This is a genomic window from Streptomyces sp. NPDC059037, assembly GCF_042740015.1.
Taxonomy (GTDB): domain Bacteria; phylum Actinomycetota; class Actinomycetes; order Streptomycetales; family Streptomycetaceae; genus Streptomyces.
Map to the genome: position 1 here is coordinate 7892 of NZ_JBHYIG010000016.1, position 50274 is coordinate 58165.

55 protein-coding genes and 3 pseudogenes are annotated in these 50274 nt (G+C 70.2%); 34 read left to right on the top strand and 24 right to left on the bottom strand.

Going from position 1 to position 50274, the window contains the following annotated elements; translation table 11 throughout:
- The coding region (locus ACFWY6_RS05775; RefSeq protein WP_384686746.1) for a cystathionine gamma-synthase at positions 1-1020 on the bottom strand (1020 nt) is incomplete at its 3' end.
- A gap of 102 nt (positions 1021-1122) precedes the next feature.
- Here ACFWY6_RS05775 and ACFWY6_RS05780 point away from each other — a divergent pair.
- The 4 genes and pseudogenes from ACFWY6_RS05780 to ACFWY6_RS05795 form a co-directional block, all read left to right on the top strand.
- On the top strand, positions 1123-2292 hold the full coding sequence (locus tag ACFWY6_RS05780; protein ID WP_384686748.1) for a hypothetical protein: 1170 nt from the start codon (positions 1123-1125) through the stop codon (positions 2290-2292).
- Positions 2293-2389: 97 nt separating this feature from the next.
- Positions 2390-3061 carry a peptide-methionine (S)-S-oxide reductase MsrA gene (gene msrA / locus ACFWY6_RS05785; RefSeq protein WP_384686750.1) on the top strand — a complete coding sequence of 224 codons (672 nt, stop codon included), beginning with the start codon at positions 2390-2392 and terminating at the stop codon, positions 3059-3061.
- The gene (locus ACFWY6_RS05790; RefSeq protein ID WP_384686752.1) at positions 3058-3654 is read left to right on the top strand and encodes a hypothetical protein; all 597 of its coding nucleotides are present in this window, start codon (positions 3058-3060) and stop codon (positions 3652-3654) included. The genes msrA and ACFWY6_RS05790 overlap by 4 nt, the downstream gene beginning before the upstream one ends.
- Positions 3655-4140: 486 nt before the next feature.
- A pseudogene (locus ACFWY6_RS05795) lies at positions 4141-4275 on the top strand (peptide-methionine (S)-S-oxide reductase); the annotation flags it as partial.
- Between the two features lie 31 nt (positions 4276-4306).
- Here ACFWY6_RS05795 and ACFWY6_RS05800 read toward each other — a convergent pair.
- Entirely contained in the window at positions 4307-4546 is a 240-nt protein-coding gene (locus ACFWY6_RS05800; RefSeq protein WP_384686754.1) for a hypothetical protein, read from the bottom strand.
- Between the two features lie 230 nt (positions 4547-4776).
- Here ACFWY6_RS05800 and ACFWY6_RS05805 point away from each other — a divergent pair, with 230 nt between their 5' ends.
- Together ACFWY6_RS05805 and ACFWY6_RS05810 are read left to right on the top strand one after the other, a co-directional pair.
- On the top strand, positions 4777-5436 hold the full coding sequence (locus ACFWY6_RS05805; protein ID WP_361825843.1) for an ATP-dependent Clp protease proteolytic subunit: 660 nt from the start codon (positions 4777-4779) through the stop codon (positions 5434-5436).
- Positions 5437-5441: 5 nt separating this feature from the next.
- On the top strand, positions 5442-6050 hold the full coding sequence (locus ACFWY6_RS05810; protein ID WP_384686757.1) for a ClpP family protease: 609 nt from the start codon (positions 5442-5444) through the stop codon (positions 6048-6050).
- Positions 6051-6055: 5 nt separating this feature from the next.
- Here ACFWY6_RS05810 and ACFWY6_RS05815 read toward each other — a convergent pair whose 3' ends face one another.
- Together ACFWY6_RS05815 and ACFWY6_RS05820 are read right to left on the bottom strand one after the other, a co-directional pair.
- Complete coding sequence (locus tag ACFWY6_RS05815; protein WP_384686759.1) at positions 6056-6493, bottom strand: helix-turn-helix domain-containing protein; 438 nt, start codon at positions 6491-6493, stop codon at positions 6056-6058.
- A gap of 103 nt (positions 6494-6596) precedes the next feature.
- Positions 6597-7499, bottom strand: coding sequence for an aminoglycoside phosphotransferase family protein (locus ACFWY6_RS05820; protein ID WP_384686761.1), 903 nt, complete (start codon positions 7497-7499; stop codon positions 6597-6599).
- A gap of 53 nt (positions 7500-7552) precedes the next feature.
- On the opposite strand from ACFWY6_RS05820, the gene ACFWY6_RS05825 reads away from it, so the two are divergent.
- Positions 7553-8389, top strand: coding sequence for an alpha/beta fold hydrolase (locus tag ACFWY6_RS05825; RefSeq protein ID WP_384686763.1), 837 nt, complete (start codon positions 7553-7555; stop codon positions 8387-8389).
- A gap of 55 nt (positions 8390-8444) precedes the next feature.
- Here the strand turns inward: ACFWY6_RS05825 and ACFWY6_RS05830 are convergent, their stop codons facing one another.
- Entirely contained in the window at positions 8445-8831 is a 387-nt protein-coding gene (locus tag ACFWY6_RS05830; protein ID WP_384686765.1) for a VOC family protein, read from the bottom strand.
- Positions 8832-8996: 165 nt separating this feature from the next.
- Positions 8997-9467 carry a VOC family protein gene (locus tag ACFWY6_RS05835; protein WP_384686766.1) on the bottom strand — a complete coding sequence of 157 codons (471 nt, stop codon included), beginning with the start codon at positions 9465-9467 and terminating at the stop codon, positions 8997-8999.
- Between the two features lie 98 nt (positions 9468-9565).
- On the opposite strand from ACFWY6_RS05835, the gene ACFWY6_RS05840 reads away from it, so the two are divergent.
- Positions 9566-10441, top strand: a complete 876-nt coding sequence (locus ACFWY6_RS05840; RefSeq protein WP_384686768.1) for a helix-turn-helix transcriptional regulator — start codon at positions 9566-9568, stop codon at positions 10439-10441.
- On the opposite strand, the gene ACFWY6_RS05845 is transcribed toward ACFWY6_RS05840, so the two are convergent.
- Entirely contained in the window at positions 10404-10778 is a 375-nt protein-coding gene (locus tag ACFWY6_RS05845; protein ID WP_384686770.1) for a DUF1330 domain-containing protein, read from the bottom strand. The genes ACFWY6_RS05840 and ACFWY6_RS05845 overlap by 38 nt on opposite strands.
- Before the next feature lie 149 nt (positions 10779-10927).
- Positions 10928-11986 carry an NAD(P)-dependent alcohol dehydrogenase gene (locus ACFWY6_RS05850; protein WP_384686772.1) on the bottom strand — a complete coding sequence of 353 codons (1059 nt, stop codon included), beginning with the start codon at positions 11984-11986 and terminating at the stop codon, positions 10928-10930.
- Positions 11987-12104: 118 nt separating this feature from the next.
- On the opposite strand from ACFWY6_RS05850, the gene ACFWY6_RS05855 reads away from it, so the two are divergent.
- A complete protein-coding gene (locus ACFWY6_RS05855) occupies positions 12105-13010 on the top strand; it encodes a helix-turn-helix domain-containing protein (RefSeq protein ID WP_384686774.1) in 906 nt (301 codons plus the stop codon).
- 6 nt (positions 13011-13016) lie between these two features.
- Here the strand turns inward: ACFWY6_RS05855 and ACFWY6_RS05860 are convergent, their stop codons facing one another.
- Together ACFWY6_RS05860 and ACFWY6_RS05865 are read right to left on the bottom strand one after the other, a co-directional pair.
- Positions 13017-13787 (bottom strand): group II truncated hemoglobin, encoded by a 771-nt coding sequence (locus ACFWY6_RS05860; RefSeq protein WP_384686776.1) that lies wholly within the window; start codon positions 13785-13787, stop codon positions 13017-13019.
- A complete protein-coding gene (locus ACFWY6_RS05865) occupies positions 13784-14191 on the bottom strand; it encodes a winged helix-turn-helix transcriptional regulator (RefSeq protein ID WP_384686778.1) in 408 nt (135 codons plus the stop codon). The genes ACFWY6_RS05860 and ACFWY6_RS05865 overlap by 4 nt, the downstream gene beginning before the upstream one ends.
- A gap of 80 nt (positions 14192-14271) precedes the next feature.
- Between ACFWY6_RS05865 and ACFWY6_RS05870 the strand changes: the two genes are divergently transcribed.
- Complete coding sequence (locus ACFWY6_RS05870) at positions 14272-14775, top strand: YybH family protein (protein WP_384686844.1); 504 nt, start codon at positions 14272-14274, stop codon at positions 14773-14775.
- A pseudogene (locus ACFWY6_RS05875) lies at positions 14735-14959 on the top strand (ABC transporter ATP-binding protein); the annotation flags it as partial. The gene ACFWY6_RS05870 and the pseudogene ACFWY6_RS05875, both read left to right, overlap by 41 nt.
- Positions 14960-15070: 111 nt before the next feature.
- Here the strand turns inward: ACFWY6_RS05875 and ACFWY6_RS05880 are convergent.
- Positions 15071-15886, bottom strand: a complete 816-nt coding sequence (locus ACFWY6_RS05880; RefSeq protein WP_384686780.1) for an IclR family transcriptional regulator — start codon at positions 15884-15886, stop codon at positions 15071-15073.
- 392 nt (positions 15887-16278) lie between these two features.
- Between ACFWY6_RS05880 and allB the strand changes: the two genes are divergently transcribed.
- A complete protein-coding gene (gene allB, locus ACFWY6_RS05885; RefSeq protein WP_384686782.1) occupies positions 16279-17622 on the top strand; it encodes an allantoinase AllB in 1344 nt (447 codons plus the stop codon).
- 4 nt (positions 17623-17626) lie between these two features.
- Positions 17627-18745 carry an allantoicase gene (gene alc, locus ACFWY6_RS05890; RefSeq protein WP_384686784.1) on the top strand — a complete coding sequence of 373 codons (1119 nt, stop codon included), beginning with the start codon at positions 17627-17629 and terminating at the stop codon, positions 18743-18745.
- A gap of 122 nt (positions 18746-18867) precedes the next feature.
- Here the strand turns inward: alc and ACFWY6_RS05895 are convergent, their stop codons facing one another.
- Positions 18868-19608 carry an SDR family oxidoreductase gene (locus tag ACFWY6_RS05895; RefSeq protein ID WP_384686786.1) on the bottom strand — a complete coding sequence of 247 codons (741 nt, stop codon included), beginning with the start codon at positions 19606-19608 and terminating at the stop codon, positions 18868-18870.
- A gap of 198 nt (positions 19609-19806) precedes the next feature.
- Here ACFWY6_RS05895 and ACFWY6_RS05900 point away from each other — a divergent pair, with 198 nt between their 5' ends.
- The 4 genes from ACFWY6_RS05900 to ACFWY6_RS05915 all read left to right on the top strand — a co-directional run bounded on the left by ACFWY6_RS05900 (position 19807) and on the right by ACFWY6_RS05915 (position 22468).
- On the top strand, positions 19807-20415 hold the full coding sequence (locus ACFWY6_RS05900; protein WP_384686788.1) for a dihydrofolate reductase family protein: 609 nt from the start codon (positions 19807-19809) through the stop codon (positions 20413-20415).
- A gap of 184 nt (positions 20416-20599) precedes the next feature.
- Positions 20600-21505: a DMT family transporter gene (locus tag ACFWY6_RS05905; RefSeq protein WP_384686790.1), complete on the top strand. Its 906-nt coding sequence runs from the start codon at positions 20600-20602 to the stop codon at positions 21503-21505.
- Positions 21506-21539: 34 nt separating this feature from the next.
- The gene (locus ACFWY6_RS05910; protein ID WP_384686792.1) at positions 21540-21962 is read left to right on the top strand and encodes a hypothetical protein; all 423 of its coding nucleotides are present in this window, start codon (positions 21540-21542) and stop codon (positions 21960-21962) included.
- Positions 21963-22051: 89 nt separating this feature from the next.
- Positions 22052-22468 carry a ribonuclease gene (locus ACFWY6_RS05915; RefSeq protein WP_384686794.1) on the top strand — a complete coding sequence of 139 codons (417 nt, stop codon included), beginning with the start codon at positions 22052-22054 and terminating at the stop codon, positions 22466-22468.
- Positions 22469-22490: 22 nt separating this feature from the next.
- Here the strand turns inward: ACFWY6_RS05915 and ACFWY6_RS05920 are convergent, their stop codons facing one another.
- Complete coding sequence (locus ACFWY6_RS05920; RefSeq protein ID WP_384686796.1) at positions 22491-22697, bottom strand: hypothetical protein; 207 nt, start codon at positions 22695-22697, stop codon at positions 22491-22493.
- 158 nt (positions 22698-22855) lie between these two features.
- Between ACFWY6_RS05920 and ACFWY6_RS05925 the strand changes: the two genes are divergently transcribed.
- Together ACFWY6_RS05925 and ACFWY6_RS05930 are read left to right on the top strand one after the other, a co-directional pair.
- Positions 22856-24100, top strand: a complete 1245-nt coding sequence (locus tag ACFWY6_RS05925) for a sensor histidine kinase (RefSeq protein WP_384686798.1) — start codon at positions 22856-22858, stop codon at positions 24098-24100.
- Positions 24101-24170: 70 nt separating this feature from the next.
- A complete protein-coding gene (locus tag ACFWY6_RS05930; RefSeq protein ID WP_384686800.1) occupies positions 24171-25337 on the top strand; it encodes a hypothetical protein in 1167 nt (388 codons plus the stop codon).
- Here the strand turns inward: ACFWY6_RS05930 and ACFWY6_RS05935 are convergent.
- Positions 25258-25476, bottom strand: a pseudogene (locus ACFWY6_RS05935) (hypothetical protein); the annotation flags it as partial. The gene ACFWY6_RS05930 and the pseudogene ACFWY6_RS05935 sit on opposite strands and share 80 nt — an antisense overlap.
- Between ACFWY6_RS05935 and ACFWY6_RS05940 the strand changes: the two are divergent.
- The 3 genes from ACFWY6_RS05940 to ACFWY6_RS05950 are packed head-to-tail and all read left to right on the top strand — an operon-like array spanning position 25385 to position 27670.
- Positions 25385-26494: a hypothetical protein gene (locus tag ACFWY6_RS05940; RefSeq protein WP_384686846.1), complete on the top strand. Its 1110-nt coding sequence runs from the start codon at positions 25385-25387 to the stop codon at positions 26492-26494. The pseudogene ACFWY6_RS05935 and the gene ACFWY6_RS05940 overlap by 92 nt on opposite strands.
- A 38-nt stretch (positions 26495-26532) precedes the next feature.
- The gene (locus ACFWY6_RS05945; protein WP_384686802.1) at positions 26533-27204 is read left to right on the top strand and encodes a response regulator; all 672 of its coding nucleotides are present in this window, start codon (positions 26533-26535) and stop codon (positions 27202-27204) included.
- A 46-nt stretch (positions 27205-27250) separates the two neighbouring features.
- Entirely contained in the window at positions 27251-27670 is a 420-nt protein-coding gene (locus tag ACFWY6_RS05950; RefSeq protein WP_384686804.1) for a PaaI family thioesterase, read from the top strand.
- 69 nt (positions 27671-27739) lie between these two features.
- Here ACFWY6_RS05950 and ACFWY6_RS05955 read toward each other — a convergent pair whose 3' ends face one another.
- Positions 27740-28753, bottom strand: coding sequence for a Gfo/Idh/MocA family oxidoreductase (locus ACFWY6_RS05955; RefSeq protein ID WP_384686806.1), 1014 nt, complete (start codon positions 28751-28753; stop codon positions 27740-27742).
- 246 nt (positions 28754-28999) lie between these two features.
- Here ACFWY6_RS05955 and ACFWY6_RS05960 point away from each other — a divergent pair, with 246 nt between their 5' ends.
- The 10 genes from ACFWY6_RS05960 to ACFWY6_RS06005 all read left to right on the top strand — a co-directional run bounded on the left by ACFWY6_RS05960 (position 29000) and on the right by ACFWY6_RS06005 (position 39131).
- Positions 29000-29797, top strand: a complete 798-nt coding sequence (locus tag ACFWY6_RS05960; protein ID WP_384686807.1) for an SAM-dependent methyltransferase — start codon at positions 29000-29002, stop codon at positions 29795-29797.
- 142 nt (positions 29798-29939) lie between these two features.
- Positions 29940-30689, top strand: coding sequence for a GntR family transcriptional regulator (locus ACFWY6_RS05965; protein WP_384686848.1), 750 nt, complete (start codon positions 29940-29942; stop codon positions 30687-30689).
- A 146-nt stretch (positions 30690-30835) separates the two neighbouring features.
- Positions 30836-31837 (top strand): sugar ABC transporter substrate-binding protein, encoded by a 1002-nt coding sequence (locus tag ACFWY6_RS05970; RefSeq protein WP_384686809.1) that lies wholly within the window; start codon positions 30836-30838, stop codon positions 31835-31837.
- A 95-nt stretch (positions 31838-31932) separates the two neighbouring features.
- A complete protein-coding gene (locus ACFWY6_RS05975) occupies positions 31933-32946 on the top strand; it encodes a sugar ABC transporter substrate-binding protein (RefSeq protein WP_384686811.1) in 1014 nt (337 codons plus the stop codon).
- Positions 32943-34004, top strand: a complete 1062-nt coding sequence (locus tag ACFWY6_RS05980) for an ABC transporter permease (protein WP_384686812.1) — start codon at positions 32943-32945, stop codon at positions 34002-34004. Before ACFWY6_RS05975 ends, ACFWY6_RS05980 begins: the two co-directional genes overlap by 4 nt.
- Positions 34001-34816 (top strand): ATP-binding cassette domain-containing protein, encoded by an 816-nt coding sequence (locus ACFWY6_RS05985; RefSeq protein WP_384686814.1) that lies wholly within the window; start codon positions 34001-34003, stop codon positions 34814-34816. The genes ACFWY6_RS05980 and ACFWY6_RS05985 overlap by 4 nt, the downstream gene beginning before the upstream one ends.
- A gap of 155 nt (positions 34817-34971) precedes the next feature.
- Positions 34972-36129 (top strand): ROK family glucokinase, encoded by a 1158-nt coding sequence (locus tag ACFWY6_RS05990; protein WP_384686816.1) that lies wholly within the window; start codon positions 34972-34974, stop codon positions 36127-36129.
- A 4-nt stretch (positions 36130-36133) separates the two neighbouring features.
- Positions 36134-36745, top strand: coding sequence for a sugar kinase (locus tag ACFWY6_RS05995; protein ID WP_384686819.1), 612 nt, complete (start codon positions 36134-36136; stop codon positions 36743-36745).
- A gap of 53 nt (positions 36746-36798) precedes the next feature.
- Positions 36799-38070, top strand: a complete 1272-nt coding sequence (locus tag ACFWY6_RS06000) for a sulfite oxidase (protein WP_384686820.1) — start codon at positions 36799-36801, stop codon at positions 38068-38070.
- Positions 38071-38180: 110 nt separating this feature from the next.
- The gene (locus tag ACFWY6_RS06005) at positions 38181-39131 is read left to right on the top strand and encodes a hypothetical protein (RefSeq protein ID WP_384686822.1); all 951 of its coding nucleotides are present in this window, start codon (positions 38181-38183) and stop codon (positions 39129-39131) included.
- Positions 39132-39170: 39 nt separating this feature from the next.
- Here ACFWY6_RS06005 and ACFWY6_RS06010 read toward each other — a convergent pair whose 3' ends face one another.
- The 4 genes from ACFWY6_RS06010 to ACFWY6_RS06025 all read right to left on the bottom strand — a co-directional run bounded on the left by ACFWY6_RS06010 (position 39171) and on the right by ACFWY6_RS06025 (position 44400).
- Positions 39171-41201 (bottom strand): TerD family protein, encoded by a 2031-nt coding sequence (locus ACFWY6_RS06010; protein ID WP_384686850.1) that lies wholly within the window; start codon positions 41199-41201, stop codon positions 39171-39173.
- Between the two features lie 173 nt (positions 41202-41374).
- Positions 41375-42421: a hypothetical protein gene (locus ACFWY6_RS06015; RefSeq protein ID WP_384686824.1), complete on the bottom strand. Its 1047-nt coding sequence runs from the start codon at positions 42419-42421 to the stop codon at positions 41375-41377.
- A 155-nt stretch (positions 42422-42576) separates the two neighbouring features.
- Complete coding sequence (locus tag ACFWY6_RS06020) at positions 42577-43521, bottom strand: ornithine cyclodeaminase family protein (protein ID WP_384686826.1); 945 nt, start codon at positions 43519-43521, stop codon at positions 42577-42579.
- A gap of 54 nt (positions 43522-43575) precedes the next feature.
- A complete protein-coding gene (locus ACFWY6_RS06025; protein WP_384686828.1) occupies positions 43576-44400 on the bottom strand; it encodes an HAD-IIA family hydrolase in 825 nt (274 codons plus the stop codon).
- A 66-nt stretch (positions 44401-44466) separates the two neighbouring features.
- Here ACFWY6_RS06025 and ACFWY6_RS06030 point away from each other — a divergent pair, with 66 nt between their 5' ends.
- A complete protein-coding gene (locus tag ACFWY6_RS06030; RefSeq protein WP_384686830.1) occupies positions 44467-45114 on the top strand; it encodes a hypothetical protein in 648 nt (215 codons plus the stop codon).
- Here the strand turns inward: ACFWY6_RS06030 and ACFWY6_RS06035 are convergent.
- The 5 genes from ACFWY6_RS06035 to ACFWY6_RS06055 all read right to left on the bottom strand — a co-directional run bounded on the left by ACFWY6_RS06035 (position 45108) and on the right by ACFWY6_RS06055 (position 49599).
- Positions 45108-45917 (bottom strand): alpha/beta hydrolase family protein, encoded by an 810-nt coding sequence (locus tag ACFWY6_RS06035; RefSeq protein WP_384686832.1) that lies wholly within the window; start codon positions 45915-45917, stop codon positions 45108-45110. The two genes, ACFWY6_RS06030 and ACFWY6_RS06035, sit on opposite strands and share 7 nt — an antisense overlap.
- 112 nt (positions 45918-46029) lie before the next feature.
- Positions 46030-47145 carry a hypothetical protein gene (locus ACFWY6_RS06040; protein ID WP_384686834.1) on the bottom strand — a complete coding sequence of 372 codons (1116 nt, stop codon included), beginning with the start codon at positions 47143-47145 and terminating at the stop codon, positions 46030-46032.
- 39 nt (positions 47146-47184) lie between these two features.
- The gene (locus ACFWY6_RS06045; protein WP_384686836.1) at positions 47185-48309 is read right to left on the bottom strand and encodes a hypothetical protein; all 1125 of its coding nucleotides are present in this window, start codon (positions 48307-48309) and stop codon (positions 47185-47187) included.
- 133 nt (positions 48310-48442) lie between these two features.
- Complete coding sequence (locus ACFWY6_RS06050; protein ID WP_384686838.1) at positions 48443-49276, bottom strand: MBL fold metallo-hydrolase; 834 nt, start codon at positions 49274-49276, stop codon at positions 48443-48445.
- A 197-nt stretch (positions 49277-49473) separates the two neighbouring features.
- Complete coding sequence (locus ACFWY6_RS06055; RefSeq protein WP_384686840.1) at positions 49474-49599, bottom strand: hypothetical protein; 126 nt, start codon at positions 49597-49599, stop codon at positions 49474-49476.
- A 330-nt stretch (positions 49600-49929) separates the two neighbouring features.
- Here ACFWY6_RS06055 and ACFWY6_RS06060 point away from each other — a divergent pair, with 330 nt between their 5' ends.
- Positions 49930-50139 carry a DUF6243 family protein gene (locus ACFWY6_RS06060; protein WP_384686842.1) on the top strand — a complete coding sequence of 70 codons (210 nt, stop codon included), beginning with the start codon at positions 49930-49932 and terminating at the stop codon, positions 50137-50139.
- Positions 50140-50274: the final 135 nt, after the last annotated feature.

Genomic DNA, 50274 nt, shown 5'->3' on the forward strand with positions numbered 1-50274 from the left:
AGAGTCTCGCGCCCCCCCGCCGCGCCACTCCCAGTGGGTTACCAGGTGCGCGGGGACCCCCCCCGCCCCCGCCGCCTCCTCGCCGCCCTCCACCTGGAAGGACACCATCCCGCCGAACGCCTTCATCTGCTTCGCCGCGATCTCGTGCCCGGGGTGCTCCGGAAGCCCGGGGTAGAGAACACGCGTCACGCGCGCGTGCCGCGTCAGCATCTCCGCGACCTTCGTCGCGTTCTCGCTGTGCCGGTCCATCCGGACGGCCAGCGTCTTGATGCCGCGCAGGACAAGCCACGCGTCGAAGGGCCCGGCCACCGCGCCCATCGCGTTCTGGTGGTACGCCAGCTCCTCCCCCAGCTCCGCGTCGTCGACGACCAGCGCGCCGCCCACCACGTCCGAGTGCCCGCCCATGTACTTCGTCAGGGAGTGCACGACGACGTCCGCGCCGAGCGAGAGCGGCTGCTGCAGGTAGGGACTGGCAAAGGTGTTGTCGACGACGAGCTTCGCGCCCGCCTCCTTGGCGATCTGCGCGACGGCCGCGATGTCCGTGATGCCGAGCAGCGGGTTGGAGGGCGTCTCCACCCAGATCACCTTCGTACGGTCGGTCAGCGCCGCCCGCACCGCCGCCGGGTCCGAGGTGTCCGCGACGGACCACTCCACACCCCACCGCGAGACGACCTTCGCGAAGAGCCGGAAGGTGCCGCCGTACGCATCGTTGGGGATGACCACATGGTCACCGGGGCTGAGCAGCGTACGCAGAAGGCAGTCCTCGGCGGCGAGGCCCGACGCGAAGGCGAGCCCGCGCCGGCCGCCCTCCAGCGCGGCCAGGTTCTCCTCCAGAGCGGTACGGGTGGGGTTCGCGCTGCGGCTGTACTCATAGCCGCCGCGCAGCCCGCCGACGCCGTCCTGCTTGTACGTCGACACCTGGTAGATCGGCGGTACGACGGCGCCGGTCAGCGGGTCCGCGGTATTGCCCGCGTGGATCGCGACGGTCTCGAAACTCTGCCTGCTGTGCATGTCACTCATGCGGCCAGAGCCTAATGCGGGACAGGCGCGCACCGGCGAGTTCAGGGGTCGAGTTCGAGACTGGTTCGCCAAGTGTCCGACCCGTCTGGTTCGCTTGTAGGCATGGAGATTCTCTGGGTGCTGATGGCGGCGATCATGATTGGGGCGGTTCTTGGCCCGTTCCTGCTGCGCAGGCGCGGCGGAATCCGCCAGGTCGCGCCCGGTTCGCCGGACGCCGCGGACCCGGCGGAGTACGGCTTCGCGCTCCAGGAAGAGCTGGACATCCGCATGCCGGGCCCGGACCGCGACCTCCTGGACGTGCTCGACGTCGTCCAGGGCTCGCAGAGCTGGAAGGCCGCGTCGCAGCTGCTCGCGGGCACCGAGGTGCACGGCGAGGTGCGCTGGCAGCGGGTGCAGGCGTTCGCCGGAGCGGCGTCCCTGGAGCTGCAGCAGCGGCCGGGCCAACAAGAGGTGCAGCGCGGAGCGCTTCAGCCAGGGGTGGTGGTCGGGAGAGGGGCGGGCGACAACCCCGGCGGGCAGTGGCTGCGGGTGTGGCGGGCCGAGGCGCCCAAGGACGCGGGCGGCGCCGCGGTGCACGCGGAGTTCCTGGTCCAGCAGGCCTGGCGGTCCGCGACGTCCGGGACGGACGAGTTCCGGATCATCCTGGAGGAGGCGAAGGAGGCCTGCGCGCAGGCGGCGCTCCTCTCCCCCGGGGACCCGGTCCCGTACATCATCGAGCTCTCCATCGCCCGCGGACTCGCCTACCCGCGCGAGGAGTTCGAGCAGCTGTGGCTGAAGATCCTGGACCGCTCCCCCGCGCACATGGGCGCGCATCTGGCGGCGCTGCACTACTGGTGCGAGAAGTGGCACGGCTCGCGTGACCTCGCGTACAACTTCACGGAGGCCGCGGCGGCCCGCGCCCCCAAGGGCTCGCTCCTGTCGGCGCTCCCGCTGTTCGCGGTGTACGAGCACCTGCCCGAGGTGAACATGGTCCGGGGCTTCTACCAGAGCGAGGTCGTCACCAAGGCCGTCGAGGGCGCACTCTTCGCGGTCCACTCGGCCCGCCCGGACGACCCGATGCTGGCGCACGTACGCCACCTCCTGATCTTCTTCCTGGTCCGCAGCGAGCGCTGGGCGGAGGCGATGAACCAGCTGGTGCACGTGGACGGCCACGTGGGCGCGCTCCCCTGGACCCTGTCCTCGGACCCGGCGGCGGACTACGCGGTGTACCGCGCACTGGCGGTAGGCGGCTACGAGGCGAACGGCGGCAGCCCGGCAACGCTGCCGCACTGACCGGGCCCAGGAATGCACCCCTGCCCACACACGTTGACGTAAGGGCCGCACGCACCCACCGCGTACGCCCCGCTCCGCCCCAGGAGGAACGACTCCCATGCTCTTCGGCAGCCGCACGCCCGAGCTCCCCACCCCCGAGCAGGCCCTGAAGGGCCGCGCCACCCCCGAGTTCGAGGTCCCGTCCCGCCACACGGTCCTCGGCAACCCCCTGCTCGGCCCGTACCCCGAGGGCCTGGAGATCGCGGACTTCGCGCTGGGCTGCTTCTGGGGCGCGGAGCGCAAGTTCTGGCAGACGGAGGGAGTCTGGACAACGTACGTCGGCTACCAGGGCGGCTATACGGAAAACCCCTCCTACGAAGAGGTCTGCTCGGGCCTGACCGGCCACACGGAGGCGGTCCGCGTGGTCTTCGACCCGGCCCGCGTCTCGTACGCGACGCTCCTGAAGCTCTTCTGGGAGTCCCACAACCCGACGCAGGGCTTCCGCCAGGGCAACGACGTGGGCACGCAGTACCGCTCGGCGATCTACACCCACTCCGCAGCCCAGGAGTCGGCGGCGAAGGCCTCCCGAGACGCGTACCAGCAGGTCCTGACTGCCTCGAACCACGGCACGATCACGACAACGATCCTCCCGGCGGAGTCCCGCACGTTCTGGCCGGCGGAGGGGTACCACCAGCAGTACCTTTCGAGCAGCAAAAACCCGGATGGGTACTGCGGGATCGGCGGCACGGGCGTGTCCTGCCCGATCGGTGTCGCAAAAGCAGACGGGTGAGCATTGAAGTCACCGCCGAGCTGTTGGCGGGGCTGTGGCAGGAACGGCGGCCGTCGGGCCCGCCTATTGCCCATACGTTCCGCGGTACGTACGCGGACCGCTGGGTGCGCTTCCACAGCCTCCCCAGCTCGAAGCGCTACCCGGAGTCAGACGACGAGTACGCGATCGTGTTGGACCGGTACAACACGATCCTCGACGAACTGTTCGCGGACACGGACGTGTTCGTCGTGACCATGGACTGGTCGCGCACCCCGACTGGGCCCGTCGGCTACCCGACACCACGAGAGACGCTGCACCCGGACGGCATCCGCTGGTGGACCGAATCCGAGCAGGACGACCCCGACCCGGAGTTCCACACCCACACCCGCCTGTACGCCGACCGGCGCCCGTGGGAACGCGGCTGCATCGACGAACTGCTACGCGCCGTCGCGGACGAGAACCTTGTCGAAGTGTTCATCACCGACACGGAGCTCCGACGCATCCACCATCCATACGACGGAGGCGCAGACGTCATCCTCGCCACACCTGAGGATCGCGACCGACTGCGCGACCGGCACGCCGACTGGCTCAGCAGCCACCCGGCCGGTCTCTGACAGAGGAACGGGAACCGCTACCTCACTGGCCGAGGACTGACACCAGCAGTACCTTTCGAGCAGCGGAAACCCGGACGGGTACGGCGGGATCGGCGGGACTGGCCTTGAGCTGGAAAGCCCGTCGGAGACGAACTGGGGTCGGGCCTGCCTGCCCGACGGGGATCGCTCCGGCGCCTCAGGCCCCGGAGCAGTAGACCTTCCGCTCCCGCTCGGCCGAACAGGCTGCGCCGCCGACTGTGAGTCTCGGCGGTACAGCCAACTCACGCACCGTTCAGGCGCGGTGACTCCGCAGGGCCCTCCCTGGCCGTCCTCAAGCCATATTCAGCCATACCGCCCGCTTACTGCGTGAATCATCAAGCACGCCGCCACGATTACAGACATGGCGACTTCGGGCGTAGGCCACCACCGGGACTAACTGATCATCGTTGATCACGTTGAACTCCCCCTGCCTGTCGGGCAGTTCTAATACTGCATGAAAGATAGAGGTATCACCAGCAGTACCTGGACAAGAACCCGGACGGCTACTGCGGGATCGGTGGCACGGGCGTCACCCTGGACAGCCCGTCGGAGACGAACTGGGGCCGGGCCTGCCCGACGGGAATCGCCCCGACCGACGGCTGACCACAGCCACAGCCGCCGGGACCTCAGCCGTTCACTCGACGCCGAGATCCCGGCGCATCACGCGCCGCAGCTCGGCGACGGCTGCGTCATTCGCGGCTTCCGAAGCCTCGTACGCGTTGCTGTCGGCATCGGCGCCCTCAAGCACGCAGTCGCGCGTCGCGCGGAGGGCGACGAACGTCGCCCTGGCGGCTTCGACCACCTCGGCCGGGGCGAGGATCGCCATCTGGTGACGCAACTCGTAGGCCCCGGGAGCGAGGAAGAGTTCGCGCACCCGCCGCTCGCACTCCTCGTCCCGGGGCGAGCAGCGTCGCGCCCACACCGATCCCCGCACCGAACAGCGTGCTCACAGGCGATATCCACCCGGGATGTCTGCATCGTCGAACGCTGCCGCTCTGCCGACGGCAGATCTGCCCCAGGCAGAGATCCCTTACCCGGCGCCCCGTACGAGTCGACAGTGGAGGGAACGCGGCGAGCACCGCCGCTCCACTCCTGGGAGGCTCGATGTCATCGCTCATCAACGGCTGGGATCCGGCCCGCAGTCCGCGGGGCGAGGAAGGAGGTTCACGGGCGACCGCGTTCGATGACCACCTCGCCGCCCAACTCCTCACCCAGCGCATCGTCTTCCTCGGCACCCAGGTCGACGAGGCCTCCGCCAACCGGGTCTGTGCGCAGATGCTGCTGCTCTCCGCCGAGGATCCGCGGACCGACATCAGTCTCTACATCAACAGCCCTGGCGGCTCCGTCACCGCAGGGCTCGCGATCTACGACACCATGCGGCTCATCCCGAATGATGTGTCGACCCTCGCCATGGGATTCGCCGCCAGCATGGGGCAGTTCCTGCTCACCGTCGGGACCGCGGGGAAGCGGTACGCCCTGCCCAATGCGCGGATCATGATGCATCAGCCGTCCGCCGGCATCGGCGGGACCACCGCCGACATCGCGATCCAGGCGGAGAACCTGGAGTTCACGAAGAAGGCCGTCGAGCGGATCACCGCCGAGCACACCGGGCAGAGCGAGGAGACCATCTCGCGGGACGGCGACCGGGACCGGTGGTTCACCGCCGGGCAGGCCAAGGAGTACGGGATGGTGGACAGGGTGCTTGACTCGCTCGCCGATGTGCGTCCCGCGGCCACCAAGCCGCGGATGGGACTGGGGGTCTGACAGCCATGAGCCAGTACACGATTCCTACCGTCGTCGAGCGCACCCCGCAGGGCGAGCGCGCCTACGACATCTACAGCCGGCTGCTCTCGGAGCGGATCATCTTCCTCGGGACCGAGATCGACGACGGGGTGGCCAATGTCGTCATCGCGCAGCTGCTCCACCTGGAGAGCTCCCACCCCGAGCGTGAGGTCGCGATCTATATCAACTCGCCGGGGGGTTCGTTCACTTCGCTCATGGCCATCTACGACACCATGAGCTTCATCAACGCGCCGATCTCGACCTTCTGCGTCGGGCAGGCCGCCTCCACCGCCGCCGTGCTGCTCGCCGGGGGCGATCCCGGGCGGCGGTTCGTGCTCGAGCACGCGCGTGTGCTGCTCGGGCAGCCCGCGAGCGGCGGGCAGCAAGGGACGGTCTCCGATCTCGCCCTGCAGGCCAAGGAGATGATGCGGATCCGCTCGCAGGTGGAGGACGTGCTGTCCCGGCACTCGGGGCACGATGTCGCCACGCTGCGTGCGGACATGGACCGCGACAAGGTGTTCACCGCCCAGGAGGCGGTGGCGTACGGACTTGCCGATGAGGTGCTCAGTCGGCGCAGTCTGTTCGCCGCCGCGTAACTGCCCTATGCGGCAAGGCGGATGTCTCCCTGGCGCGGGCGCGTCGTCGGCTGGGCGTGGCGGGTCAGCTCGGTCTGGGCCAGGGAGAGCAGGTCCGCCAGGCTCAGGCCGAGCGCGCGGGCGCCGGCCGCGAGGACTTCGGAGGAAGCCTCCTTGCGGCCGCGCTCCAGCTCGGAGAGGTACGGCATCGAGATGCGGGCCGCCTCGGCGACATCCTTGAGCGTACGTTCCTGGGCGAGGCGCTCGCGGCGCAGTACGTCACCGATGACGTCCCGCCACAGGGGCTCTTTTGCCGCCGGGGATACGGGAGTTGTGCGTACGGGGGCGGCTCCCGGGCGGGTCCGACCCGCTGTCTGCGGGCGCGGGCGCAACGGGATGACGCGGGCCCGCTGCTCGTTCGGCGGGGCCTGCTCCGACTGGTGGTTCCGCTCTTCGCTGCTCACCTCTTCAGGGTAGGAGCCGCACGAGCATGGGGAAGTGATCAGCGTTCCGCCCCCGGCGAAATCCCGGTGCCGGGAGAGCCTCACCGCTACGCCAGCACCTGCTCTACGCCAGCACCTCCGCCAGGCCGTCCGCCGCCATCACCCGCCACTGCGGGTCACCGTGCAGCCGCCCCCAGTACGCCATGGTCACCGCCCTGGCCTGCGTCCACCTGCGGGACCGCTCCCGTTCGACCCCGGCCGCGTCGGAGAAGACGGCGAGGCGGTGCAGGACGGCGGCCCTGGGGTCGGTGGCGGTGAGCAGGTCCTCGAAACGGTGGTGGAGCAGCGTGATCGCGTCGTACGCCGGGTCGCCCGCGTACCCCTTGGGGTCGATGGCCAGCCAGGGTTCGCGCTCGCCCTTGAGTACGTTGCCGACGTGCAGGTCGCCGTGGATGAGGGTGTCCGGCTGGTCCGGTCCCAGTTCCCGCAGCGTGCCGATCGCGGCGTCGAGCAGGCGGGATGCGAGGGGTGAGCTCAACTCCTTGTCGTTGTCGCGCAGTTCCTGCTCCCATGCGCCGCACCGCTCGCTCATCCGGGGCAGTTCCGCCGGCGCGGGAACGGCCAGCCGGCGTGCGAGGAGTCCCGCCGCCGTCAGGGCCTCCTCGGCATTGCGCACATCGGCCAGCGAGCCGGGGCCCGCCCGCTCGACGAGCATCGCGAACCGTGCGTCGTCCCGTTCGTGGAGGCGGACGGCGCCCCGGCCCGCCCACACCTCGAAGGCGTCCGGCTCGTGGACGTTGCCGGGGTGCGGGAAGGAGATCTTCAGGACGGCGGGCGTGGCGTTCCGGCGCCGCAGTACGGGGACGATGATGCCGACCTGCCCGTGGGTCACCGGGTCGGTCGGTACGCAGTCCCAGCGCCGGAGCAGCTCGTCGGCGAGCTCCGGCAGCGTCGCGAGCCATGCGCGGCCGCGCTCGCCCTCCCGCTGGACGGTGCTCGCGGCGAAGCCCTGGGGTGTCTCGATCATTCCGGCACCCTAGGGGCGGGGGGCTAAGGGGACCGTGTGATTACGTTTTCCCCATGCCCTTCGCCCAAGCCGCCGACGGCACCGCCCTGCACTACGAAGTCCACGGCTCCGGCCGGCCCCTGGTGCTGCTCAGCGGGCAGTCCAACAGCCGCCGCTGGTGGGACCCGGTGCGGGACGACTTCGCCGCCGCGCACCGGACCGTCGTGCTCGACTGGCGCGGCACCGGCGAGAGCGGCCGCCCCGACACCGACACGTACAGCACGCCCGGCTTCGCCCGCGACGTCGTCGCCGTACTCGATCACGCGGGCATCGACCGCGCGCATGTGTACGGCACGTCGATGGGCGGCCGCGTCGCGGATGGGGTCTCCCCTGCTCGAGCGCAGCCGAGAGCTTGGGGAAGGCTGGCCGCCGACCATCCCGGGCGGGTCGACCGGCTCGTCATCGGATGTACGTCGCCGGGGGCGCCGCACGGCGTCGAGCGCGGGCCCGAGGTGCGCGCCGCCCTCAGCCAGGCCGATGGCCGTGCCGCGCGCCGCGCCCTCCTGGAGCTGATGTACACGCCCGGCTGGATCGCCCGTCAGGGTGAGGGGGCGGTGTTCCACACCCTCGGCGACCCGGCCATGCCCCCGCACGCGCGCCGCCGCCATCTGCGGGCCAGCGCCCGGCATGACGCCTGGGACGCGCTGCCGCGGATCGCGGCGCCGACGCTTGTCGTGCACGGCACGGACGATCTGTTCAACCCGACCGCCAATGCGCCCCTGCTCGCCGAGCGCATCCCGGGTGCGCGGATGCGGCTGCTCGCGGGGGCGCGGCATGCGTACTTCGAGGAGTTCGCGGGGGTGGCGACCCCGCTCGTTCTCGGCTTCCTCTCGGCTGCGGGTGCGTCGTAGTTGCCCGCGCCCACGCGGCGGAGCCGCAGATGTCACGGCCCCGCGCCCCTTCGGACTACTCCCCGCTTCCGTACGGCCTCGTGAGGATCTCCAGCTTGTGGCCGTTCGGGTCGTCGAAGTATGTGCCCCGGCCGCCGTCGTTGGTGTTGATCTCGTTTTCGATCTTGTGATACGGGTCCGCCCAGTAGGTCAGCCCTGCCGCCTTGATCCGGCCGAAAATGGTGTCGAACTCGTCCTCGGAGACCAGGAAGGCGTAGTGCTGGGGGACGAACGGGCCCCCGTCACCCTCGTAGTAGTCCAGCGTTACGCCGTTGGGGATGGTGACGGGGAAGAAGGGGCCGTACTGGGGACCGACTTCGAGGCCGAGGATGTCGGCCAGGAACTGTGCGGACGCCTTCTTGTCCTTGGCGACGACGATGGTGTGGTTCAGCTCGATGGACATTGCGCGACCTCTTCCTGTGTCTGAACTGTGTCTGAAGTGCCCTTGCCGACATCTTCGACACTAGGCCCGCGCAGGCCTCCCGGCATCGGTCGCACGGCCCCCCACCTGGTGCGCAATGCGGACTAGGGCCGCGGCCCGAGGCGACATCCGGCCACTCGCGACGGCCTATCGCCCGTCCGGGGCCGGGCGGTGTTCGACGTACTCGATCACCGTCCCGTCGGGGTGCCGCGCGCTGAATCCCGCGCCGGTCGGCACCGGCTTCAGGGGGTCGGTGATCTCGGCGCCCGCGGCCGTCAGACGGTCCAGATACTTCCGCGCGCTGTCCACGAGGAGCGTGCCCGCCGTGGCCCGGAAGGGCGCGACACTCTCGTCCGTGCCCTCGATGAGAAGGAAGCCGCCGACCGCCGCGAGGCCGAGGCGCAGTTCGGGGTACGTGAACCACATGTCCCGCTCCACGCCCAGGAGTTGCTCGTAGAAGACGGTGACGGACTCCAGGGTGCCGGGTCCCGTGAAGACCCGCACGAAGGTGCGCGGCTCGGTCAGGTCTGAGGAGTCGGTGGAGCGGCGCCACATGACGGCGCCGTCGGAGGGGTGTTCGGGCGGCCGGTTGTCCGGGTGAGCTGTGCTGTTCGTCATGCGTTCAGGCTCGCGGGCCGCGCCGCCCGCAACCAGTACGGCGATGATGGGGTGACCCGGAGTATCAGGATCGGCAGGACCGGATCTACGCTGCGTCCATGACCACCACCGCCGAAGACACCGCCCGGCGTGGCGAGTTGGGCACGTTCCTGCGGGCGCACCGCGAGCGCCTCGCGCCGGCCGAGGTCGGGCTTCCCGTCACCGCGCGCCGTCGCACCCCGGGGCTGCGCCGCGAGGAGGTCGCCGCGCTCTCCGGAGTCGGCGTCGCCTGGTACACCTGGCTGGAGCAGGGCCGCGTGGACACCTCGCGGCAGGTGCTGGACGCGGTGAGCCGCACCCTCCGCCTCGACGGTGACGCGCACCGCCACGTCCTGGCCCTCGCGGGGTTCGCACCGCCGCGCACCTCCGCCGATGCGGCCCCCGCCGGCCCCCCGGAACACGACAACCTCCGTACGATGATCGCCGGTTGGCCGGACTCGCCCGCCCTGGTGCTCGCCCCCGACCTCACCATCACGGCGTGGAACACCGCGTACAGCACGCTGTGGCCCGACCCCGGCCGCCTGCCCGCCGACCGGCGCAACCTGCTGCTCCTGCTCATCGACGACCCGGACCACCAGCGTCTGCTGCCCGCCTGGGAGCCCTTCGCGCAGGACCTGCACCGCCACTTCCGCGCCCACGCCGACACCCTCCCCGGCGACGACGGGGTACGCGCCCTCACGGAGCGCCTGCACGCCACCCGACCCGACCTCGCGCACTGGTGGGCGTGCCGCTCGGTGGGCGGTTTCGCTCCTCGTACGATCGAAGTGACAAGCAGGGACCGGCAGTTGAGCTATCTGGTCACCCTGCTCACCCCGGCCGCTTCGGCCGGCACCGCGCCCGGCTCGCTGCTGGTCCACACACCGGCGCCCCAGTCGGGCCGCATCGCCACCCCGGAGTTCACGCTTCCGCATCTGCCGAATCCGCCGCGGCCTTAGCGGCGGCCCGCATCCCGGCCGCCAGGTGCGCCGGGTCGTAGCCGGGCGCGACGCCGTCGGCGATGATCGCCTCGCCCTCGATGTGGCGGGTGCGCAGGGGGAGGATCTCCTGGTAGGCCGCCGACTCGTACCAGCCGCGGACGGCGGCCCGGTCGGGGAAGGCGATGACGACGACGTAGCCCGGCCAGGAGCCTTCGAGTTCCTCCAACTGGCCGCCGTGGACCAGGAAGTGGCCGCCGAACGGATCCAGGGTCGCCTGGATCCGTTCGATGTACGTGAAGACGTCCTCGCCGGGCTCTTCGATGGGCCGCAGGTGGGCGATGGCGTAGGCGCTCATGGGGTCCTCCTGGACGCGTTCCGTGCGGATCGGTTCGGTAGCTCCGATCGGCGGCTCCGATCGGCGGCTCCGATCGATGGCTCCGATCCTGCCGGGGCGCGCCCACGCCGTCGATGACGCCCGGGGTAATGCCGGCCGCGGCCGCGGCGTCAGATCGTGGCCGTGTCGATCACGACGCGGTAGCGCACCTCGGAGTTGATGACGCGCTCGTACGCCTCGTTGATCTGGTCGGCGTCGATGATCTCGATCTCGGCGCCGAGCCCGTGCTCCGCGCAGAAGTCGAGCATCTCCTGGGTCTCGGCGATGCCGCCGATCATCGAACCGGCGAGGGTCTTGTTGCCGCCGATCAGGGAGAACAGGTTGATGGCGATGGGCTCCTCGGGGGCGCCCACGTTCACCAGGGCGCCGCCCGTCTTGACCAGGCCCAGGTAGGCGCCGAAGTCCAGCGGCGCGGACACCGTGGAGAGGATCACGTCGAAGGAGCCCGCCAGCTCCTCGAACGTCTTCGGGTCGCTGGTCGCGTAGTAGTGGTCGGCGCCCAGCTTCAGGCCGTCGTCCTTCTTGCGCAGCGACTGCGAGAGGACGGTGACCTCCGCGCCGAGCGCGTGAGCGATCTTGACGCCCATGTGGCCGAGGCCGCCGAGGCCGATCACGGCGACCTTCTTGCCCGGGCCCGCGCCCCAGTGCTTGAGCGGCGAGTACGTGGTGATGCCCGCGCACAGCAGCGGCGCGGCCTCGTCCAGGGACAGGCCGTCGGGGATGCGGACGGTGAAGGCCTCGTCGACGACGACATGCGTGGAGTAGCCGCCGTAGGTGGGCTCGCCGTCCTTGCCGATGGCGTTGTACGTGCCGACGTTGCCCTTGAGGCAGTGCTGCTCAAGGCCCGCCTTGCAGTTCTCGCACTCGCGGCAGGAGTCGACCATGCAGCCGACGCCGACGCGGTCGCCCACGGCGAACTTGGTGACGGCGGAGCCGACCTCGGTGACGACACCGGCGATCTCGTGCCCCGGGACCATCGGGAAGATGCCCTCGCCCCAGCCGTCGCGCGCCTGGTGGATGTCCGAGTGACAGATGCCGGCGTACTTGATGTCGATCAGTACGTCGGTCGCGCCCACCGGGCGGCGCGGAATGGTGGTCCGCTCCAGGGGGGCCTTGGCGGACGGTGCGGCGTAAGCGGAAACGGTGGTGGTGCTGGTCTGTGCGGTCATGACGTCAACCGTGCCAGCGTCGCGGGCATCTACCCAGGTCACAGCTCTGCCTACGTCCAGTGGTCCTACTACTGGCGGGGACAGGCTGCGCTGCGTACGACCCTGGATACTGGAATGCATGGAAGCGAAGCCGACGCCGTCACCCGCCCCCGATCCGCTCGACGGGCGCGCCGAGCTCAGCGAGTTCCTGCGCACCCGCAGGGCCCGGCTGCAGCCCGCGGACGTCGGTCTGCCGGACTTCGGGCGGCACCGGCGGGTGCCGGGACTGCGCCGCGAGGAGCTCGCGCAGCTCGCCGGGGTCTCCGTCGCGTACTACACGCGCCTGGAGCAGGGCAACGGCCGCAATGTCTCGGGCGAGGTCCTGGACGCGATCGCCCGCGCCCTGCGCCTCACGGACGCCGAGCACGCCCATCTGACCCATCTGGCCAAGCCCAAGCAGCACAAGAAGAAGCGGGCGGCCCGCCCCCAGCACGTGCGCCCCGCGCTGCTGCAGCTCGTGGACGCGCTGGACGGTGTCCCCGCCTATGTGGTCGGCCGCCGCTCGGACATCCTCGGCTGGAACCGCATGGCGGCCGCGCTCTTCGGCGACTGGGGCGCGCTGGCGCCGGAGGAGCGGAACTGGGCGCGGATCTGTTTCCTGCACCCCGCGTCGCGCGAGCTGTTCGTGGACTGGGAGCAGAAGGCGACGGACATCGTGGCCTTCCTGCGGATGGACGCGGGCTGCTATCCGAACGATCCGCAGCTCTCCGCCCTGGTGGGCGAGCTCTCCGTGAAGAGCGAGGAGTTCCGGAGCCTGTGGGCCACGCATGACGTGAAGGAGAAGGGGCACGGCAGCAAGCGCATCCACCACCCTCTGGTGGGCGACCTCACCCTGTCGTTCGAGACGCTGCGGCTGCCCGACGACCACGATCAGTCACTGGTCACGTACCACGCGCAGCCGGACTCCGCGTCGGCCGACGCGCTGCGCCTGCTCGCCAGCTGGGGAGCAGACGCGACGCGGGCCGGGGCGGGCGCCGGGAGCTAGGCCACCTCACGGCTGGTAGGGCGGCGCCGCTCCCCAGTTCCACAGCGGCACGGGCTGGTCGGTGGGGCGGGTGGCGTCCGGCCCCGAGAAGTAGAGCGCGAGGCGGGTGCCCCACTCGATGTAGGCGACGAAGGCGGACCGGAACTCGGCGTCCGTCGGCAGACCCGCGTCGTCCGCGGCGTCCTGCATCAGATTGACCCAGCGGCGGCGCTGCGGCTCGGTGATGCCCTTGCCGAGGTGCTTGCCGACCATGTGGGAGTGGCCGCCGTGCTCCTGCGAGTAGGCGGCGGGGCCGCCGAAGACCTCGCCGAGCCACTGGGCGACATGCCGGGCGTGCTCGGCGGGCAGGCCCTCGAAGAGCGGCGCGAGGAGGTCGTCCTTGAGGACCTTCTCGTAGAAGATCTCCGTCAGGCGCTCGAAGTTCTCCTCGCCGCCCGCCCATGTGTACAGGGTCGGCGTCGAGGCGCCCGTGCCGCGCACGGCGGTGGGTGTGTAGTGGCGCATCTCCTCGATGTTCTCGACGTACGGGCGGATCTCCGTGAAGAAGTCACGGAAGAGCTCCGAGCCGCGGAAGCCCTCCAGGTGGTCCTTGGTCGACGTCCAGGTGATGCGGAGGATGTAGTGCTCGAAGTCCTCCTCGCAGCGCGTGAGTTCGTAGTCGACGCATTGCGGGGCGGCGGACAGCGGGACCGCGGCGCGGGTGTACGCGGCGAGGAAATCGGCGGAACGCTCGGGCGGGATGCGGTAGCGGATGTACTCGACGGTGTGGGCGGTCATGTGACGTCGGCTTCCTCTGTGGTGGATGGTGCCGGCACGCGTGCTCCCCAGTCCCACAGCGCTTGCAGGACCGGGCCCAGTTCTCTGCCGTGGGGAGTGAGTTCATAACTGACCGTGGGGGGCCAGCCGGGTGTGCGGGTGCGCAGGACGACACCCGCGGAGACCAGCTGGGAGAGCCGCTCGGTCAGTACCTTGTCCGACAACTCAGGGAGTGTGGAGGCGAGTTCGCTGTACGCGTAGGAGTCCGCCCGCAGAAGTTCGCGGACGATCAAGGTGGTCCAGCGGCCCCGCAGGGCGGCGAGGGTGATCTCGACGGGGCAGGCGGGCGTGGGCGCCGTGACCCGCGCCCTGGGGTCGTCGGGAAGCCCCTGGCCCACCCCCTGGCTTACCGTTCGGTGAGTCACGAGGACGCCTCCTACTGTTGCCGGCACCGGGCCGCATCGGTCCACACCGGTCCGCTCCAGGAGGGTTACACATGTCGGCGATGGCACTTCCCACCCGCCCCGAGGACGTTCCGGCGGCATTCGCCGCCCGGTTCAACAGCGGGGATCCCCAGGCGGTGCACGAGCTGTACGAGGAGCGTGCCGCCTTCGTGCCGGAGTCGGGGGAGGCGGTGCACGGCCTCGCGGAGATCGCGAAGGAGAACGGCCCGTTCCTCGCGATCGGCCTGCCGATCTCGGTGCGCCCGCGCCATGTCCACGTCTCCGGCGACATCGCGCTGCTCGTCGTGGACTGGGAGATCGAGGGCGTCGTGCGGTCCACCGCCACGGACGTGGCGAGGCGCGGGGGGGGGGGGGGGGCGGGCGGGGGCGCGGGGGGCGAGGGGCGCGAGCGCGCGGGGGGGCGGGGGCGGGGGGGTGTGGGGGGGGGGGGTGTGTCGGCCGCCCCCCGCGCGCCCGCCCACTCCGGTGGCCCGGGCGGGGCCGGCGCGGGGGTGGCCGGGGGGGCGGGCGCTGATGAATGCGCCCGCGGTGCTGCTGGTCGATGAGCCGACCAGTGCGTTGGACCACTCGCGTGGGGCTGCGGTGATGGAGCTGCTTGGGCGGCTTACGCGGGAGCGGGGGACGGCGACGGTGCTGGTCACCCATGACCGGGCGCGGTTGGCTGTCGCCGACCGGGTGGTGGAGATGGTGGAGGGGAGGCTGGGGGTTCTCCCCCAGGCCCCTGTGTAGGCCCCGCCTCGGGGCTCCGCCCCGAACCCCGCTCCTCAAACGCCGGAGGGATCTGATCTGCGGGCCGTCTGTGGCTGGTCGCGCAGTTCCCCGCGCCCCTTTCGGGGCGCGTTATGCCGCAGGGCCCGAGCTCGCCAGGGCGGCGGACAGTTCTACCGCCACCTCCTGGAGGATCGGGACGATCTTGTCCACTGCCGTCTCCGTCACGCGGCCCGCCGGGCCGGAGATCGAAATGGCCGCCGATGTGGGGGAGTTGGGCACCGACACCGCCAGGCAGCGCACCCCGATCTCCTGTTCGTTGTCGTCGACCGCGTACCCCGCCCTGCGGACCTCCTCCAGCGCGTCCAGGAAGCCGTCGGGCGTAGTGATCGTCTTCTCCGTCGCGGCCGGCATGCCGGTGCGGGCGAGCAGGGCCCGCACCTCCTCCGGCGGGGTGTGCGCGAGGAGGGCCTTGCCCACGCCCGTGGAGTGGGGCAGGACCCGGCGGCCCACCTCGGTGAACATCCGCATGGAGTGCTTGGACGGCACCTGTGCGACGTACACGATCTCGTCCCCGTCGAGCAGCGCCATGTTCGCCGTCTCGCCGGTCTCCTCGACCAGGCGGGCGAGGTAGGGCCGCGCCCAGGTGCCGAGGAGGCGCGAGGCCGATTCGCCGAGGCGGATCAGCCGCGGGCCCAGGGAGTAGCGGCGGTTGGGCTGCTGGCGTACGTAGCCGCAGGCGACGAGCGTGCGCATCAGGCGGTGGATCGTGGGCAGCGGGAGGCCGCTGCTGGCGGAGAGCTCGCTGAGGCCGACCTCGCCACCCGCGTCCGCCATCCGTTCGAGCAGGTCGAAGGCGCGCTCAAGGGACTGGACACCACCGCTGGCAGCGGGCGGCTTGGAGGCAGCGACTTCGGTGGAGGCGTCGCTTGCGCTTGACGTCGGCACGGCGCGGTCCTTTCGGGGCTGACGGGCAAGGCAGCAGCCTACCGGGCGGTTCTTCGCGGGGTCCTGTGATCGCCAAGACGTCTTGGCCGGTCAGGGGGCCTTTGTCCGCTTCTCCGCGGGAACGGCCGGTGATCGCTCGGCGGTCCGGTTGTGCGTAGCTACGTTCTCTCTTTCGGAATCCTATTTCCACTTTGTGGAAACGTCCAGGGTGTTCCAGGTGGCCTCTTGACGGGTCAGGGGTGGACGTGAAGACTGATTCAACAGAACGTTGAATTCCGTTTAGCGGAACCGAAAGGTCTGTGTAGCGGAAGAGAACGGACGACGAAGATAGGCAAAAGACAGACAAACGTCGGCAAACGGCGACGGACAACAGCTAAGAGAGGGCGTTGAGGGTGGACGTTGAACTGGTGCTGCGCTCGACTCGCGTCATCACCCCGGAGGGAACCCGCGCCGCGTCGGTGGCGGTCTCCGGCGGGAAGATCACGGCCGTGCTCGCGCACGACGCCGACGTACCGGACGGTGCCCGGCTCGAAGACTTCGGGGACGACGTCCTGCTTCCCGGCCTCGTGGACACGCACGTCCATGTGAACGACCCGGGCCGCACGGAGTGGGAGGGGTTCTGGACCGCGACGCGTGCCGCGGCCGCCGGCGGCATCACCACCCTCGTCGACATGCCGCTCAACTCCCTGCCGCCGACCACCACGGCCGACAACCTGCGCACGAAGCAGGACGTCGCCCGCACCAAGGCGCACATCGACGTCGGCTTCTGGGGCGGCGCCCTGCCCGACAACGTCCGCGACCTCAAGCCCCTGCACGACGCCGGTGTCTACGGCTTCAAGTGCTTCCTCTCGCCGTCGGGCGTGGACGAGTTCCCGCACCTGAACCAGGACCAGCTCGCCGCCTCCATGGCCGAGATCGCCGGCTTCGGTGCTGATGGGGGCCTGCTCATCGTGCACGCCGAGGACCCGCACGAGCTGGACGCCGCCCCGCACAAGAGCGGCCCCAAGTACACGGACTACCTGGACACCCGGCCGCGCGTCTCCGAGGACGTCGCGATCGAGGGCCTCATCGCCCAGGCCAAGCGGCTCGGCGCCCGTATCCACGTACTGCACCTGTCGTCGTCGGACGCGCTGCCGCTGATCGCCGCCGCCAAGCGCGAGGGCGTCAAGCTGACCGTCGAGACCTGCCCGCACTACCTCACGCTCACCGCGGAGGAAGTCCCGGACGGGGCAAGCGAGTTCAAGTGCTGCCCGCCCATCCGCGAGGCCGCCAACCAGGACCTGCTCTGGGCCGCGCTCGCCGACGGCACCATCGACTGCGTGGTGACGGACCACTCCCCGTCCACCGCGGACCTCAAGACCGACGACTTCGCGACCGCGTGGGGCGGCATCTCCGGGCTCCAGCTCAGCCTCCCCGCTATCTGGACCGAGGCACGCAAGCGCGGCCACAGCCTTGAGGACGTGGTGCGCTGGATGTCGACGCGCACCTCCGAACTGGTCGGACTCGACCAGAAGGGCGCCATCGAGGCCGGCCGCGACGCCGACTTCGCGGTCCTCGCGCCCGACGAGACCTTCACCGTGGACCCCGCGGAGCTGCAGCACCGGAACCGAGTCACGGCGTACGCGGGCAAGACCCTCAGCGGCGTCGTGAAGTCCACCTGGCTGCGCGGCGAACGCATCCTGCACGGCGGCGAGTTCAGCGAACCCGCAGGCCGACTTCTGGAAAGGAACAACTGACCCCGTGACGTCGATTCCCTCCTTCACCGGCGACGCCAGCCCCTACGGCGGCGGCGACCCGTACGCGGACTACCGCACCGCGGACTTCCCCTTCACGCAGTACGCCAACCTCGCCGACCGGCAGCTCGGCGCGGGCGTGATCGCCGCCAACGACGAGTTCTTCGCGATGCGCGAGAACCTGCTCCTGGCGAACGACGCCGAGTTCGACCCGGAGCACTTCGGGCACAAGGGCAAGGTCATGGACGGCTGGGAGACCCGTCGCCGCCGTGGCGTGTCCGCCGAGCACCCGTGGCCGACGGCGGAGGACCACGACTGGGCTCTTGTACGCCTCGGTGCCCCAGGCGTCGTACGCGGCATCGTCGTCGACACCGCCCACTTCCGCGGCAACTACCCGCAGGCCGTGTCCGTCGAGGCCACCTCGGTCGCCGGTTCGCCGACGCCGGAGGAGCTCCTCGGCGACGACGTGAAGTGGACGACTCTCGTACCGCGCACGGCCGTTGGCGGCCACGCGGCGAACGGCTTCGCCGTGGACGTCGAGCAGCGCTTCACGCACTTGCGGGTCAACCAGCACCCCGACGGCGGCATCGCCCGTCTCCGCGTCTACGGCGAGGTCGTCGCCGACCCCAAGTGGCTCGCGGCGCTCGGCACGTTCGACGTCGTCGCCCTGGAGAACGGCGGCCAGGTCGAGGACGCGTCCGACCGCTTCTACTCCCCGGCGACCAACACCATCCAGCCGGGCCGCTCCCGCAAGATGGACGACGGCTGGGAGACGCGGCGCCGCCGCGACACCGGCAACGACTGGATCCGCTACCAGCTGGTCGCCCAGTCGGAGATCCGCGCCATCGAGATCGACACGGCCTACCTCAAGGGCAACTCGGCGGGCTGGGCGTCTCTTTCGGTACGTGACGGCGGCGAGGACGGCGAATGGGTCGAGGCCCTGCCCCGCACCCGCCTGCAGCCCGACACGAACCACCGCTTCGTCCTGGACACCCCGGCGGTGGGCACGCACGTCCGCGTCGACATCTTCCCGGACGGCGGCATTTCGCGGCTGCGGCTGTTCGGTTCCTTGACGGAGGCGGGCGGGGTCGCCCTGACCGCGCGCCACCAGGAGCTCGGCGGCTAGTTCCGCACCGTCGATCACCGGCTCCGCCGGGTTCGTCCTCAAACGCCGGACGGGCTGGATATCTCCCGAGCCCCGGCTGAAATTCTTCAGCCGGGGCTCGGGGCGTCACATCAGGCCCCGCCCTACGCCCCATACCCCCCGTCCGCCACCAACTCCGCCCCCGTGATGAACCCCGCTTCCTCCCCGGCCAGATAGGCGACGAGCGAAGCCACCTCGTCGGCGGAGCCGAAGCGGGCCAGTGCCGTGGCCGCTCGCTGCGGGGCGGCGAACGGGCCGTCCGCCGGGTTCATGTCCGTGTCGATCGCCCCGGGATGCACCACGTTCACCGTGATCCCGCGGTCCGCGAGCTCCCGCGCCAGCGGCTTGCTCATTCCCGCGAGCGCCGCCTTGCTCATCGCGTACAGCGTCCCGCCGGGCCCGCCCGCGAACCGCGCGAGCGCCGAGCCGGTCGAGATGATCCGGCCCCCGTCGGCAAGCCGCCCGGCCGCAGCCTGCGAGGCGAGGAACACCGCGCGTACGTTGATGTCGAGCACCCGGTCGACATCGGCGAGCGCCAAGTCCCCGATGGGGCCGAGCACTCCGATGCCCGCGTTGTTCACCAGGATGTCGAGCCGGCCCAGATCATCCGCCGCGCGCTCCACCGCGCCCGCCGCGTCCCCGGGATCAGCCGCATCCGCCTTGATGGCGAACCCCCGCTGCCCCGCCGACTCGATCTTGGCGACGACATCGAGAGCGGCGGCCTCCCCATGGACGTACGTGATCGCCACATCGGCACCCTGCTGGGCAAGCCGCAACGCGATCGCCGCGCCGATACCGCGGCTGCCGCCGGTGACCAGAGCCGTCTTGCCGGTCAGTGAAGACATGTCGGAACCTCATCATCTACAGAGCGAGAGAAGTGCTTGCGGTTTCAATGGAAGCGGGCGGCGCGCGCCGTGGCTGGCGGGAAATGGACAGCGATTTCCCGGCGCCCGCCGGGGTGCGATGACTTCCGGGCAGGCGCAGGGTCTGAGTAGGTGAAGGAACCGCCAGCCACGGCACGCACCCGGAAAAGAGGCCTCGCCATGAAGCTCACGCTCACCCAGTTCCAGACCCTCGACGGCGTCATCCAGGCGCCAGGCGGCCCGGAGGAGGACCGCGTCGGCGGCTTCGAGCACGGCGGCTGGTCGGTGCCCTTCGGCGACGACGACTTCGGCCGGTTCATCAACGGCGTCTTCGACCGGGTCGACGCCTTCCTGCTCGGGCGGCGTACGTACGACATCTTCGCGTCGTACTGGCCCAAGATGACCGACCCGGCCGACCCGGTCGCCTCCCGGCTCAACGCGCTGCCCAAGTACGTGGCCACCACCACGCTCACCGGCAGCGACTGGGAGAACACCCACCTCATCGGGCGCGAGGACATCGCCAAGGATGTCGCCCTCCTCAAGGAGCAGCCGGGCCGCGAGCTCCAAATGCACGGCAGCGCGGGCCTCGCGCAGTCCCTCCTCGCGCACGACCTGATCGACACGATCCACCTGCTGACGTTCCCCGTGACCCTCGGCACCGGCAAGCGCCTCTTCGCGGACGGCGGCCTGCCCACCTCGTTCAGGACCACCGCGTCGAGCCTGAGCTCTACGGGCGTCGTCATCAGCACGTACGAGCGGGCGGGGCGCCCCGAGTACGGAACCTACTGAGCGCTGCGTGGGATGTGCGCATTCGTCCGCGGGCCCGTCGTGGCTGGTCGCGCCCACGCGGCGGAGCCGCATATGTCGCAGCCCCGCGCCCCTTCCCGGCGTGATCTCCACCGGATACGGTGATCGACCCACGTGAGAGCCACCGAAGTCTCCACACCGCCGCATCCGTTGGAGACCGCGCCCCGTGTCGACGCTCGCCGCCCCCGCCGCGCCCACCACGCGCCCCGCCTGGTTCACCGATCTGCCCGTTCTGCTGGTGGCCGTGGTCTGGGGCGCCAGCTATCTCGCGGCGAAGGGCATCACGACCACGCACACCGTCATCGCCGTCCTGGTGCTGCGCTTCGGCATCGTGCTTCCGGCGCTCGTGGCGGCGGGATGGCGAGGGCTGCGCGCGCTGACGGCGCCGCAGTGGCGCGGCGCGGGGACGCTCGGGCTGATCCTGGGCGGGATCTTCCTCCTGGAGACCTACGGCGTCGTTCACACCTCGGCGACCAACGCGGGCCTCATCATCAGCCTCACCATGATCTTCACCCCGCTCGCCGAGGCCGCGGTGACGCGGAAGCGGCCGCCGCGCGCCTTCCTCGCGGCGGCGGGACTCTCCGTGCTCGGCGTGGTCCTGCTGACCCAGGGCGGCGGCTTCACACGGCCCTCGCTCGGCGACGGCCTGATCCTGCTGGCGGCGCTCGCCCGCACGGTGCACGTCCTGGCGATGTCACGCATCAAGGCCGTCCAGGATGCCGACTCGCTCTCTCTCACCACGGTCCAACTCGGCTCCGCCGTGGCCGTGTTCGCGGTCCTCGCCGGCGCGGGCACGGGGGAGGGCCCGTGGTCCGTCGCCGCGGACTTCGGCGTACGCGAGTGGGCAGGGCTGCTCTTCCTCTCCGTGTTCTGCACGCTCTTCGCCTTCTTCGTACAGATGTGGGCGGTGCGCAGGACCTCTCCCTCGCGCGTGAGCCTGCTGCTCGGCACGGAGCCGCTGTGGGCGGCCGCGGTCGGGATCGCGGTGGGCGGCGAACGGCTGGGTGTGGTGGGTCTGGTGGGAGGTGTGCTGGTTCTGGTGGGGACCAGCTGGGGGCGTCGGGCGCGGTGATACGTTCCGTGGTCGATCAAGGAGGGGGAGGCTCATGAACGAGCACTTCGAGCAGCGGTTCGCGGCGAGCGCGGAGAAGCGCCGCAACTGGGGCGGCGTGCTGCTGTTCCTGGCGGGCGTCATCTGGGTCGTGCTCGCGTACCAGCTGATGGTGCCGTTCGGCGACGGGGACGACGACTATCCCAGCAGCCGCAAGTGCTCGTCGGTGCTCTTCTACGAGGGGGACGCCCCGACCTGGGCGGAGGGCGAGACACGGGACGACTGCCGCGCGCAGCGCCGTTGGCCCGAGATGCTGGCCTGGCTGGGGCTTTCCGTGCCGCTCTCGGTCGGCGGCGCCGTGCTCTACACCAGCGGAACCACCAGCCTCCGGATGCGTGAGTACATGGCGGAGCACCGCATCGCCGCCGCGAAGAAGGATGCTGCCGCCAAGAAGGACGCCGCCGCGAAGAAGGACTGACGAACCGCGGGCGGCGCACGGTTAACTCCCGGAAAATTCACCGCACTTGAAGTTGACACGACAACCTCTACGCGCGTCACACTGGACCCATGCGAATCCCCCCACGAATCGTCAGCGTCACAGCCCTCGCCGCCGCCCTGCTCGTCGGCGGCCCTGTCGCCGTCTCCGCGAACGCGGCACCGGCCCCGGCCCCCACGTCGGCGTCCTACTCCATCACCGCCGTCGGCGACATCTGCTACTCCGCCCTGCCCTCCCAGGCGCACGACACCCTCGACCTGATCGAGGCGGGCGGCCCCTACCCGTATCCGCAGGACGGCACGGTCTTCCAGAACAGGGAAGGCGTCCTGCCCTCGCAGAGCTCCGGCTACTACCACGAGTACACGGTCAAGACCCCTGGCTCACCGGACCGCGGCGCGCGCCGCATCGTGACCGGTGAGGAGAACAAGGAGGACTACTACACGGCGGACCACTACGAGTCCTTCGACCTGGTGGACTACGCCTGCTGAACCGCAAGGCACCGACAGCGGTCTAGCGTCCCTTCCGGCTCCCCGCGGCCGCGAACAGCGCGAACGCCAGCACGATGAGCGTGACGCCCGCGTAGATCTCGTAGCCGTCGAGGAACCCGATCCGCCGCACGATGCCCCAGCCGTCGAACCGGCCGGTCAGCTCGTGCACCAGGGCGGCCACGCCCTGGATCAGGAGAAGGACGCCGAAGACCTCAAGTACCTGCTTCATGCCGAAGAGCCTCGCCCCGTGGACTCCCCACGCACATCGGCCACGGGGCGAGGCCTCTTCCCGCCCGTTCCGCCGAAAGTCTCGACCCGCGCGACTTTCGTAGTCGATCACGTCCGATGGGCGTCCGGCGCCCGCCACGGTGCGTAGATTTGTCGACCATGAGCGGCGATGAACCCACGCGGTACCCCTTGGCCAGAAGTCCATGGGCGCTGCCGTCGGCCATCGCCGCGGAGCTCGACCCGGACGGTCGCGCGGGGCGCAGGCACAAGCGGACCGTGCGCGACTGGCTCGTCGACTTCGCCTGCTTCTTCGTGGCCGTCGTCATCGGCCTGGTGGCCGCCGATTCGGTCGACGGCAACCCGCACCTCTCCCAGACCGCCGAGGACCTCGACCAGCTGGTCGGCGCGCTCGCCTGCGCCGCCGTCTGGCTGCGCAGGCGCTGGCCGGTCGGCCTCGCCATCGCCATGGTGCCGGTCAGCCTGGTCTCCGACACGGCGGCCGGCGCCGCCGCGGTGGCCCTGTTCACGCTCGCGGTGCACCGCCCCTTCCGGTACGTCGCCTGGATCGGCGGGGTCTCGATCGCGATCGTGCCGTTCATGTACTGGCTGCGGCCCGACGCCGACCTGCCGTACGTGGTCGTCGTCGTCCTCGGCGTGCTCGTCAGCGCCTCCGTCATCGGCTGGGGGATGTTCGTGCGCTCGCGCCGCCAGCTGCTGCTCAGCCTGCGCGACCGCGCCATCCGTGCCGAGAACGAGGCCGCGCTCCGCGCCGAACAGGCCCAGCGTCTGGCCCGCGAGGACATCGCCCGCGAGATGCACGACGTCCTGGCCCACCGCCTCACCCTGCTCAGCGTGCACGCCGGCGCCCTGGAGTTCCGCCCCGACGCACCCCGTGCGGAGATCGCCCGCGCCGCCGGAGTCATCCGGGAGAGCTCGCACGAGGCCTTGCAGGATCTGCGCCAGGTCATCGGCGTCCTGCGCGGCGGCGAAGGCGAGGCATCGGGCCGCCCGCAGCCGACCCTCGCCGCCCTGGACACCCTGGTCGCCGAGTCGCGCGACGCGGGCATGAAGGTCGCGCTCGACCAGCGGGTCGGCGATGCCACGGAGGTGCCCGCCGCGATCGGCCGCACCGCGTACCGCATCGCCCAGGAAGCCCTGACCAACGCCCGCAAGCACGCCCCCGGCGCCGAGGTGACCGTCGCCGTCTCGGGGCGGCCCGGCGAGGGCCTGGCCATCGTCGTACGCAACCCGCCGCCGCCCGGCGACGTGCCGCACGTACCCGGCTCGGGCCAGGGCCTGATCGGCCTCACCGAACGGGCCACGCTCGCGGGCGGACGCCTGGGGCACGGCACGTCGGCGGACGGCGGCTTCGAGGTCAACGCCTGGCTGCCGTGGGCCCCGTGACGGAGGCTGTGCCTCCGCCTGGATACGATCAGCGGCCACATCGGGCGAGGCGAGGCGAGGCGGATACGCGGTGACGGGGGAGATACGGGCGGGGCGGTTTCGCCGCGCACGAGGAGCGGCGCGGGGGCTCATACGCACACGGCGCCGGGCGGCGGTCACGGGCGCCGTGGTGCTTGCGCTGGCCGCGGGGCTCGGCACGTGGGCGTTCCAGGGGCCTTTGGGCATCAAGGACCGCTACTGCTGGGGTGGTTGGGAAGAGGACAGCGGTCCCGGCATCCTCGGCGACGACGGTTTCACGGGCGAGGACGGACGCAGCCGTACGTCGAAGGGGGCGGCGCCCACTGAGGGGAAGCCGGCGGGCACGTGCACCCTGGCCGTGCGCTCCAGCCACACCTTCTCCGACGGCGAAACGGACGTCCAGGACACCACGGTCACGGTGACCTACGGCCGGGCGCCCAAGGGGGCGGAGGACCGCCTGGAGTGGCTGGCCGGTTACCTCGGCGACGGTGCGATGCCGCTGCCGGACGGGCTGCCCGGCGCCGTCGACGCCGACCGCGGCCTGATTGTGCTGCCGAAGCGGTGCGACACGCGCGACGGGCGGCCGGTCGCGGTCACCCTCGACGCGCGGGAGCGCACGGAGCCGGACGAGGCGCTGCCGAGGACGGTGGACCTGGGCGGCTCGCGCACCGTCGCCGAACTCCTGGTGGCGGCCGCCAACCAGGGCATGGAGAAGGCGGGTTGCGCCCCGGCGGAGCCGCTGCGCGTCACCTCGCCCCTGCTCACGCTGCCGGAGAAGCGGGAGACCTTCTACTCCGACCCCGCGTGCCGCATCAAGGGCCTCGACCTCGACCTGGGTGACGAAGCGGAATCCGACACGGATTACCAAGTCGGCCCGGTCACCCGCGACATGCAGTCCTGCTCGGTACGGATCGGCCGCGACGACGCCCGGTTCCTCGACGCCCTGATGGTCGCCCAGCCCCGGGTCGACGCGCTCATCGCCGACGTGACGGGCGAGCGGCCGCCCGCGCGCGGCTGGCGCGGCAAGGGTGTTCTGGGCGAGGGCCACCAGGTCGTACGGGCCCAGTGCGCGGGGCGTCCGGCGACGTTCCTGATGCTGGGCTCCCCGCAGCGGGAGGCGACGGGCCACTTCGCGGCGTTCAGCAACGCGGTGGCGCAGCGCCTCGGGTGCCCGGCGGTGGCACCGACGACGTCGAGTGAAGCCGGGGGGACCCACTGATGACCGGAACCGAAGAGACCAACGGGACGACAGGTGCCGGGGTCGGCGTGACCCCGGACGACGGCCCGCCCCGCCCCTGGTGGCACTGGCGCCGCCTCACGCGCGGCCGGCTGAGGCCCGCGATAGCCGCCGCCGTCGCGGGAGCGCTGCTCGGCGGTGCGGGGGTGGCCTGGCAGGCGCAGGCGGGCCCCTTCGAGGAGGCATCGGCGTGCTGGGGCGCGCTCAGCGAGGACGACGTGGCGGACCTGTTCGGCGGCAAGCGGGACATCGAGGCGTCCGACGTGCCCGTCACCTCGGACCACATCTTCTCCGAGGGCCCCTCCGGGCTGTGCCGGCTGAAGTCGCCGCGCGGCCGCCGGGTCACGGCCCAGGTGCATGAACTCGACACCCGGTTCGGCGGTTCGGGCGACAAGTGGGCCGACGAGTATCTCTCCGCGCGGATGACCCCGCTCGGCGGCGGACTCCTGGGCATGGCCTCCGACACGCGCGCGTGGCTCGCGGTTCCGGAGGGCTGCGTCGGCAGGCCGGAGGAGGGCCACGGCCCGCTGGTGATCGACATCGAGGCCGGCTGGACCGTCTACGACGAAGATGTCGACACCGGCGAACGCGCCCGCCTCACCACCGCCGTGGTCAGGCTCGTCAACGGCTACCTGACCGAACAGGGCTGCCGGGGCGAGGTCGACGACCCGGCGGACCGGCTGCCCGGTCCTGCCCGCTTCCAGGACGAGAAGCCCGACGCGATCTGCGGCATCAAGGGGCTGCACATGCGGGGCATGCGGGACGTCGACAAGTACAAGCCGCCGCTGGTGACCAAGGGCGAAGGCCCCGTACGTACCTGCGACCGCGACGTGATCTTCGGCCACCCCAGGCTGCGGCTCATGACGGTCGAGGACCCGCGCATCGCCGAGCTCTACCGGCAGTTGAAGTTCGACGGCGGCGACGACGTCAAGGCGGTGGGCGGCGGCAAGGGCCGGGGTTTCCTGCGGGACGACCTCGGGTTCTTCCAGGCCGAGTGCCAGACGGGCGACGTCACCTTCCTCATCCGCGCCGAGGGCACGGACCGCGCCGCCGACATCCGTACGCTGCTGCCCCGTTACGTGGCCGCGGAGTCGTCGCGCGTCGGCTGCGGCCCTCTTCGGATCAAGCTGCCCGCGTGACGTCGGGCTCCGCTCTTCTACCTGGTTACGGTGGTCGCATGAACCCCATCAAGCTGCTGCTCGTCGACGACGACCCACTGGTCCGTGCGGGCCTGTCGTTCATGCTCGGCGGCGCGGACGACATCGAGATCGTCGGTGAGGCGGGCGACGGCACCCAGGTCGCGGGACTCGTCGCCGAACGGCGTCCCGACGTCGTCCTGATGGACATCCGCATGCCCACGATGGACGGCCTCGCGGCGACGGAGGCGTTGCGTAAACGCCCCGACGCCCCCGAGGTGATCGTCCTGACCACCTTCCACGCGGACGAGCAGGTGCTGCGGGCCCTGCGGGCGGGCGCCGCGGGGTTCGTCCTGAAGGACACCGCGCCCGCCGAGATCGTCGCGGCGGTGCGTGCGGTGGCGGCGGGGGAGCCGGTGCTCTCGCCATCGGTGACCCAGCAGTTGATCACTCGGGTGACCGGGGACGACCCTCAACGGGGGCGCAGGGAGCGGGCGTTGGAGCGGCTTGCGCTCCTTGGCGAGCGGGAGCGGGAGGTGGCGGTCGCGGTGGGGCGAGGGGCGTCCAACGCGGAGATCGCGGCGGAGCTGTTCCTGAGCGTGGCCACGGTGAAGGCGCATGTCTCCCGGGTGCTGACGAAGCTGGACCTCAACAACCGGGTGCAGATCGCCCTGTTGACGCATGATGCGGGGTTGCTGGACGGGGTGGAGTAGCACCCCACGGGGGTGATGGCCGTCCGAGGCTTGTACCGTCCGCCGCATGACAGCACCCCTTGATCTGGCCCTGGCCCAGAAGACCCTCGACGCCCAGCCCTTCAGCCGCCTCCTCCAGGCCCGCATCACCCGCTTCGGGGAAGGCGCCGCCACCCTCGAACTCACCATCCGCGAAGAACTCCACCAGCAGAACGGCTTCGTGCACGGCGGAGTCCTCTCCTACGCGGCCGACAACGCCATCACCTTCGCCGCGGGCACCGCACTGGGCCCCGCGGTGCTGACCTCGGGCTTCTCCATCCAGTACGTACGCCCCGCCACCGGCGCCGAACTCCTCGCCCGCGCCACGGTCGTCCACGCGGGCCGCCGCCAGGCGGTGGTGCGCTGCGACCTGTTCACGACGGACGGGGACGAGGAGAGCGAGACCCTGTGCGCCGTCGCCCAGGGCACGGTCCTCTCGGCGGGCTGATCAGACCGCAGGTGGCAGGCTGATCACCTCATGGGCGGCAGGCTGATCACCTCATAGGTGGCAGGCCGATCAGATCGCCGGACCCCCGGCGATCTCCGTCATCCGCACCGGCCGCCCATCGCGCCGCGACAGTTCGCACGCCTCCGCGATCCGCAACGCCGCCAGCGCCTCGCGGCCGTCGCAGGGGTTTGCCCGCTCGCCCCGTACGACCTCGACGAACGCGGCGAGCTCCGCCTCGTACGCGGGCGCGAACCGCTCGAGGAACCCCGGCCAGGGCTTCTCGGGCGGCGGCGGTCCGGACGGTTCCACCGACGACAGGGGAGTGCGGTCGTCGAAGCCGACGACGATCTGGTCGTCCTCGCCCGCCAGTTCCATGCGTACGTCGTAGCCCGCGCCGTTGCACCGCGTCGCGGTGGCCGTGGCGAGCGTGCCGTCGTCGAGGGTGAGGACCGCCGCGGCCGTGTCGACGTCGTCGGCCTCGCGGAACATCGCGGGCCCCGCGTCGGACCCGGTCGCGTACACCTCCGTCACCTCACGGCCCGTCACCCAGCGCAGCATGTCGAAGTCGTGGACCAGGCAGTCCCGGTAGAGCCCGCCGGACAGCGGCAGATACGCGGCCGGCGGTGGCGCCGGGTCGGCGGTGATCGCGCGGACGGTGTGCAGCCGCCCGAGCCGCCCCGCGCGCACGGCATCGCGCGCCGCCCGGTATCCCGCGTCGAAGCGCCGCTGGAAGCCCAGTTGGAGCACCGTCCCCGCGGCCTCGACCTCCCGCAGCGCGGAGAGCGTGCCCGGCAGGTCGAGGGCGATGGGCTTCTCGCAGAAGACGGGGAGCCCGGCCCTGGCCGCCCTGCCGATCAGCTCGGCGTGCGCGGAGGTCGCCGCGGTGATCACCACCGCGTCCACGCCCCCGGTGAAGAGCTCGTCCACCGACGCGGCGGCGGTCGCCCCGATGCGGGACGCGAGGTCGGCCGCGCGGTCGGCGTCCACGTCGGCGACGACCAGCGCCGCCACGTCCGGGTGCCGCCGCAGAGCCGCGGAGTGAAATGTGCCGATACGGCCCGTTCCGATGAGTCCGATGCGCATGGACCCACCCTCGCCAGGCCCAGAGGTCCTGTCAATCCTTTGTCCGGACAAAGGGTCGTCAGAAGTCGTCAGCGATGGGGTTCCGCTTCCCCGGGCCGTCATCTGCCCCGATGTCGGCGACATGATCGGGAGTCCGAACTACGGTGTACAGCAGCGTTGTTCGGCCGAAGCGCCTGATCCATTGCCTGATCCATTGCCCGATCCATGGCCTGATCTATGGCCTGATCTATTGAGAGAAGCACTGTCATGAGCAGCGAACCAGCAGACATCCACAAGATAGACACGTCCCTGCCGCACAGCGCGCGCGTCTGGAACTACTGGCTTGGCGGCAAGGACCACTACGCGTCCGACCAGATGGCCGGTGATGCCTACAAGGAGAAGTTCCCGCTGATCGTCCCGATGGCCCGGGAGTCCCGCGACGTACTGCGCCGCTCGGTGACCTGGATGGCGCAGCAAGGCGTCAAGCAGTTCCTCGACGTGGGGGCCGGGCTGCCCACGGCCAACAACACCCATGAGATCGCCCAGCGCGTCGCGCCGGACAGCCGGGTGGTCTACGTGGATCACGACCCGATCGTCCTGATGCACGTGGACACGCTGCTCAGGAGCTCGCCCGAAGGCGCCACGGACTATGTCCTTGCGGACATGCGTGACACCGACACGATCCTTCAAGGCGCCGCGAAAACGCTGGACATGTCCCAGCCCGTCGGCCTCGTGATCAACGACGTATTAGGCCATATCTCCCCGTGGGAGGACGTTCTGACGTTGGTGCGCGGTCTGGTGTCGGGCCTTCCTTCGGGCAGCTACGCCTCACTGACGCACTCCGACGCCGACGACGAACTGCACCGCAGTGTGCAGGACGAGTACAACAACTCCGGCGCGATCCCCTACATCCTGCGCAGCCCGGAGCAGACGGTCTCCCTCTTCGACGGCCTTGAACTCGTCGACCCCGGGTTCGTCCCCTGGCCGAAGTGGAAGCCGGACTCGGCGATGCCGGGCTCGCTGACCATCCGGGCCGGATGGGTCGGTGTCGCGCGGGTGCCGTGACGCCGCCCGCGGTGCATTGCACGGGCCAGGGCCGAGCCGTTGTCCGCGCCGGGTTTGTCCGGACAACAGAACTTCAGAACTTCCCGTCATCATTCCCTGGGGCTACGCTCGGCCCGTGCCCAAATCTGCCGCCAAACCAGCCGTGGACCCGACGGTCTCCCTGCAGCTCGGCGTCGACCGCAGCAGCCCGGTCCCGCTGTACTTCCAGCTGTCCCAGCAGCTGGAGGCGGCGATCGAGCGCGGCGCCCTCACCCCGGGCAGCCTGCTCGGCAACGAGATAGAACTCGCCGGACGCCTCGGTCTGTCCCGGCCGACCGTCCGCCAGGCCATCCAGTCGCTCGTCGACAAGGGGCTGCTCGTGCGGCGCAGAGGCGTCGGCACCCAGGTCGTGCACAGCCAGGTCAAGCGCCCGCTGGAGCTCAGCAGCCTCTACGACGACCTGGAAGCGGCCGGTCAGCGGCCCGAGACCCGCGTCCTGCTCAACACCGTCGAGCCCGCGTCCGCCGAGGTCGCGGCCGCCCTCGGCATCGCGGAGGGCGATGAGGTGCACCTGGTCGAGCGGCTCCGGCTCGCCCATGGGGAGCCCATGGCGTACCTGCGCAATCACCTCCCGGCCGGGCTGCTCGCGCTCGACACCGACCGGCTCGAGGCCACCGGCCTGTACCGCCTGATGCGGGCCGCCGGCATCACCCTGCACAGCGCACGCCAGTCCGTCGGCGCTCGCGCCGCCACCGCGGGGGAGGGCGAGCGGCTCGGCGAGCCCGCGGGCGCCCCGCTGCTCACCATGGAGCGCACGACCTTCGACGACACGGGCCGCGCGGTCGAGTTCGGCTCGCACATCTACCGGGCCTCGCGCTACTCCTTCGAGTTCCAGCTCCTCGTACGGCCGTAGATTCCAGGTCGCTGGTTCCAAGTCGCGGTTCCAAGTCGCTCACGGTCGTAAGAATGTTCTGACAAATCCATTGACGGTGCCGCGCACCCACCGCTAGAACTCCCCCCAGCCGCACCGAGGCGGCCGGGAGAAGAGGTGGTCCCACCATGCGCACATCCCGTACGGCGACAGGTGTCGCGGCCTGCATCACGGTGATCGCCCTCGCGGCCGGATGCAGCAGCTCCGGCGGCAAGGACGACGAGGACAAGTCGGGCGACGGCGGAGGCGGCGGCAAGGGCGTGAACACGCCCCGCCTCAAGATCGCCATGGTGACGCACTCCGGGGAGGGCGACACCTTCTGGGACATCGTGCAGAGCGGCGCCAAGCAGGCCGCCCGCAAGGACAACGTCGAGTTCCTCTACTCCAACGACAAAGAGGCCAAGGGCCAGGCCGAGCTGGTCCAGTCGGCGATCGACAAGAAGGTCGACGGCATCGTCGTGACCCTGGCCAAGCCCGAGGCGATGAAGACGGTACTCGGCAAGGCCGAAGCCGCCGGGATACCCGTCGTCACCATCAACTCCGGCGGCGAGTTCTCCGCCGACTTCGGCGCGCTCGGCCATATCGGGCAGGACGAGTCCGTGGCGGGCGAGGCCGTCGGCGACGAGCTGACCAAGGGCGGCAAGAAGAAGGTGCTCTGCGTCATCCACGAACAGGGCAACGTCTCGCTGGAGCAGCGCTGCGCGGGCGTCAAGAAGACCTTCAAGGGTTCGGTCGAGAACCTCAACGTCGAAGGCACCAACGCACCGAACGCCCAGTCGTCCATCAGCGCGAAGCTGCAGGCCACCAAGGACATCGACGCGGTGGTCACGCTCGGCGCGCCCATCGCCGCGCTCTCGGTGAAGGCCAAGGAGGACGCGGATAGCGAGGCGGAGGTCGCCACCTTCGACCTGAACGCCGAGGTGGTCAAGCGCCTCAAGGCCAAGGAGGTCGGCTTCGCCGTCGACCAGCAGCCCTACCTCCAGGGCTACCTGGCCATCGACGAACTGTGGCTCTACAAGACCAACGCGAACGTCATCGGCGGCGGCAAGCCCGTCCTCACCGGACCCGCGATCGTCACCGAGAAGGACGTGCCGAAGCTGGAGAAGTACACCGCCCGCGGTACCCGATGAGTACATGCGTGATCCGCGTGGTCGATACTTGGGCGGCTGGGGCCGGGGATCCGGACCGGCCTCACCGAGGAGCAGAGCAAGAAGGGCACGGCGTCGTGGCAAGGGTTCAGACAGGGGTACGTGCGGTGGGCGCCGTGCTGGTCGCGGTGCTCGGGGTATCCCTTGCGGGGTGCAGCAGCACCGGCGGCAAGCGCGCGGAAGACGCCCGCAAGGCGGCAGCGGCACAGGGGAAGGCGGCGGTGAACACGCCGCGCTGGACCTTCGGGATGGTGACCCACTCGGGCGACGGCGACACGTTCTGGGACATCGTGCAGAACGGCGCCGAGCAGGCGGCCGTCAAGGACAACATCAAGTTCCTGTACGCCCATGACGACGAGGCGCAGCAGCAGGCCCAGCTCGTGGACTCCTACGTGGACAAGAAGGTCGACGGCATCATCGTGTCGCTGGCCAAGCCCGACGCGATGAAGGGCCCGCTGGCCCGCGCCAAGAAGGCCGGCATCCCGGTGATCACCGTGAACTCCGGCTCCGCGGAGTCCAAGGAGTTCGGCGCGCTCACCCACATCGGCCAGGACGAGACGATCGCGGGCGAGGCGGTCGGCGAGGAACTCAACAAGCGCGGCAAGAAGAAGGCGCTCTGCATCCTGCACGAGCAGGGCAACGTCGGCCACGAGCAGCGCTGCGACGGCGCGAAGAAGACCTTCGACGGCAAGCTGCAGAACCTGTACGTGACGGGCACGAACATGCCCGACGTGCAGTCGTCCATCGAGGCCAGGCTGCAGTCCGACCAGGACATCGACGCGGTCGTCACGCTCGGCGCGCCCTTCGCGGACGCCGCGGTGAAGGCCAAGGACGGCGCGGGCAGCAAGGCGGAGATCGACACGTTCGACCTGAACGAGAAGGTCGCGGCAGGCCTCAAGTCCGGCACCCTCGGCTTCGCCGTCGACCAGCAGCCCTACCTCCAGGGCTACGAGGCCGTCGACCTGCTGTGGCTGTACAAGTACAACGCCGACGTCCTCGGCGGCGGCAAGCCGGTCCTGACCGGACCGCAGATCATCACGAAGGACCAGGCCGCCGAGCTGGAGGACTACGCGAAGCGAGGGACCCGATGACAGCGACCGCACCCGCGCCCGCCCCGTCCCCGGACACCAAGACGGACGAGCGCCTCCTGAAGACCTCGCCGCTGAAGAAGCTGATGGGCCGCCCCGAGCTCGGCTCGGTCGTCGGCGCGATCGCGGTCTTCCTCTTCTTCGCGATCGTCGCGGACAGCTTCCTGCAGGCCAACAGCCTCGCCACGGTCCTGTACGCCGCGTCGACGATCGGCATCATGGCGGTGCCGGTGGCGCTGCTCATGATCGGCGGCGAGTTCGACCTGTCGGCGGGCGTCATGGTGACGACGTCCGCGCTGATCTCGTCGATGTTCAGCTACCAGATGACGGCGAACGTCTGGGTGGGCGTCCTCGTCTCCCTGCTCGCCACCCTCGCGGTCGGCGTCTTCAACGGCGTCATGCTGACCCGCACCGACCCGCCGAGCTTCATCATCACGCTCGGTACGTTCCTGATGCTGACCGGCATGAACCTCGGCTTCACCAAGCTGATCAGCGGCACGGTCTCCACGAAGTCGATCGCCGACATGGAGGGCTTCTCCTCCGCGAAGGACGTCTTCGCGTCGGCGATCACCATCGGCGGCGTAGATTTCAAGATCACGATCGTCTGGTGGCTTGCCCTGATCGCGGTCGCCACCTGGATCCTGCTCCGCACCCGCGTCGGCAACTGGATCTTCGCGGTCGGCGGCGGCGAGGACGCGGCCCGCGCGGTGGGCGTCCCCGTCGCCGCAACCAAGATCGGCCTCTACATGGGCGTCGCCTTCGGCGCCTGGATCTCGGGCCAGCACCTGCTCTTCTCGTACGACGTCGTCCAGTCCGGAGAGGGCGTCGGCAACGAGCTGATCTACATCATCGCGGCCGTCATCGGCGGCTGTCTGATCACCGGCGGCTATGGCTCCGCGGTCGGCGCGGCGGTCGGCGCGCTGATCTTCGGCATGGTCAGCAAGGGCATCGTGTTCGCCGAGTGGAACCCCGACTGGTTCAAGTTCTTCCTCGGAGTGATGCTGCTCCTGGCGACCCTGCTCAACCACTGGGTCCGCAAGCGCGCGGAGGCGACGAAGTGACCGAGACACCGACCGACGCCGCGCCTCAGACCCAGGCCCGCACCCCGCTCGTCGAGCTCGACGACGTCAGCAAGTACTACGGCAACATCCGCGCCCTCGAAGGCGTCTCCCTGGAGGTCCACGCGGGCGAGATCTCCTGCGTCCTGGGCGACAACGGCGCGGGCAAGTCCACCCTCATCAAGATCATCGCGGGTCTGCACCAGCACGACGCGGGCACCTTCCGCATCGAGGGCGAGGACGCTGAGCTCTCCTCCCCGCGCGAGGCCCTGGACCGCGGCATCGCCACGGTCTACCAGGACCTCGCCGTGGTCCCCCTCATGCCGGTCTGGCGGAACTTCTTCCTCGGCTCGGAGCCGACGAAGGGCGCGGGCCCCTTCCGCCGCATGGACGTCGACTTCATGCGTGAGACGACCCGCGCGGAGCTGCTGCGCATGGGCATCGACCTGCGCGACGTCGACCAGCCCATCGGCACTCTCTCGGGCGGCGAGCGCCAGTGCGTGGCGATCGCGCGCGCCGTCTACTTCGGCGCGAAGGTCCTGGTCCTTGACGAACCGACGGCGGCGCTCGGCGTCAAGCAGTCGGGCGTCGTCCTGAAGTACGTCGCCGCCGCGCGGGACGCGGGCCTCGGCGTGGTCTTGATCACCCACAACCCGCACCACGCGTACCTGGTCGGCAACCGTTTCATCCTCCTGAAGCGCGGCGCGATGTTCGGCAGCTACGCCCGGTCCGAGGTGACCCTCGACGAACTGACCCGCCAGATGGCGGGCGGCTCCGAGCTGGACGACCTCCGTCACGAACTGGAGGGACGCTGAGCAGCGCCCCGCCGCCGGGGGCGCCCCTTTAGGGGCGCGGGGAACTGCGCGAGCAACCACGACGGCCCCGCAGCCGAAAGCGGCCAGGCGGCAGCGGGACCGAGCCCCAGGACACCGGTAAGCCACAGCGGCAGCGCAATGGCAGAATCCAGGCAATGAGCACCTACCGCGACCTCGCGCACCGCGGCTCCGCACGAGCCACCGTCCTGCGGACCGTGGGCACGCGTGAGCGCCGATCGCATCTGACGGCGCCCCGCGTGCCCACCGTCGGCATCGACATCGGCGGCACGAAGGTGATGGCGGGCGTCGTCGACGCCGACGGCAACATCCTGGAGACGCTCCGCACGGAGACCCCGGACAAGTCCAAGAGCCCCAAGGTCGTCGAGGACACCATCGTCGAGCTGGTCCTCGACCTCTCCGACCGGCACGACGTGCACGCGGTCGGCATCGGCGCGGCCGGCTGGGTGGACGCGGACCGCAACCGCGTCCTGTTCGCCCCGCACCTGTCCTGGCGCAACGAACCCCTCCGCGACCGCATCTCCGGCCGCCTTGCCGTGCCCGTCATGGTGGACAACGACGCGAACACGGCGGCGTGGGCCGAGTGGCGCTTCGGGGCGGGCCGCGGCGAGGACCACCTCGTCATGATCACGCTGGGCACCGGCATCGGCGGCGCGATCCTGGAGGACGGCGCCGTCAAGCGCGGCAAGTTCGGCGTGGCCGGCGAATTCGGGCACATGCAGGTCGTCCCCGGCGGCCACCGCTGCCCCTGCGGCAACCGCGGCTGCTGGGAGCAGTACAGCTCCGGGAACGCGCTGGTCAGGGAGGCCCGGGAGCTCGCCGCGGCCGACTCCCCGGTGGCGTACGGCCTGATCGAACGGGTCAAAGGCAACATCCCCGACATCTCGGGCCCCCTGATCACCGAGCTGGCCCGCGAGGGCGACGCGATGTGCGTCGAGCTGCTCCAGGACATCGGCCAGTGGCTCGGCGTCGGCATCGCGAACCTCGCCGCGGCCCTCGACCCCTCCTGCTTCGTGATCGGCGGCGGCGTCAGCGCCGCCGACGACCTCCTCATCGGCCCGGCCCGCGACGCCTTCCGCCGCCACCTCACCGGGCGCGGCTACCGCCCCGAGGCCCGCATCGCCCGCGCCCAGCTCGGCCCCGAGGCGGGCATGGTGGGCGCCGCCGACCTGGCCCGCCTGGTCGCCCGCCGCTTCCGCCGCGCCAACCGCCGCCGCGTGGAGCGCTACGAACGCTATGAGCGGTACGTCGAAGCGCGCCGCTCCAACAACCGCACCTCTCAGGGAACCCAGTAAGCAGATGACCGTGCCCCGCCAGCCCTCGTCCCCGGACTCCCCGGACTCATCGGATTCCCCGGACTCCCCGGACGGGGGCAAGCGTCCCCCTGAGGACCGCCGCCACATGATCCGCCGCCGCTGGCTGACGGCGACGATCATCGTCCTGCTCATCGGCGTACCCGCCGGCTATCTGGTGATCTCCGCCAACCAGAGCCGCAACAGCGGGCGCGACAAGGAGGCCAAGTACTCCGCGACGGGCCTCACGGCGGGCTGGCCCTCCAAGGTGCAGCGCCGCCTGTACGACGTGCCGATCCCGCCGTACTCCAGGGAAGTCGCGTACTACGAGACGAACAACTGGCGCACCAGCCGCCTGTACGCCCAGTTCCTGACGAGCAACAAGGGCCTGAACAAGTTCCTCAAGCAGATCGGCACGAGCACCGCCGACCTGGAGAAGAACGACATCACGATCAGCAAGCGCGACCGCAAGGTCGTCGGCTGGGAGTTCACGGACCCGGGCCCCTGGTACGGCCTCACCCACGAGCAGAAGGACCCGATCCCGACGCTGGACGTCGTGGTGAACCGCGCCAACCCGGACCACCCGATGGTGTACGTAGTGTCTACGACAACCCCGTAACTGGCGTGTTTCGCCGGTGAGTTGTCCGAGGGGCGGCTCGTACGATGACGCCCATGATCTCCAAAGGGGTGTCCGAAGGGGCGTACGACGGACGTCGCGGGGCCCAGTGGCTCGCGGGGGAGGCCCGGGCGGCCGGGGTGGCGCGCAGGGACATGCTGCGGCTGCTCGCCGCGGCGGGCGGGGCATCGGCGCTGGCACTGGCCGCCCCGCGCGCGGAGGCGACGGCAGGCACCCGGAGCTCCGCACCGGGCATCGTGAAACCCCTCCCGTCGGACCGCTTCACGATCCGGGGCACCAACGCGGAGACAAAGTTCGAGTCTCTGTCCGCGACCGGCCATCGCACCCCGGCCTCCCACTTCTTCGTACGCAACCACACCTCGACCCCGCGGCTCGACGCGAAGACCTGGAGGCTGAGGATCTGGGGCGACGGACTACGAGACGGCCCAAGGGAGTTCACCCTCGCCGACCTCAAGCGGTTCCCTTCGGTGTCGCGCACGGCCTTCGTCGAATGCGCGGGCAACGCCCGCAGCTTCTTCGCCACGCAACAGGGCACCCCCGTCTCCGGCACCCCCTGGACCCTGGGCGCGATCGGCAACGCCCACTGGCGCGGCGCACGCCTCTCCGAAGTCCTGCGCCTGGCCGGAGTGTCCCGCCGCGCCGTGGACGTGCTGCCGCGAGGCCTGGACGCCGACTACGTCACGGACGACGGCACGAACCTGGGCAGAGTCCGCCGCCCCCTGCCCCTGTCCAAGGCAATGGACGACGTGATCCTGGCCTACGAGATGAACGACGCCCCACTCCCACCGGACCACGGCTACCCGGTCCGGATCCTCGCCCCCTCCTGGGTGGGCATCGCCTCGATCAAATGGCTGGGCGACATCGAGGTCTCCACGACCCCCCTCTACTCACCCTGGAACACGGACTTCTACCGCCTGTTCGGCGAGGCGTACCCGGACGAGGGCAGCACCCCCCTGACCCGCCAGACCCTCAAGTCCGCCTTCGAACTCCCGTGGAACGCAAGCCTCCCGGCCGCCAGAACCCACCACCTGACCGGCCGCTCCTGGTCGGCGTCCGGCGCCATCACCCGGGTCGACATCAGCACGGACGAGGGCACCACTTGGCACCCCGCCCACCTCAACGACAAGCCCCAACCGTCGAGTTGGACCCGCTGGACCACAACCTGGCACCCCAAGACCCCCGGCCCGACCACCCTCCTGGCCCGCGCAACGGACACGACTGGCCGCACCCAGCCGGAGGCGACGGTGCACAACACGCAGGGGTATTTGTTCGATGCGGTGGTGCGGCATGTGGTGCGGGTGGTGTGAGACCGCTGATTGAACAGTCCGAAGGAGTACTCGCCGTGCGGGTCCTGGTATCACCGTCCTATGGCAGCGCCGAGACGCGTCGGCACTGGGCTGACACCCTCGCACAGCCAGTGGACTTCACCGACAGTCGGTACGCGGAGGCGCTCACCACTGAGCAGCGGGCCATGCTCTTGGACTTGCACCCCGAAGGGAAAGCCCGGTTCTGGGGAGCGACGCCCAGCCACGACGGGAAAATGCAGGGTGTCGCCACTGGGGACGTGGTGCTCTTCACGGGAGAGAACCGGGTGCGAGCCGTGGGCGAGGTGGGTGTGATCTTCCGTAATCAGGAGTTGGCCGACCGTTTGTGGCCGCCGTCCGTGGACGGCAAGAGCTGGCACACCGTCTACACACTGCTGGACCTCGCTGATGCTGCCATTCCCTATGCGGACCTGAACATGGCGATCGGCTACAGGCCGGCCCATAACTTCCCCGGTCAGATGGTGCTGAGGGATGACAAGGCGCGCTCGGTGCTCGAGGAGTTCATGATCACCCCGGGGACGGAATGGGATCGGGAGACGCGCGATGTCGTGCCTCCCTTCGATGAGTACAGCCGTCAGGCCACCCGTATCGCAGCGCTGGAGGAGCAGCGCACACGGCGAACGTCGTACGGCCGCAGCGGGCGCCTGATAGTCGTCAATCGCCGTGAGTCCAGCCTCGTAAGTGAGTTCAAGCAGCGGCTCCTCGCCGAAGGGCGCACGGTGGCCCGCTTCTACTGCCCTGGCGGCATCAGCGATCTCTACGTGACCGACGGCAGCGGGGCCGAGTTGATAGAGGCCAAGAGCAACTCGGGGCACCGGTACGTCCGTCAGGCCCTGGGCCAACTCCTGGACTACGCACCGCACAGCCCGCAGGGAGCCGACCGCCTCAGCGCCCTCTTCCCGGACCGCCCGGCCACGGGCGACGTCGCTCTGCTCCACCGGTATGGAATCGATTGCGTCCATCGCGTGGGGCAGCGGGAATTCGAGAGGTCGCCGGCGCCCGAAGGGTGCCGGGACCTTATGCGTCAGATCTGGTCGAGGTGAAGGCGGCTCGTACAGACCGACTCGGGAGCCTGGGAGCGTCTAGTCGGCGCTGTTCGGCTTCACGCGCCCGGTCGAGCGCTGTCCCAGTGGGGTGATGACGGTCGAGTGGAAGCGGTCAACAGCGGAGTCCACGCTACGGATGAAGCCGGACTCGGCATTACCCCGAGTGCTTCCCACTCCTCTGGAGAGCGAGAGCCGGAACCCGGTGATGCGCTGCGATCCCGCCGGAAGCAGATCTCCAGGTTCTGGACGCAGGCGCTCCAGTGTGCCGCGCGGTCCCGTTCCTTCTTCGTCAAGGAGAGTTTGGACGTGCAGATCGGCCGGAGCCTCGCTGAGCTGCTTCATCAGCCGTTTCACCCAGGTGAGCGGGTATCCCTGCTCCGGCGCCGGGATCTCGACGGAGGTTCGCAGTCTGCCCAACCGCAGGTCCGCGCTGATTGTCAGAATCCCGACCGCTCCGTCCACCCGGATCTCGGCATGCAGCCGCCCCTCGTCACCCAGCCGGTCCGCGAGCTCCGCGCGACGTGACTGCGGATCGGTCCCACGCTTGGCACGCTGGACCGGCACCACCTTCGTGCCCAGCTCGCCGCCGAGGCGCAGGCAGACCTGTCGGATCAGACGCTCCCAGCTCTCCACGACAAGTACGGTGCGTGGATCGCCGGGGCAGAGAGTCTCGTCGTCGATGCCATTGCGCACCGGGACCCACGCCGGCCCCATGTTCTGGAACCCGTGACATCCGGAGTTCTCGTGCTGGAGGTAGTGGAGCAGTTCCTGCAGCAGCCACGCATGGGCTTGGTGACGTACACCTTCGTGGCGAATCAGCATCTGGGCCTGATGTGTCACTTCGGCCCAAGAGAGGTGCCAGAGCGCGACTTTGTTCTTGCGGCGCCCGTCGATCTTCACCTCGACGAGCGGGCTTCCCTCCAGGGCCACATCGTTGGAGAGGGTGATGACCGCTTCGTATCCACGCCGGGCGGCGATGTCCATGTAGTCCTGGATCTGATCGCCCTTGAGGGGGTTGCCGTTGGTCTTGGTCTCCACCAGGGCAGTCCACAGCCGCCCTGCGCGTTCGACGCGAATGACTCCGTCCGGGCGTTTCGGGTTCTCGCCGTGCGGGAGAGTGACCTCGGTGAAGGTCTCCATGCGGCCCGATGGAGCTCCGAATGCCGCGGTGAGACGGCGTCCGAACTCGGGAACCTGCGCCATCACCGACAGCAGGATCGACGTGGCCCTGGTCTCACGTTCCCTGTCGCTCTTCAGCGACGCCGGAGGGAACAGACGGGCGGCCCGCCATGAGTCGTTCTCCGCGAGAGAGGCCTTCTGCGCCTTGGGGAGGGTGACCTTCTTCTTGGCTGTACGCAGACGACGTGAGGGAGCAGGAGGAGTGGACTGCTCCGGTGTGCGCTGAGCGGGGACGGGTGTCGGCGCATCACCGACAGGATCCGGTTCGACCGTCGTCTGCGACGCTTCAGAGACTGTCGCTCCACTCGCGGCGTCGGCCTCGGCTTCGGCTTCCTGGCCGTCATCCTCGTCGATCTCAATGCCGTAGTCCGTGGCCAGTCCCGCAAGGCCGGTGTCGTAGCCCTGGCCTACGGCACGGAATTTCCATTCGTCATTGCGCCGGTAGATCTCGCCGAAGACGAAGGCGCTCTCCACGCTCGCATCCGGGATGGCGAAGCCGAGGAAGCCGTCACCGGACCCGTCGGTCAGGGTGAGCCGTAAGCTCTCCAACTCGCCGAACTGGGCCCGCTGATGACGGCTTGCCGCAATGACCACGCGGTCGACATCGGCCGGGAGCGCGGCGAGGTCCAGCTGGATCCGGTCCTCGTTGCCGTTCTCCGTCGGCGTGATCCCCAACAGCTGAACGCTTCCGTCCGCCGCAGCAGGGTTGTTGTAGAAGAAGAAGTCGGAGTTGCTGCGGACCTTTCCCATCTCGCTCAGCAGCAACACGGAGACATCCGCGTCGCCCTGGCCGCTCGGACTGCTCCAGCTCAGACTGACGATGACGGAATGTGCGTTGTCGCTGAGCGCGGACAGAGTCGCGTTGGCGCCTTTGACGATTTCATGCAAGGCGAGATCCCCCCCCACAGGATGCAGGGCGGCTGGGCCACGGCCGAACTGCCCTTGTCTGACAAGAGATTGAGCTCTCCCCAAGAGCTTGGCCTGGAGCCTACCCGCGTGCGATGTGGCGCCCCGCCGATATGGGAAAGAACGGAAGCGTCCCATGTCTGTTGTGTCTCTTGTCAGATATCGCCTGAAGAGAGTTGCTGAGTGACCACTGCCAAGTGGTGGGAAGTCGCCCACGCTCTCCACAGAGTCGCGTTCCCCGCAGTCGGCCTCACCCGCCGTGCGCAGAGGGAGAGTTGCTGATCACCCCAGGAGGTGGAGGCGCCCTGGCTGGGCCAGTGAGGGGAGGCGGTGAGGCGCTCGCAGAGCGAGAAGAAGTCGTCGTTGCCCTGTTGGCGGCGAGAGCAGACGTAGACCTGCCAGCTGTCAGCGACGGTGTAGCGGAGATTTGGATCGGGGATCGCTCTCCCGGGCTTTGGAGCGCTTGGATACGTGACTCCGTAGTCCGCGAAGTCCGGAAGCTGCCTGTCGTACGAGGTGGCGACCTTCTGCCAGAGGGTGGCATCAAGCCGGGGAACAGGAGTGATGTGGTCGCGCGGAAACCTGGCCCTGTCGAGCCGTGCCGGGAATGCGCCCGCCCCGATGGCAACGCTGTGCCAGGGCATCGGACTCAGCCAGTCGAGGGTCTCGGAAATACGCGGTGCCAGCATGTCGACGTCGGCGTCTGCGTGGATGGCACCGGCGTCTATGAGTATCTCGGCTTGCTCGCAGTCCAGGCGCATCCCAGTGAGGAGGCTCCTCAGCCGTCCCCACGCGACACGGCGCTCAAAGCCCGGTAGGGGCGGCGGGAGGCGTATCAGGACGCTCGTCTCATGGCGCCGCGTCCGCTCTCCTGCCGCGCGGAGCGTCTCTGGCGGTGACGTGATCCTGACGACTGGGCGGAGCGGAATGCAGCGCTCGTCGAAGACGGTGGCTACCCAGACGGCAGGCGGCACCCATGAGTTGCCGAGCTTTCGCCGCTCCGTGATCGCTGCGCAGTCCACAGCGACGGTCATCCCCGGAGGCAGGTGGTCCATCGCCCGGTCGGCGAGTGTCTGCAAGGGGTCCATCGCACCAGGTATGGCTTCCAGCACAGGACGGATCATCCTCTGCACTTCCGACGAGACCTCGCCGAGCGCCTGAATTTCCCCGAGCTTCCCTTTCAGGATCGGTACGTACGCCATCGGCACCCCCGAAGCTGCCCTTGCCCCGCCCAATCCGAGAGTCCGGTTGGATGGGAAGACAGGAAAGGGCGAAATCGGTCAGGAGTGGGTCGATTTCTGCGTAACCGGTGTTGCCGAGAGCTCCAGACGCTTCACGTGCCGTATGGCGAAGGGCTCTACTCGGCGGCCCACCCCTCGTACACGCTCACAGCCACCCCCAGGTCCTCCCAAGCCATCCCCGCCGACTTGAACAGCCGGGGCCGGTCGCCGGGGATTGTCGTCTCGCCGCGTGCCAGTTCGGCCAACGTCCGCAGCCGGGTCACGTCGAAGGTGCCCGCCTCGATCGCCAGGATGATGTCCCCGCACTCCCTCAGGGCCACGCCGTGGGACTCCGCCACCACCGAACCGCGGGACAGGAGGGCCTCGTCGACCTCGCGGGCGTCCGGTTCGTGTGAGCCCACCGCCGCCACCGTCGCGTGGTCCGCCAGCAGGGTGCTGTCGAAGAGGGGGGTGCGCGCCGTCGTGCAGCAGCAGATCACGTCGGCCGACGCGACGTCCGCCGCGGTGGCGGGCGCCGCCGAGAGGCCCGCGGTGCGGCAGCGTTCGACGAAGGCCGTCACCCGCTCCGGGGTCCGCGCGACCACGTCGACATGCTCCAAGGCGGGCCGCACCGCCCGGACCGCCTCCACGTGCCCCCAGGCCTGCGGGCCCGTCCCGAAGACGAGCAGGCGGCGCGCTTCCGGCACCGCCAAGTACTTGATCGCGGCGCCCGATACGGCGGGCGTCCGCAGGGACGTCAGGGCGATGCCGTCCATGAGGGCGCGCGGCGTGTGCGTCACGCCGTCCAGGAGTGCGTACATGCCCTGGATGCGGGGCAGGTCGCGGGCCGCGTTGGAAGGGGTGACCGTGGCGATCTTCACGCCTGTGTACGCGGTGGTGGCCGACGGCATCAGGAGGAGTTGGCCGCCGGGGATGTCGACCACGCCTCGGGGCGGTTCCGCTTCCGGGTCCAGATCTGTCTTCAGGACCGCTTCCACCGCCTCGATCGCCATGGACATGGGGATGAGCCGGGCCATCGTCTCGGCGTCGACGTACGGCGGCGGAACGGTTCCGGACGGCATGGGTGGGTCCTTTCGCGGTGCGGTGCGGTGCGGTGTGCTGTGGTGTGGTGTGGCTCAGTGGGAGGCCGAGGTCAGGCGGTCGATGAGATGGGGGAGTGCGGCGAAGGAGTCGAGCACGTGGTCCGGTGTGCCGGAGGCCGAACGGTGGGTCTCCGGAAGGTACTTGCCGGTCTTGACGAGTACGCCGGTGATGCCGCTGCGCTGGGCGGCGAGCACGTCGGACTCGATGTCGTCGCCGATCATGAGCGTTGCGGACGGCTCGGCGCCCAGATGCGCGAGCGCGGCGCTGAAGAAGGCCTCGGACGGTTTGCCGGTGACGGTCGCCTCGGCCCGGGCGGCCCGTTCGAGACCGAGGAGGAAGGCGCCCGTGTCGAGGTCGAGACCGTCGGCGGTGCGCCAGTAGAGGTTGCGGTGCATCGCCACGAGGGCGGCTCCCCGTTGCAGGTGACGGAAGACGCGGTTGAGGGCCGCGTAACCGAACTCGTCGCCCGCGCCGCCGAGTACGACGACGTCCACGTTCTCGTCCGCTTCCGTGTACTCGTCGACCAGTGTCACTCCCGTCAGGTCGGCCCTGATCTCACCTGCGTTGAGCAGCAGGCAGCGTGCGCCCGGGTGGTGCTCGCGCAGGTGGGCCGCGGTGACGGCGGGGGCCGTGAGGATGTCGTCGGCCGTGACGGGGAACCCCGCCTCCGCGAGGCGTGCGGCGATCGAGGCGCGGGTGCGCGAGGTCGTGTTGGTGACCAGTGCGAGCGGGAGCCCCGCCGCGCGCAGCCGCTCCATGGCCGCGACGGCGCCGGGGAGCGGATCCCAGGACACGGTCAGCACTCCGTCGATGTCGATGAGGACTGCGCCGATGCCGCCGACTTGCTCCAGCTCCATGGGACGACCGTACTCACTCAGGGGCCATCTCACTCAGCAGGCCTCCTCGCCCCGTACGGTGATCGAATGTCTGAGCGAAATGATGAGGCCGCCGAGCAGGTCACCGCTGCCTGGCTCCGGCTCACCGACTGGCTGCGGGTGAACGCTCCAACGTCGTACGCCTCACTGCTGCCGCCCGCTCCGGAGAGCGCGATCCACGCCGCCGAGGCCCAGCTGACGCAGCACCTCGGCTACGGACTGCCCGCCGAACTGGTGGCCGTGTGGCGGCTGTGCGGTGGTGTGGAGAACCAGTACATCGAGGAGAACGAGGAGGAGGGCGAGGTCGGCTCCGGGGATTTCCTGCCGGACGGGGCGTTGTTCACGCCGGCCGATGCGGTGCGCCCGAGGCTTCCGGGGATCGGCGAGCGCGACTACTGGCAGGGGGCCCGGGTGGTTCCGTGGGTTTCGCGGGACGCCGCCGGGCCGGAGTACGGCGAGTACGTGTCCGAGACCGGGGTCGGCCACTGGTCGACGATGGCCGGACCCGAGGTGTCAGAGCCGCGCCACCCGTCGATGGCCGCGTACTTGGCAGCCGTCCACCGCACGCTGACCGAGGGGCCGCCCGACCTGATGGGCTCCGATGTTCCCGGCATCGTGTGGGGCTGTCTCGTATGGGACGACCCGGATGATCCGCGCCTTGACGACGCTTTGGAGCACTGGACGCCCCTTCACTGAGCGAGCGGGGCCGCCGCCGCGAGGTGGCGGCGGAACCACCTGGTGAGGCCGGCGTCCACCGCGCGGGCCACTGGCAGCTGGGGCGCGGGCTCGATGCCGGGTTCTTCGGCGAGCGGATGCGCAAGACCGGGGATCGAAAGCAGTTCGGACCGCTCCCCGAGCGCGTCGACGAGGTCCGACGCATCGGCACGCAGCCCCGGATGATCCCGCTCGCCGCTGACGACGAGCAGCGGCGCGCGACCGGCGATGGCGCCCGTCTTGGCGACGAAGTCCAGGGTGTCGACGGCCTTCTCGGACTCGGCGTCGTACGGATAGCCGCCGGGGAACAGGTCGACGACGGACCGCATCCGGACGGCGGCGTTGACGACGGCGCCGGCGAAGACCGGGATCTCGGTGTCGGCAAGGATCCGCAGCGCGACGGCCCCGCCGAGCGACCCGCCAAGCACGCCGATCGGACCGTCAGCGACCGGCAGTTGCGCTCGGATCGAAGTCAGCGCGGCAGGGAACTCCTCGGCCGCCTGCCGGACGAACGGATGCAGATACGACATCAGGACGTCCTCGCGCATCAACGCCAAGCCGGCGTCCATGCTGCCGTCGACCATGCGCGCCCCGCACATCGGCATGCCGAGGTGCACCCGCCACGCAGGCACGTCGCTCATCGGCAGCGCGGCGGCGAACGCGGCGTCCGACCTCGGCGCGTCCAGCATGTGCCACGTGACGATCAGCGGCGCGGTCCCGCCGGCGGCCGGCTGCAGCGCGGTGAACGGCACACCGGCGGCCGTACCCGTGATCGGTGAGAGCATGCGGTCACGGTAGGTCCGCGGCGGCCTCCGGGAGCCGCGTATCGCCACCGGCGAAACCGGCGCGGCCGCAACGGAGTTCCGGCCACCGAGGACGGAGCTCCCGTACGTCGGCTCAGCCGAACCGCAGAACGCGCGGGGCGAAGGTGCCCTCGGGCCCGTCGGCCCGGCCGACCGACCACACCGTCTCCGTGCCCGGCACCGGCGCGAGCCGCAGCGCCCAGGATTCGCCCTCGCCGGCCACCGCCGGTTCGCTGTACTCGGTGAACGACCCTCCGTTCCAGGCAAGGAAATCCGGCCCGGGGACGAGCGGCGGATTGCTGCCCGGCGGGGCCCACTTCTGCGAGCGGGCCACCGAGACCCAGCCCAGCTCGCCGGACGTGCCGGGCGCCAGTGAGCTGATCGAGCCGAAGTCGGTGGGCACGGCGACCCGGTTCCACGCCTGCCCGTCGAAGCGGACGAGGAGGGGCGGAATCGGCTTGCCCGGCGGCCCGCCGACGAACCCGGCCGTGCCACCCGCCCACACCTCGGTCGGCGAGACCGCGAGCACACTGCTCACGCCCGACCGCGGGAACCCGCTGACGATCGTCTGCTGCCACTCCTGCCCGTTCCAGTGCGACACGGCCGCACCCGATTCGGTGGCGCCCGCGGCCCAGACGTCGTCGGCCGCCAGGATGTGCAGGCCGTACACGGATCCCGGCGGCACCGGCACGTCACGCCAGCCGCGCCCGTCCCGGCGCAGCAGCACCTGCGCGCCGTCCCGCGAACCGATCAGCCAGGTCTCACCGCCGCCGGCGACGACCTTGGTCAGCACGACACCGCGCGGCGGCCGGTTCTCGGACCAGGCCTTGCCGTCGTGGCGGAGCAGGTGGGCGCCGCCCGCCGAGTCGCGGCCGACCGCCCAGACCGCGGTCGGCGAGGTCGCGGCGATGGAAAGCAGCTCTCCCTGCCAGCCGATGCCGGGCAGAGCCTGGCGCTGCCACGCGGTTCCGTCCCAGCGCAGCACCAGCGGGAAGCCCGGCGCCTCGCGCCCGACGGCGTCGGCACCCACCGCCCACGCCCGGTCGGGCCCGAACGCCACGGCCTCGTTGAGACCGGCCTGTGGGCGAACCTGGGCCGGGACCGGAACGTGCTGCCAGGACGGGGGGTCCGCCGAGGCCGCGGCCGAGGACATGATCGCCACGATGGTCATGGCGACGGCGAGGGCCGCGACGAGAAGTCTGCGTGCCATGGGCAGTCTTCGTGCCAGGGGAAGTCCGCGTGCCATGGGTCAGCCTCCCAGCCGCTCGCTCATCAGGTTCGGTTTCGAGCCGTAGATCTCGGCGGTCCCGAAGGACAGCAGTTGGGACCCGGCCTTCGTCAGTACGCGCGGCTTGACGTCGATCCCGCCTGTGCGCTCCGGTCCGTACGAGAAAGTGGTGCGGGAGCCGTCCACCCGTGCGTACTTCGACTGGAACGCGCGGTCGCTGCGCACCGGCAGCCACAGCGCGCCGTCCGGGCCGCGCACCATGGCCCCGGTGTAGGTGTCGCCCAGCGGTGGGTAAGTGCTGCGCCAGGCATGCCCGTTGAAGGTCATCAGGTAGGTGCGGGCCACGCCGTCGGTGTACTGGCTGCCGCCGATGGTGACCCGGCCGTACGGTTCGAGCAGGATGGTGTGCACGTTGCTGTTCGGCGGCAGCGCCACGTTCGCGTCCCGCCATGCCGTGCCGTCCCAGCGCAGGACGGTCGTTCCGGCCCCGGTGCTGGTGTCCCCCCAGGCCCAGGCGTCGGTTGCCGTACGCGCAGTGATCCCCATGAGGTACAGCACGCCGTCCGGGGCGGACTGCGTCGTCCAGCCGGAACCGTCGTAGTGCAGCACCTTCAGCCCGGTGTCGTCCTCCCCGACCACCCATGCGGCACCCGGTACCGCGGCGAAGTCCTGGTACGTCCACAGGGTCTGCGGCAGCGGGACGGCACTCCAACCTGCCGGCCCTTCCGCCGACCGGCGCAGGATCTCCCCCTCACCCCCGCGGTTGTGGAAGATCCACACCTCCTCGCCGACGAACTGCACCTTGCCGAGCCAGCCGGGCTCACCGGCCCCGGGGAAGGTCGTGTCCCGGCTCCACGCCCTGCCGTCCCACCGGTAGAGCATCGGCCGCAGCCCATCGGAGGCGTGCTCGTACCCGGTCGCCCACGCCTCGCCAGGACCACGGGCGGCGAGATCCTTCACGGTCACCGGTGGGGCGGCGGCGGGGACCGGAAGTGCCGACCAGCGCGGATCCGCGGCAGCGGCAGCAGCGGCAGCAGGAGCGGTGCCAGCGGCGGCACCCGCAGCCGGCGTCACGGCCGCGGCCGGCGACACCACCGCGGCACACGCGAGCACGAGGCAGACAAGGACCGCACGGAGACCGTTCACGAGAACTCCCCAGGACGCACGCGAAGGCCGCACAGCCTATTGGCATGCACACGCCTGCGCACAGGCGGCATCCGGCCGATAGCGATCCCTGGCGGTCCCTAGCGGCACGAGGTGCCTTCCCAAGGCATCGCGGTCACGAACCGCCGGACGTCTCGTCGCCCGCACCGCTTTGGGCGAGGCGCCGGCGTTGCCCTTCGTGTATGTCGTTCACCCACTCCCAGCCAGGCTTGGCCGATGGGCCGAGCCGCGGGTCGCTGGGATCGTGGGCGTCACGCAGGGCGTGCACGTACGCCCGGTCCTGATTGATCCTTGCGCGTACCTGATCGGCTCTGGCGACGGACCCGTGACCGGGGATGAGGATATCGACGCCGTCCGCCACCTCCTCGAGCAGCCGCAGCCCGAGGAGGTAGTCCTCAATCGGGTCTGAGGTGTCGTCGAGCATCGGAATGAAGACATCAGAGAGCATGTCGCCGGCGACGAGAACCCCGCGCTCTTCGATCAACAGCGCCGCATGGCCCGGCGCATGCGCGGGATGCTCAATGATCCGGACCTTGGGGCCGTCCCAAGGAATCCGCGCGGCTTCAGCAGGCAGACCGGTAATGAGGCCGAACAGGTCCAGCGGTGTTTCCTCGGCGATTTCCGGCGGTAGCCCCTCGGCGGCGCGGGCCTTCCAGTCCGCGTGCGACAGCAGTTCTCGCATATGAGCCGCGCAGCGGGCCGTACCGTAACGAGGCGCTTCGCCGAGTTCGGCATGCCAGAGGACGTGATCCCAATCAGGATGCGTCGAGAACCCCGCTATGACGGGCTGGCCCAACCTACGAAGGTCGTTCGCCAGGCAGACCATTTCATCGCCCGTAATGCCGGCGTCCACGACCAGCACGCCGCCCTTTCCCTGCACGACAGCGGTGTTGTTCTGGAGCAATGCGCTCTGGTGGGTCAGCACACCTTCCGCGACCTGCTGGAGCATGGGGATCCTCCCGCTCGTGGTCGGCACACCCGCGTCTGGACCGGCACTCGAAAGCCCTGCCAAAAAGTCTGGCGCACACCACTCTCGGCGGCAATGGAGAGCTGATCCACTGACAAGAAGGGAGAAAGACCCGGACCGTCGTACCCGTCCGGGGCTGTCCCTGAGAGCGCATGGGGATCAGTGGGGATCAGTGGGGATCAGAAGTCGTACGGCTTGGAGGTGTTCCGGTTCAGGATGTCCGCGCCGGTCCACTGGAAATCCGACGCGGCGCCCGTCTCGTCGTACACGTTCAGCGAGACGCCCGGGTTCGTGTTGCCCGTCACGTCGCGCAGGGCGAGCGACCCCGCCGCCGCAGGCGGTCAGACCGCCCAGGGCGAGTGCGGCGGTGGCGGCGGCCAGGGCGGCGGTGCGGATGCGGGAAGTACGCATGTGAGGGTTCGTGGAATGCCGCGCCCCGCAGCCGCTCGACGCCGGCCCGGCGAAAAGCATGGTGTGCGGGACCGACGGAACCGGGTAACGTCTTGCTCATGTTCTTCCAGACGCTGATTTACGAGTGAGAGCGTGATGGGCCCCTGCCGACGTCCCTCGACGTCGCCGCGCCCGTCCCCCACCGATGAATCCGTAGGTCCCTTCACATCATTCCGGGAGAACCCGTGAGCAAGAACATCAACAACCCCGTGGGCATGGGCGGCGGCCAGCGTAAGAAGCTGTCCCGCGCCGAACGGCAGAACAACGGTCCGCACCGCAACCTCGACCGCCAGGGCGCCGCCGACCAGAAGGCGGAGCTGGTGCGCAAGATGCGCGAGAAGGTGGCCGCGGCCGAGGGCGCCGGGCAGCCGGGCGACGACACCGAACAGAGCTGACACACCGCCGCCGCAGGGCGGCACCGCATGGGGCAGGGGGCCGCGCCCGCCGCCGGGGGCGGGGGCGGCTGCCGATACCGGGGCGCGCGGGGCCGCCCGGGCCGCGCGCCCCCCCCCCCCCCCCGGGGGGGGGCT

Excerpts from the sequence above, each read along its gene's own strand:
- ACFWY6_RS05780 (WP_384686748.1), top strand. The coding sequence starts at position 1,123 with ATGGAGATTCTCTGGGTGCTGATGGCGGCGATCATGATTGGGGCGGTT.
- msrA (WP_384686750.1), top strand. The coding sequence starts at position 2,390 with ATGCTCTTCGGCAGCCGCACGCCCGAGCTCCCCACCCCCGAGCAGGCC.
- ACFWY6_RS05805 (WP_361825843.1), top strand. The coding sequence starts at position 4,777 with ATGTCATCGCTCATCAACGGCTGGGATCCGGCCCGCAGTCCGCGGGGC.
- ACFWY6_RS05810 (WP_384686757.1), top strand. The coding sequence starts at position 5,442 with ATGAGCCAGTACACGATTCCTACCGTCGTCGAGCGCACCCCGCAGGGC.
- ACFWY6_RS05820 (WP_384686761.1), bottom strand. The coding sequence starts at position 7,499 with ATGATCGAGACACCCCAGGGCTTCGCCGCGAGCACCGTCCAGCGGGAG.
- ACFWY6_RS05825 (WP_384686763.1), top strand. The coding sequence starts at position 7,553 with ATGCCCTTCGCCCAAGCCGCCGACGGCACCGCCCTGCACTACGAAGTC.
- ACFWY6_RS05830 (WP_384686765.1), bottom strand. The coding sequence starts at position 8,831 with ATGTCCATCGAGCTGAACCACACCATCGTCGTCGCCAAGGACAAGAAG.
- ACFWY6_RS05835 (WP_384686766.1), bottom strand. The coding sequence starts at position 9,467 with ATGACGAACAGCACAGCTCACCCGGACAACCGGCCGCCCGAACACCCC.
- ACFWY6_RS05840 (WP_384686768.1), top strand. The coding sequence starts at position 9,566 with ATGACCACCACCGCCGAAGACACCGCCCGGCGTGGCGAGTTGGGCACG.
- ACFWY6_RS05845 (WP_384686770.1), bottom strand. The coding sequence starts at position 10,778 with ATGAGCGCCTACGCCATCGCCCACCTGCGGCCCATCGAAGAGCCCGGC.
- ACFWY6_RS05850 (WP_384686772.1), bottom strand. The coding sequence starts at position 11,986 with ATGACCGCACAGACCAGCACCACCACCGTTTCCGCTTACGCCGCACCG.
- ACFWY6_RS05855 (WP_384686774.1), top strand. The coding sequence starts at position 12,105 with ATGGAAGCGAAGCCGACGCCGTCACCCGCCCCCGATCCGCTCGACGGG.
- ACFWY6_RS05860 (WP_384686776.1), bottom strand. The coding sequence starts at position 13,787 with ATGACCGCCCACACCGTCGAGTACATCCGCTACCGCATCCCGCCCGAG.
- ACFWY6_RS05870 (WP_384686844.1), top strand. The coding sequence starts at position 14,272 with ATGGCACTTCCCACCCGCCCCGAGGACGTTCCGGCGGCATTCGCCGCC.
- ACFWY6_RS05895 (WP_384686786.1), bottom strand. The coding sequence starts at position 19,608 with ATGTCTTCACTGACCGGCAAGACGGCTCTGGTCACCGGCGGCAGCCGC.
- ACFWY6_RS05900 (WP_384686788.1), top strand. The coding sequence starts at position 19,807 with ATGAAGCTCACGCTCACCCAGTTCCAGACCCTCGACGGCGTCATCCAG.
- ACFWY6_RS05910 (WP_384686792.1), top strand. The coding sequence starts at position 21,540 with ATGAACGAGCACTTCGAGCAGCGGTTCGCGGCGAGCGCGGAGAAGCGC.
- ACFWY6_RS05915 (WP_384686794.1), top strand. The coding sequence starts at position 22,052 with ATGCGAATCCCCCCACGAATCGTCAGCGTCACAGCCCTCGCCGCCGCC.
- ACFWY6_RS05920 (WP_384686796.1), bottom strand. The coding sequence starts at position 22,697 with ATGAAGCAGGTACTTGAGGTCTTCGGCGTCCTTCTCCTGATCCAGGGC.
- ACFWY6_RS05925 (WP_384686798.1), top strand. The coding sequence starts at position 22,856 with ATGAGCGGCGATGAACCCACGCGGTACCCCTTGGCCAGAAGTCCATGG.
- ACFWY6_RS05945 (WP_384686802.1), top strand. The coding sequence starts at position 26,533 with ATGAACCCCATCAAGCTGCTGCTCGTCGACGACGACCCACTGGTCCGT.
- ACFWY6_RS05950 (WP_384686804.1), top strand. The coding sequence starts at position 27,251 with ATGACAGCACCCCTTGATCTGGCCCTGGCCCAGAAGACCCTCGACGCC.
- ACFWY6_RS05955 (WP_384686806.1), bottom strand. The coding sequence starts at position 28,753 with ATGCGCATCGGACTCATCGGAACGGGCCGTATCGGCACATTTCACTCC.
- ACFWY6_RS05960 (WP_384686807.1), top strand. The coding sequence starts at position 29,000 with ATGAGCAGCGAACCAGCAGACATCCACAAGATAGACACGTCCCTGCCG.
- ACFWY6_RS05970 (WP_384686809.1), top strand. The coding sequence starts at position 30,836 with ATGCGCACATCCCGTACGGCGACAGGTGTCGCGGCCTGCATCACGGTG.
- ACFWY6_RS05980 (WP_384686812.1), top strand. The coding sequence starts at position 32,943 with ATGACAGCGACCGCACCCGCGCCCGCCCCGTCCCCGGACACCAAGACG.
- ACFWY6_RS05990 (WP_384686816.1), top strand. The coding sequence starts at position 34,972 with ATGAGCACCTACCGCGACCTCGCGCACCGCGGCTCCGCACGAGCCACC.
- ACFWY6_RS05995 (WP_384686819.1), top strand. The coding sequence starts at position 36,134 with ATGACCGTGCCCCGCCAGCCCTCGTCCCCGGACTCCCCGGACTCATCG.
- ACFWY6_RS06000 (WP_384686820.1), top strand. The coding sequence starts at position 36,799 with ATGATCTCCAAAGGGGTGTCCGAAGGGGCGTACGACGGACGTCGCGGG.
- ACFWY6_RS06015 (WP_384686824.1), bottom strand. The coding sequence starts at position 42,421 with ATGGCGTACGTACCGATCCTGAAAGGGAAGCTCGGGGAAATTCAGGCG.
- ACFWY6_RS06020 (WP_384686826.1), bottom strand. The coding sequence starts at position 43,521 with ATGCCGTCCGGAACCGTTCCGCCGCCGTACGTCGACGCCGAGACGATG.
- ACFWY6_RS06025 (WP_384686828.1), bottom strand. The coding sequence starts at position 44,400 with ATGGAGCTGGAGCAAGTCGGCGGCATCGGCGCAGTCCTCATCGACATC.
- ACFWY6_RS06030 (WP_384686830.1), top strand. The coding sequence starts at position 44,467 with ATGTCTGAGCGAAATGATGAGGCCGCCGAGCAGGTCACCGCTGCCTGG.
- ACFWY6_RS06035 (WP_384686832.1), bottom strand. The coding sequence starts at position 45,917 with ATGCTCTCACCGATCACGGGTACGGCCGCCGGTGTGCCGTTCACCGCG.
- ACFWY6_RS06040 (WP_384686834.1), bottom strand. The coding sequence starts at position 47,145 with ATGGCACGCAGACTTCTCGTCGCGGCCCTCGCCGTCGCCATGACCATC.
- ACFWY6_RS06050 (WP_384686838.1), bottom strand. The coding sequence starts at position 49,276 with ATGCTCCAGCAGGTCGCGGAAGGTGTGCTGACCCACCAGAGCGCATTG.